This window comes from Alishewanella sp. HH-ZS, from assembly GCF_001704375.1.
Lineage (GTDB): Bacteria > Pseudomonadota > Gammaproteobacteria > Enterobacterales > Alteromonadaceae > Alishewanella > Alishewanella aestuarii.
Genome location: NZ_LZEJ01000014.1, coordinates 1 through 56,159, shown reverse-complemented (window position 1 = coordinate 56,159; position 56,159 = coordinate 1). Strand labels below are relative to the sequence as shown.

Sequence of the window (56,159 nt, the reverse complement as noted above, 5' to 3'; positions counted from 1 at the left end):
CGTCGGTGGCGTAACCACCCGTTTAATCAGTATCCGCCAATTCGGGCAAAGCAAGTTACAACAGGAACTGGATGAAAGTAAGAAACAGTTGGCGCAATATCGCCAGGATGTGTCTGAACATCTGGACACCACGCACCAGTTAATGAGTCAGCTGCAGGATAACTACGCCAAGATCGCCCGTCATGTGCAGCAATCCAAGATGCAACTGGTTGAGCAACCGGTTAATCCGCGGGATGAAATTAATTTCTTTTCGGCCGACACCCACCGCCAGATCAAACAGTCGTTACATCAGCTGGATGAGCGTCGCCGTCAGCACTCGGTAACGGAACAGCAACCACGCGACTACTCCGGTGAGGCCAGCGGGCTGATTAAGGAAAAACCGCGTAAGGACGACTAAGTTCGTCCTTTACAGCAATAAATTTCGGCGATTAATTCAGAACTTTTTTATCTAAAACGCCTCTTAGTCTCACCTTTTCTTGAGGAGTCTATCAGACGATGAATAAAAAACTGTCTTTGCTTAGCGCTGCAGTTTTTGCAGCATTCACCCTCACTGCGGTAACGCCGGCGAATGCCGCCCTACCCTTTCTCAATCGCGCCAATCAGCAGGAAATGCCGACCCTGGCGCCGATGCTGGAACAAGCAACGCCAGCCGTAGTTTATATTTCAGTGGCTGGTAGTCGCGAAGTCCGGCAGCGGGTACCCGATGCATTCCGGCATTTCTTTGGGCCGCGCGGTCCGGGTGAACTGCGTGAAGAGCGGCCGTTCCGTGGCCTGGGTTCCGGCGTAATTATCGATGCCGCCAAAGGCTATATTGTTACCAATAACCATGTGGTACAGGACGCCAGTGAAATTCAGGTACGGCTGAAAGACGGCCGCACCTTTAGCGCGAAAAAACTCGGTGCCGATCCGGAAAGCGATATCGCACTGTTACAGATTGAAGCCAAAGATCTGGTGCAACTGCCGCTGGCCGACTCTGATCAATTGCGGGTTGGTGATTTTGCCATCGCCATCGGTAACCCCTTTGGACTGGAGCAAACCGTAACCTCCGGTATCATCAGTTCACTAAGCCGCAGTGGCCTGAACCGCGGTGATGCCTTTGAAGACTTTATTCAGACCGATGCCGCCATTAACAGCGGTAACTCGGGCGGCGCTCTGGTGAACCTGCGTGGTGAGCTGATCGGTATTAATACTGCTATCCTTGGCCCCAACGGCGGCAATATTGGTATTGGTTTCGCCATTCCCAGTAATATGATGAAAAATCTGGTTGATCAGATCCTGGAGTTTGGTGAAGTGCGCCGTGGCAGCCTCGGGGTGCGTGGCTCCAATGTGACAGCTGAATTGACCAAGGCGTTAAATCTGAACGTCAACCGTGGCGCCTTTGTCGGTGAAGTTCTGCCCGACAGTGCGGCTGCCAAGGCGGGGCTGCAATCCGGCGATGTGATTGTCAGCATTAACAGCAACCGCATTCAGAGTTTTGATGAGTTGCGCGCCAAAATTGCTACCCTGGGTGCCGGTCGGGAAGTGACGCTTGGCGTACTGCGGGATGGCCGTGAGCGTAATATCAAAGTCACGCTGCAAGAAGCGGCCAGCACCACGGTTGAAGCGACTGAGCTGCACCCGATGCTCAGAGGGGCAACCCTCAGTAATACCGAGCGCGGCATTGAAATTACCGCAATTGAAGCCAATTCAGCCGCTGCGCAGGTGGGTTTACGCCAGGGCGACCTGATTGTTGGCGTTAACCGGCAACGCGTTAGCAATATGAATGAGCTACGCCGTTTACTGGAACAACGTGACGGCGGTGTGGCGGCGCTGAATATCCAGCGTGGAGATAGCCTGCTCTATATCCTGATCCGCTAAAAATCTTCGCGGGCAACAGTCGCTTAGCGCTACTGTCTGCCCGCTTTTAATGCTATGCTAGCGCTATTAATTCTCGTTCAGAAATGAAACTGTGCGCACCAGCCTGCTGTTTATCCTGCGAAGCATTGCCTATGGCCTGGCCCTGGCATTTATCCTGGTTTGGTTTTTCCCGAACCTGGCCGGTATCAGCTTGCCCAGTTTCCAGTCCCAGGCTGAAGAACAAAGCACTGCGCCGGTATCCTATAGCCGTGCTGTAAGAAGGGCGGCCCCCGCCGTCGTCAATGTCTATACCCGTAGTCGGATCGTCGATCCCCGTTCGCTGCGGCCCCGAACTATTGAACGCCAGGAGCTGGGCTCAGGCGTCATTATGTCGGCTGAGGGCTATATTCTCACCAACTATCATGTCGTTTATGGCGCCGACCATATTGAAGTGGCGCTGCAGGATGGCCGCTGGCTGGAAGCAGTATTAATTGGCCAGGATGAAATCTCTGATTTAGCCGTGCTATACGTGCAGGCAGATAATCTGCCGGTGATCCCGCAGGATCCGTCGATTGAGCCCCAGGTCGGTGATCTGGTACTGGCCATTGGCAACCCACTCAATTTAGGCCAAACCATCACTCAGGGCATTATCAGTGCGAATGGCAATACCGGTTTGAGCTCACGCGGTTATCCGGATTTTATGCGGATGGACGCTGCCATCAACAAAGGGAACTCAGGGGGCGCCCTGGTGAACAGTAATGGCGTGCTGGTTGGCATTAATGCAGCAGCTTTTCAGGTACAAAATCAGGACATTCAGGGCATCTTTTTTGCCGTGCCTTACCAGTTGGCGCGCAATATTATGGAAAAACTGATCAAATATGGCCGGGTTACCCGCAGCTACCTCGGCGTGTCTGGCGAAGCAGTAGTGAACTCTGCCGGTGATCGTCTGTTTTCTACCGGACAACCACTGTACGGTTTGATGCTAACTGAAGTCGCCGCAGGCGGTCCGGCCGCCGTCGCAGGTTTACAAAGCGGGGATATTATTCTGGAAATTGCTGGCCAACAATTCGCTGATATGCGCCAGGCGATGAATTTTATCGCGGAAACTGCGCCTGATACTGAACTACCCTTTACTATCGATCGTGGCGGGCAGCGCCTGACTATCGTGACCACAGTGCGGGAACAACGCCGTCGTTAAACTACTTTTCGCACGCTGATATAGCGCTGCCGCTAAGCGGCAAACATCAGTGCCAAACAAAGCATCGCCAAAAAAATACCCGGCTCAAACCGGGTATTTTTCGTTGGTCAGATAACTCGCTATCAGGCGTTAATCCGCTCGATATGTGCGCCCAGCCGCTGTAGCTTGTCTTCGATGCGCTCGTAGCCGCGATCAATATGATAGATCCGATCAACAACAGTGGTACCCTGCGCCACCAGACCAGCAATGACCAGACTGGCAGAAGCACGCAGATCGGTTGCCATCACCTGAGCCGCAGTCAGCGAAGGGCTGTGCTGACAAACAGCGGTATTGCCCTCCAGACGAATACGGGCACCCATGCGTTGCAATTCAGGTACGTGCATAAAGCGGTTTTCAAAGATCGTTTCCGTGACCATGCCCACGCCTTCAGCAACCACGTTCAGCACAGTAAATTGCGCCTGCATATCGGTTGGAAAGCCAGGATGCGGTACCGTTTTCACATCAACTGAATTCAGCTTGCGGCCTGTCATATTCAGGCGGATCCAGTCTTCACCTGTAGTAACCTCGGCGCCGGCTTCACGCAATTTCTCCAATACCACTTCCAGATCGGCTGGTGCGGCATTACGGCAAATAATATCACCTTTGGTGACGGCAGCAGCCACCAGGAAGGTGCCGGTTTCAATGCGATCCGGCAGTACCTTATGCTGACCACCATGCAGAGCAGGGACACCTTCGATCACCAGCGTATCGGTACCGGCACCACTGATTTTTGCGCCATGACTGTTTAGATAGACAGCCAAATCAACGACTTCTGGCTCACGGGCTGCATTTTCAATAATGGTTTTGCCATCTGCCAGTACGGCGGCCATCATCAGGTTCTCAGTACCGGTTACGCTGACCATATCCATTACGATATGTGCCGCCTTTAAACGGCTGGCACGGGCTTTGATATAGCCGTTCTCAACGGTAATTTCTGCCCCCATCTTGCGCAGACCATCGATATGCAGGTTAACCGGCCGGGCGCCGATAGCGCAGCCACCAGGCAAGGACACTTCTGCCTGGCCAAAGCGCGTCAGTAACGGGCCCAGTGCCAGAATAGAGGCACGCATGGTTTTAACCAGCTCGTAAGGCGCAAACTGATTGCTGATGGCACTGGCGTCAACGCTAACCACATCATCCTGATGTGAGACCTTGGCACCGAAAAGTTGCAACAGCTTCAGGGTGGTTTCAATATCTTTTAAGCGCGGCACATTGCTGATCGTTGTTGGCTGCTCGGCCAACAAGCTGGCAAATAAAATTGGCAGGGCGGCATTTTTAGCGCCGGAGATAACGACCTCTCCCTGCAGAGGGCCATTGGCGGTAACAAGAAACTGTTGCATAGAAAATCTCAGAACGGAGGATTGAGTAACTTTTCTCTACGCCATTGCTCTGGCGTAAAGGCTTTAATACTGAGCGCGTGAATACTGCCATCAGCAATGGCTTGCATCAAAGGTGCGTAGACCATTTGCTGTTGCTTAACGCGACTTAACCCATCAAAACAGCTGCCGACGGCGGTTACTGCATAATGCGAACCTTCTGCTTTGACATACACTTCACTCAGCTGCAGCTCGGTTTGCAGCAGCTGTTCAATCTGTTGTAACTCCATCTGAGCACCTTAATCGACTATCGGCAATAGATCGGCAACGGCGCTAACTCGTGCCAATGACAGAAGTTGTGCCGGAGCCTGGCGGATCTGCAACTGCAGATCCCGCTGTTGTGCCAGCGCCAGCTGTTCGATCAGCCAGGCTAACCCGGCTGAGTCTACATTGGTTAGGGCGGAGAAATCAAAAACAACCTGCCCTGATAAGCTTTTTAACAGCGTAAAAGGCAAATAGTCGAGCAGGGTTTCCCGATCCAGCTCACCGCGAAAAACGAGAACCTGCCCCTGCTGGGTAATGGTTAGTGCCACAATTTACTCCGCCGTACCAGCTGGCTCAGCTTCCGGGATCTTCACCGGATCTTTGGCTTTTTCGCGCAACATCACGGTTACCCGCTCCAAGCCTTGCTGGCGGATTAAATTACTTAACTCAGCACGCTTGCTATCCAGTAATGAGATACCTTCGGCAATCATATCGATCACCAGCCAGGTTTCCGCATTACGCGGCCGGCGTAATTTAAAATCAATCACGATATCCGGCTTGCCCGGATCAATGACCCGGGTACGCACTGTGGTGATCAGGTTATTGCCAATGGCGCGTGATGGCTCAATCATCACCTTCTGCTCTTTATAGTAAGTTAAAGCACCAGCATAAGATCCAATCATATACTGCTCAAAAGCACTGACAAACTCATTAAAGGCTTCTTGATTGGCACGGATATCTACGCTGCGGCCGACAATAGTGGCAGCGGCATAGCGGCTATCGACATAGGGCAGCAGCTCTTCAATCACGATAGTGCGCAGATGCTCTAAATCCTGCTGGATCAGTGGCTGATCAGCCTTGATCCGACTAAAGGTTTTATCGGCAACCACTTCAATCAGTTTGTTCGGATCGCTAAAGGTTTCCGTTGCCTGCGCCGGCGCTAACCAGAGCGTGGTAACCGCAAGCAGGGCTGTAAGATTTTTCAGTAAGGCGTTCATTAGTTCCCCCGGTTAAATAAAAACTGACCAATTAACTCTTCCAGCACGATGGCAGAACGGGTGTCTTCAATCATGTCGCCATCTGCCAGCATCTCGACCGTATCGTCGACAAAGCCCGGTATCAAGCCAATATACTGCTCACCTAACAGACCTGAAGTCAGGATGGCAACCGAGCTGGTTTCCGGAAAGTTGCTGTATTCGGTATTAATCGCCAGGCGAACCACCGGCGTGTAAGTGACCCGATCCAGCTCGATCGAGCTGACACGACCTACGATGACGCCACCGACTTTGACCGGTGACCGCACTTTCAGACCACCTATGTTGTCGAATTTAGCGAACAGGGTATAGGTTTGCGAATTACCGCCAAAGCCGGTATCCGCTACCCGTAACGCCAACATCACAAAGGCGGCAAACGCCAGCACAATAAAGCCACCTACCAGTATTTCCATTTTACGTGTGGTCATCTTTTATCCACCAAACATTACTGCAGTTAATATGAAATCAAAACCCAAAACAGCCAGCGACGCCGTCACTACCGTCTCAGTCGTCGCCCGGCTGATCCCCTCAGAGGTTGGCACAGCATCATAGCCTTTGTGCAGGGCAATCCAGATCACCACCAGCGCAAACACCAGACTTTTAATGACACCATTCATCACATCCTGATACAAATCGACATTAGCCTGCATCGCTGACCAGTAGCTACCGGCATCAACACCTAACCATTCCACACCTACCAGGTGGCCACCTAAGATACCAACAGCATTAAAAATTAATGCTAACAATGGCATACAGATCACACCGGCCCAGAACCTTGGGGCGATAATACGGCGTAAAGGATCGACAGCCATCATTTCCATACTGGACAGCTGTTCCGTCGCCTTCATCAGGCCGATCTCGGCCGTTAAAGCACTACCCGCCCGACCGGCAAACAACAAGGCTGTCACCACCGGGCCGAGTTCACGCAGTAAACTGAGCGAAACCAAAGGCCCAAGCATGCCCTCAGCGCCAAACTTCACCAGTACGTTGTACCCCTGCAGTGCCAGTACCATACCGATAAAGAGGCCTGATACCAGAATAATCAGCAGTGAAAGAACCCCTATCACATAGAGTTGTTTCACCAGTAGCGGAAAGCCCTTGCGGAAGTCTGGCTTACCCAGTAAGGCACCAAACAACATCAAGCCGGCGCGGCCAAAACCGGCAACTGTGCTGATGGTGCTATGACCTATTCGTTGTAATCTGTCAGCAATCACCTTGTCAGCTCCATTAATTCATCCTGATAGGCCGCGGCTTTAAAGTGGAAAGGTACCGGACCATCTGCTTCGCCGCGCAGGAACTGTTGCACCAGCGGCGAAGGATCATTACGTAGTTGTTCCGGAGTGCCCTCGCCAATCACCGTTTTATCCGCCACCACATAGACATAATCAGCGATACTCATCACTTCAGTCACATCGTGCGATACCACTACTGAGGTCAGACCCAGTGCATTATTCAGCTCACGGATCAGACGGACAATCACGCCCATCGAAATCGGATCCTGCCCGGCAAAGGGCTCATCGTACATAATCAGCTCAGGATCAAGTGCTATGGCCCTGGCCAGCGCCGCACGGCGGGCCATACCACCGGACAATTCAGCTGGCATCAAATCACGGGCACCACGTAAGCCAACAGCTTCCAGCTTCATCAGCACAATGCGGCGGATCAGCGACTCCGGTAGCTTGGTATGTTCGCGCAGCGGAAAGGCTACGTTGTCAAAAACGGTCATTTCGGTAAACAAGGCACCGCTTTGAAACAGCATGCTCATTTTTTTCCGCGCCTGATACAGCTCGCTGCGTGACAGGCGTGGGATATCCCGGCCTTCAAACAGAATTTTACCACTGTCAGGTTTGAGCTGGCCGCCAATCAGCTTGAGCAGTGTGGTTTTGCCAATGCCACTTGGCCCCATAATGGCCGTGACCTTACCACGCTGCACCTGCATATTCATGGCCCGGTAGATCGGACGATCACCGCGCGAAAAGCTTAGCCCCTGAATATCTATTAGTATCTCAGACAACATCGTTCTCCATGAATTAACCGCGATACCGGCTACGGCTAACTTAAGTGTCAGACTGGCATGTTTACATACATATTTGTATGTTTGCAATCATTGCCAGACGTCAAGGTTGTATTATTGTAAACGGAATCACCTGCGGAGTGGTTACAAAAATTCGTAACAAAGTATGCGCAAATTCGAAAAGCCGTACCTGACTGCACTAAAGCCGAGGTTTTTTTGCATTTGTTGACAAGAAGCGGGAAAATACCTGCTCGTTGTTTACTCCTAAAACCGGACACTATGATATCACCTTTGTCGTTAGCCATCATCTTTGTTATCGTCGGCCTGGTCTTGTTGATTTGGAGCGCCGACCGTTTTGTCTATGGTGCTTCTTCAATTGCCCGTAATAGCGGTATCTCGCCAATGATTATCGGCTTAACCATCGTTGCCATGGGTTCATCCGCCCCGGAAATGTTGGTGTCCGCCACTGCTGCCGCCCAGGGCCGGTTAGATACCTCGGTCGGCAACGCCCTGGGTTCAAACATCACCAATATCCTGCTGGTGATTGGCGTAGCAGCCTTACTAAAACCGATCGCTGTCGCCTCTCTTACCCTGAAGCGCGAATTTCCAATGCTGCTGCTATTTACCTTTCTGGGCTTTTACTTAATATCAGACCATAACTTAACGCGGGCTGAAGGCTTGATATTACTGGGGTGCTTTGTTGGTTTTATCGCCACACTGGTGTATTGGGGTAAACATGCCACACCAGACGATCCGTTAATTGCCGAAATTGAAGCGGAATTGCCGGAACCGACCTCCAACGTTAAAGCCATTTTCTGGATCGTCGCCGGTTTAGTATTGCTGTTGGCCAGTTCGCAACTGCTGGTTCATGGTGCAGTCACTATTGCCCGCTATGCTGGCTTAAGCGATCTGGTGATTGGTTTAACCATTATTGCCATCGGCACCAGCCTGCCAGAACTGGCAGCCAGTGTGATCGGTATTTTAAAAGGTGAAGATGATTTAGCGCTGGGTAATATTATCGGCTCCAATATCTTTAATATTTTAGCGGTGCTGGGCTTAGGCGCCGTGATTGGCCCGGGCAGCCTGGATATTAACGCAGGGACCCGTGATAGCTATGTGATGATTGCTGCCACCCTGCTGATGTTGCTGATGTCACTGCGGCTTGGGCGCCAGCAACGGATTAACCGGCTGGAAGGTGGTTTATTGCTAAGCGGCTTTGTCGGTTATCAATATTTATTATTTACTCAACTTGCGTAAGACAGGAACTATGGCCTCTCAGACTTTTCGTGATCAGGCGCTGCAAGTACTGCGAATAGAAGCTCAGGCGGTGCAGCAACTGGAACAATACCTTGATCAGCACTTTGAACGTGCCTGCCAACTGATTCTGGACGCCAGCGGCAAGGTGATTGTCAGTGGTATTGGTAAGTCAGGTCATATTGCCAATAAGATCGCAGCGACCCTGGCTTCGACCGGTACGCCGGCGTTTTTTGTCCATCCCGGAGAAGCCAGCCATGGCGATCTGGGCATGCTTTCAGCCGGTGATATTATGATTGCCATTTCAAACTCCGGCGAAACAGCGGAAGTCTTGACCATAGTACCGGTGATCAAACGCCTGGGTATTCCGCTGATTGCGATGACCGGTAAACCTGACTCTACTCTGGCACAAGTTGCCGATGTGCATATCTGTGTCGCTGTAGCACAGGAAGCCTGCCCACTGGGTTTAGCACCAACCGCCAGCACTACCGCTACCCTTGCTATGGGTGATGCCATTGCCGTCGCGGTGCTGGATGCCAGAGGCTTTTCTGCTGATGATTTCGCGCTGTCACACCCCGGTGGAAGTCTCGGCCGCAAGCTGTTGCTGCGCCTGTCAGATATTATGCATCAGGGCGAGCAGGTCCCTATCGTTGCCCGGCAAGCCAGTATTAAAGACGCCTTACTGGAGATATCAAAGAAAGGCCTGGGGATGACCACTATCGTCAATCCCGATGGCAGTTTGGCCGGTATTTTCACGGATGGTGATTTGCGACGTATTCTGGACCAACGCCTGGATATCCATACCGTAGCCATTGAACAGGTTATGACGGCGAATTGCATTACTGCCAAAGCCGATATGTTAGCGGCAGAAGCACTGAACATTATGCAGCAAAAGAAGATTAACGGCTTGATCGTAGTCGATGAGCAGCGCCAGCCGGTGGGCGCCTTAAATATGCATGATTTATTAAAAGCCGGGGTGCTATAAATGGAGCTGTATCAGCAACTTTATCAACCACTCAGTGACCAGCAAGCAAACCTGGCCCGTCAAATCCGCCTATTAATATGTGATGTAGACGGCGTATTCTCGGATGGTCGGATCTATCTTGGCAACGCCGGCGAAGAGTTAAAAGCGTTTCACACCCGCGATGGCTATGGCATCAAAGCATTGCGCCAGGCCGGTATTGAGGTGGCGGTCATCACCGGCCGGCGTTCCGCTATTGTAGAGCAGCGCATGAAGGCACTGACTGTAAAGCACATCTATCAGGGCCAGGAAAATAAAATGGCCGCCTTTGCGGAAATTCTGGCGCTGTTGCAACTTCAGCCAGATCAGGTTGCCTATATAGGTGATGATCTGGCCGACTGGCAGGTAATGCAGCACTGTGGCCTGGCTGTCGCTGTGCGGGATGCCCATCCCTATCTGCAACAACAGGCGCACCTTTGCACCAGTTTACCCGGTGGCTATGGCGCGGTGCGGGAACTGTGTGATTTGTTACTGATTGCACAGCAGCGCTTTCTGCAATTTGATGGTAGCAGCACATGAGAAAGTTTTTCGTATTAAGTGTCACCGCCCTGGTACTGCTTGCGGCCTACTTATGGTTTGCGCCGCAAGGCGGCGATACCGATCGCCAGGCCGACCGCGAATTCCTGCCCGATTATATTGCGGAAAACCTGACCTTGCGTGTTTATGACCAGCAGGGCTATATTGCGGATCATCTGCAAGCCAAACGGCTGGAACATTTTGAGCAACTGGGTTTTACGCAGTTTGAATTGCCGCGCTACACCCTGTTTAACGATGAACATCAAGCCGCTTGGGAAATCAGCAGTCAGCAAGGTATTTGGTTTCCGGAAGATAAAATTATTCTGGAACAGCAAGTCCTGCTCAGAAATTTGCTGCCTGGCGAGTTTATTGAACAGGTTGAAACAGCCTCATTACAAATGCTGTTGCCAGAAAAAACGCTGCAAACGCATGAGCGGGTGCGGCTTAGCGGACCAGGCTTTTATATTCTGGGCATCGGCCTGCAGGCCGACCTCACGGCACAACATTTAGTGCTGCAAAAACATCTGGAAACGGTATACGCCAATGAAAACTAAGTTATTAATCGCTGCAGTATTTTTTAGTTCGCAAGCTCTGGCAGCGACGAAGCCAGATCATACTTTGCCGATTGCGATTAACGCAGATAATACTGAGGCGTCCATTCGCGATAATATCGCGGTTTACGTCAACAATGTCGAAGTCACCCAAGGCTCCTTGCTAATCAAAGCCGATAAGCTGGAGATCAATGCCAGTGCCGGTAAAGGTAATGAGGTGTTTATTTTTACCGGTCGTCCGGCTACCTATTCCCAGTTACTGGAAGGCGACCGGCCGGTAACAGCCCAAGCGAATGAGATCCGCTACGATTTGGCCAGCCGGACCCTGACGCTGACTGCGGATGCCGAGCTTACCCAAAGCGGTTCTCTGGTGCGTGGTGATGTGATTCGTTATAACATCGAGTTACAACAGTTAACGGCCGGCAGTGAACAAAACCGGCGGGTAACCACCATTTTCACGCCAGAAACCAAGGAAAATCAATGAAGTTAGTGGTTTCACATCTGGCCAAAAGCTATAAAGGCCGGCAGGTGGTAAAAGATGTCAGTCTGGAAGTCAAAGCAGGTCAGATCGTTGGCTTGTTGGGACCCAATGGTGCCGGCAAAACCACCACTTTTTATATGATTGTTGGTCTGGTGCCATCCGATAAAGGTCAGATCACGTTAAACGAGCAAGATATCACCTTCGCCCCTATTCATCAGCGGGCCCGGGCGGGTATTGGTTATTTACCGCAGGAAAGTTCGATTTTCCGCAAATTGACGGTATACGACAATTTGCTGGCAATTCTGGAAACCCGAAAGGAACTTAACCGCCAGCAAAGGGAAGAAATCGCCGATGACCTGCTGGAAGAATTTCATATTGGCCATATTAAAAATAGCCTTGGTATGGCGCTGTCCGGTGGTGAGCGGCGGCGGGTAGAGATCGCACGCGCTCTGGCCGCAGATCCTGCTTTTATTTTGCTGGATGAACCCTTTGCCGGCGTGGACCCGATTTCGGTGCTGGATATTAAAAAAATTATTCAGCACCTATGCCAGCGCGGCATCGGGGTACTGATCACTGACCATAATGTGCGGGAAACCCTCGATGTCTGCGAAATAGCCTATATTGTCAGTCATGGTGAATTAATTGCCGCCGGCTCGCCGCAGGATGTGTTAGCGAATCAACAGGTCCGCGATGTATACCTGGGTGAGCAATTCAGGCTATAGTAGGGCAATCAGCGTCAAGTCCTCCACCCGCTGACACGGAAGGCGCAATCAGGCGGCACAGACCGCAGCCACTTCCAGGATGGAGGGGATATACTCAGGAGAGAATCAGACTTACATGAAGCCGTCTTTACAACTTCGCCTTGGCCAACAGCTAACAATGACGCCGCAGCTGCAGCAAGCGATCCGCTTATTGCAGCTTTCCACCATTGAGCTGCAGCAGGAAATTCAGGAAGCGCTGGATGCCAACCCCTTGCTTGAGCCCGACGACGACTTCGAACCGGGCACGCCCGAGACCGACCTGAGCCTGTCGAATATCAACCGTGAAGAAAGCAGCGGGTCAACGTCTGACAGTGAAGACTACCAGGCTGGTAATGACGATTATCCGGAATTTAATGACGTTAGTGAGCGCGATACCAGCGAGGCAATGGCCGAGCAGAATATCCAGGAGGACTTACCACTGGACAATAACTGGGACGATTTAGTCAGTGCCGCCCCGGTCAGCAATGGCGCCCTGCCAGACGAGGATCTGGTATATCAGGGCGAAACCACTGAAACCTTGCAGGATTATTTGCGTTGGCAAATGGACCTTACCCCTTTTTCTGAGACAGACCGCGCCATTGCCGAAGTCATTATTGAAGCCGTCGATGAAGCCGGTTTACTGACCATAGATGTGGAAGATATCTTAGCCTCACTGCAGCTGCCGGATGTCGAAGCCGATGAAGTCGAGGCTGTATTAAAACGGATCCAATTGTTTGACCCTGTCGGTGTGGCGGCCCGCTCAGTGAAAGAGTGCTTGCTGATCCAGCTACGGCAGTTTGATCCTGCCACCCCCTATTTAAATGATGCAAAACAAATAATCAGCGAATATACCGACTTTTTAGCTAACCGGGACTTTCGTTCTTTGATGCGGGTGACTAAACTCAAAGAAGATGAGTTAAAAGAAGTGATGCGCCTGATCCACAGCCTGAACCCGCGCCCCGGCGCCGATGTGATCAGGCAGGAACAGCAATATGTGATTCCTGATGTAGTGGTTACCAAGGTTAAAGGTCGTTGGCAGGTGGAGCTGAATCCGGATGCCATGCCCAAAGTGAAAATCAACCAGCAGTATGCTGCGCTGTCCAGAACGGTCAGAAGCAGTACCGACAGCCAGTTTATCCGCTCACATCTGCAGGAGGCGAAATGGTTTTTGAAAAGTCTGGAAAGCCGCAACGAAACCTTGCTAAAGGTCGCCAACTGTATCGTGCAACAGCAACAAGCCTTTTTTGAGCATGGCGAAGAGGCCATGAAACCCATGGTATTAAATGATGTGGCAGAAATGGTAAGTATGCATGAGTCAACAATTTCCCGGGTTACTACCCAAAAGTATATGCATACGCCGCGCGGAATTTTTGAACTTAAATTCTTCTTCTCCAGTCATGTTAGTACAGAGAGTGGTGGTGAATGTTCATCTACCGCCATCCGTGCCTTTATTAAGAAATTGGTGGCAGCAGAGAACCCGGCTAAGCCACTGAGTGACAGTAAGATGGCAGAAATCTTATCCGAACAGGGGATCAATGTCGCAAGGCGTACCATCGCCAAGTACCGTGAATCGCTGTTTATTGCGCCATCTAATCAACGAAAGACCTTGCTGTAAGTGTCTTAACAAGAAGGAAGAGTCTATGCAAATCAACTTAACTGGCCGTCATGTAGAAATTACCGACTCTCTGAGAGAATATGTAGACAGTAAATTTTCCAAGCTGGAGCGTCATTTCGAGAATATCAATAACGTGCATGTTATTCTGAACGTGGAAAAACTGAAGCAAATCGCTGAAGCCAAAGTACATTTGAACGGCGGTGAAGTTTTTGCTGTGTCAGAGGATGAAAATATGTATGCTGCAATTGACCAGTTAATTGATAAACTGGACCGGCAAGTGATTAAACACAAAGAAAAGTTGTCGCGACACTAACCATGATAAATTTAAGCGCTATGCTGGAGAAGAACTGCACCAAGAGTGCAGTTCTTTTTAACAGCAAAAAACGGATCCTCGAATATATTGCCGAGCTGGCTCATCAACAGCTGCCAGAGATGTCTGAGTACAGCATTCTGGAAGCCCTGATGACCCGGGAAAAGCTGGGTTCAACCGGTATTGGTGGTGGTATTGCCATTCCCCATGGCAAGCTCGACTGCGTCACCTCACCGATCCTGATATTTGTGGTAAGCCAGGATCCGATCCCCTTTGACGCTATCGATAACCAGGGCGTCGATATTTTTTGTGCCATCCTGATCCCGAAAGATCAGTGTCAGGCTCACTTAACTACACTTTCTGGTATTGCAAAACTGCTGACCCAAAAAGATCTGACCAAAAAGATCCGACATGCCAGTTCTGATCAGGAGCTGTATCAGTTATTAATGGACTATAGCCAACAAACGGGTGAAAAATGAAACTGCTGGTAGTCAGTGGCCGCTCAGGTTCAGGAAAATCGGTGGCGCTGAGAGTAATGGAAGATTTGGGCTACTACTGCGTCGACAATATTCCGGTTAATTTATTACCGACTCTCGCTAATGCGGTGATGGGTCAGTATGAGCGGGTTGCCGTCAGTATTGACGTACGTAATCTGCCGAATGAACCGGAAGAGCTGGCGGAGATCCTGTCTTACCTGCCGCGTAAGCTGGAACTGACTATCCTGTATCTGGATGCGGACCACACTACCCTGATTAAACGCTTTAGCGAAACCCGGCGTTTACATCCGCTATCTCACCAGGCGATGTCACTGGATGAAGCGATCTCCCGCGAACAGCAACTGTTAGATCCTATTGCCAGCCGCGCCGATCTCTATATTGATACCACTGACCTTAACGTACACCAACTGGCAGAAGTATTGCGTGAACGGATCCTTGGCCAGAAAACCGGTCGCCTGGTGATCCTGTTTGAGTCCTTTGGCTTTAAATATGGCATTCCCAAGGATGCCGACTTTGTGTTTGATGCCCGTTTTCTGCCCAATCCGCACTGGGAACCAGAGTTAAAGCCCCTGACGGGTCTGGATCAGCCAGTAAAGGACTATCTGGCGGCAGAAGCCATAGTAGGTAAATATATCTGGCAAATTAACAGCTTTATCAGCAGTTGGTTACCGCATCTGGAGCGTAATAGCCGCAGCTACCTGACAATCGCTATCGGTTGCACCGGTGGCCAACACCGTTCGGTTTATATCGCGGAAAGTCTGGCGGAAAGCTATCGCAGTCAACGTGATGATGTGCAAATCCGGCACCGGGAGTTAAAACGTCATCATGGCCGCTAAACTCAGTCAACAGGTTACCATCATCAATCAGCTGGGGTTACATGCCAGGGCTGCCACTAAGTTGGTACAACTGTGCCAGAAATTTTCGGCTAAGGTTGAACTGGTGCAGGATGACGGTAAAACGGCCGATGCCGGTAGTGTGCTGGCACTGCTGATGCTGGCCAGTAGCAAGGGCAAAACCCTGACTGTTACCACTGAAGGGCCTGATGCTGCAGCAGCGCTAGAGGCGATAGTGGCGTTAATAGACGCCGGCTTTGACGAGCTCTGAACCGGCGATTTCGGCCGGTTTTTCTTTATTCCCCCCCCTAAATCTGCTATCTTTACTGCCTTGTTCAGTTTTTTTAATTGAAAATTAGTAGCTTGAACTACTCTTAAACAGCAATCCGCGCCACGCTGGGGTGCGTATCAACCGCAATTTCAGGCTATCTAAACAGGAGTAGCTTATGTTATATGTGGTCCTCTCGATCTTTTTGCTCGCCTGTATCGCGCCACATCTGTATCGACTGCTCGGTAAACATACTGGTCTGGTGCTAGCGTTGTTACCCGCTACGCTATTTATCTATTTCGCCAGCCAACTCAGTGCCGTCAGTCAGGGGCAGCCGCTGCTGCAAAGCTGGCCATGGTTTCCGGGGCTGGGTATTCAGCTCAGCTTTATGCTGGATGGCTTGTCGTTACTCTTTGCCTTACTGATCACCGGTATCGGCACCTTTATCCTCTGCTATGCCGGCCAATATCTGCAAGGGCATCCGGCACTGGGGCGCTTTTTTTTATTCTTGCTCAGCTTTATGGGCGCCATGCTCGGCCTGGTATTATCCGATAATCTGATCACCTTATTTGTGTTCTGGGAACTGACCACCGTCAGCTCCTTTATGCTGATCGGCTTTAATCACGAAGATAGCGAGTCACGCCAAAAAGCCCATCAGGGGTTGATGGTAACAGTGCTGGGTGGTTTGGCGCTGATGACAGGGCTGATTATGCTGGGTATGGCCGCGGGCAGCTATCAACTGAGTGATGTGCTGCAACAGGATTTGACCGGTCACAGCCTCTATCTACCGATGCTGATCCTGATCCTGCTGGGAGCCTTTACCAAATCAGCGCAAACACCTTTTCATTTCTGGCTACCGAATGCGATGGCAGCTCCAACACCGGTAAGTGCTTACTTACACTCTGCAACTATGGTAAAGGCCGGGGTTTATCTGCTGGCGCGCCTGCAACCCAGCCTGGGAGGCAGTGAAGTCTGGTTGCTGACCTTAAGTGCAGTGGGAGCACTCACTATGCTGACCGGTATTTTCCTGGCCAGCCGCGCCACCGGCATCAAAAAAGTGTTGGCCTATTCCACTGTGATGGCGCTGGGTACCCTCACCATGTTACTGGGGTTAGGTACCGAAAAGGCGGCGCTGGCCGCAGTCACCTTCTTATTGGCGCATGCGCTCTATAAAGGGGCACTGTTTATGATTGCTGGTATTCTCGACCATGAAGCCGGCATTAAGGACTTTGAGAAAGCATCCGGCTTACGTAAGCTGATGCCGCGCACTACCCTGGTTGCGGTAGTGGCGGCTCTGTCTCTGGCCGGAGTGATCCCGCTATTTGGTTTTGTCGGTAAAGAGCTGCTGCTGGAGGCAGTGTTAAGCGGCTCGCAGTGGCAGTTGGGACTGACCGCCGCTACGGTACTGGCGAATATCTTTGTGGTGCTGGTTGCTGCGCTGTTGGCGATTAAACCCTGGTTTGGTCAGGCGTTACCGACACCTAAGCCGGCGCATGATCCGGGCTGGCAAATGTTAGTCGGGCCCGCCGTACTCGCTACGCTTGGCTTGATTTTCGGTCTGTTACCGATGCTACCGGATCAGTACTTATTAAATGCGGCAGCAACCGCGGTCTATGGCCAACCTATTAGCGGTTATCTGGCACTGTGGCATGGCATTAACCTGCCACTGCTGCTTAGCCTTGGCAGTCTGGTGTTGGGTTTATTACTATTCCGCTTCTGGCAGCCGTGGCGCAAACTTACCGCCGTGGTGGAGACGCTGAGTAAAGCCGGGCCGGAAGCCGGCTACAACAAACTGATGGCAGCGCTGGTCAGCTTTGCCGCCTGGCAAACACGGGTGCTACAGAACGGTTATTTACGCAACTATCTGCTGACGACAATGGCGACAGTGGTACTGTTGGTCGGCTGGGCGATGCTAAGGCTGGAGCACTTTGAGCTTAACTGGCAATTTAGCGATGTCCGGGTACAGGAAGCCGTGATTTTTCTGGTCCTGCTAACCACTATTGTCAGCGCAGTGGTACTGAACTCTTTCCTTGGCGTGGTGGCGCAGCTTCTTAACCGGTCCCAGGATCAACACCGCCACCTGCGCATTAGCGGTAATAATGTCGGCAAATACCCGCAGAATATAACGCAGCGCCAGGCCCGGACGTTCAATTAACGGCTGCGGATCGCGGAAGCGGTAACAGATCCAGGGAATACCAATCGCCAATACCGTCGCAAAAAACAAATGCAGCAAGGCCAGGCTCTGATTCAGCAACAACCAAATCACAAATAACAGCAGGCTACGATAAGGTGTCGGCAACCAGCTAAAGCGGGGTGTCATTCTCATGGTAAGACTCCTGAGCCGGGAAGAATGCTTTGGATGGTACCCAGCACATCCGCCAGCTGACGGGCGGCGGCAAAGCTAAGTTCAGTCAATGGGCCGGCAAACACCATTAGCAGCAGACTGGCACTGAGTAACCATAACACGGCAAATAATTGTAACGGTTGCACCCGCTCTTCGGCTTTTTGCATACCACTCACCCGCCAGAACAGGGTACTACCGGCGCGTGACAGGCCAATCAGCACCAATAGACTGGATAACAACAAGATAGCCCACAACCAGTACTGGCCACTGACACCAAAGGCCGCCTGCAGCAGCATCACCTTGCCGATAAAGCCTGATAACGGCGGTAGGCCAGCGACAGAAATAGCACACAGCACAAAGAGCGTGCCCAACAACACCGGTTGATTCACCCGCCGCGCGGCGACCAGTCGATCCTGTGCCTTGCCACGCTGGGTCGCAATCAAATCTGCCAGCAGGAATAAGGCGCCACAGATCAAGGTCGAGTGTACGGTATAATACAGTACCGCAGCATGGGCAGCGGTATTTTGTACTGCCACCAACACCACCAGGCTGCCAACCGAAACCAGCACCAGATTGGCAACCAGCTTACGGAAATCCTGACTGGCCAGCACACCAATGGCGCCCAGCAGCATCGTCGCTAAGCCAAAGGGCCACAACCAACTGTTCGCTAACCCTTGTAGTGGGCCAGCTTGCTCGCCAAAAATGGTGGTAAACACCCGCAGCAGTGCATAAACGCCAATCTTGGTCATTACCGCAAACAGGGCGGCAACCGGCGCCGAGGCGGAGGCATAGGTAGCCGGTAGCCAGAACTGCAGCGGCAGAATAGCTGCTTTCAGCGCAAAGACTATCAACAGCATTAAGGCGCCGGCTTTAACCAGCATCAGGTTATCATCCGGCAACTGGGTGACTTTCAGTGCCATGTCGGCAATATTCAGCGTGCCCAGGGTACCGTACAGGATCGCCAGGGCCAGCAAGAACACCGCCGAGCCGGTCAGGTTTAACACCACATAGTGCACAGCGGCACGGGTTTTATTTTTGCCACCGGCATGGATCAGCAACGCATAGGAAGCAATCAGCAGCACTTCAAAGAACACGAACAGGTTAAACAGGTCGCCAGTCAGGAAGGCGCCGTTAATCCCCATCAGTTGGAACTGAAACAACGGGTGGAAGAATGAACCCTTTTCATCTTCACCGGCACTGCCATAGCTGATAGCGCCCAGGGCCAGAAAGGCCGTCAGGCAGAGCATAATACAGCTGACCAGATCCGCCACCATAATGATGCCAAAAGGCGGTTGCCAGTTGCCCAGGGCATAAAATGTCAGCCCTTGCTGCTTAATAGTGAACAGCAAGACGACGGATACCACCAGCAACAGCGCGGTGGAGATCATACTGAGCCAGCGCCGGCGCTGCGCTGAGTAGTGAATTGGCGGCAGCATAATCAGCAGCGCCGTTAAAAACGGTAGTATAATCGGCACCAGGATCAAATGGTTCATTTAGTGCGCTCCCGCTTGGCGTGGCGCGGTGCCGGCATACTGCCATCCACGTGGTCATTCCCCAGATCGGCCCGGGCCCGGATCGCCAGGATCACTAAAAAGGCTGTCATCGCAAAACCTATTACTATCGCGGTTAATACTAAGGCCTGTGGCAAAGGATCCGCGTAATTGTCGGACGTTCCCAGTACCACTGCACCTTTCAGATTTAAGCGGCCGGAGGCAAAGATAAACAAATTGACCGCATAAGACAGCATGGTCAAACCTACCACGACCGGGAAGGTACGACCACGCAGCATTAAAAACACGCCACAGGCGGTTAAAAAACCGATACATAAGGCAAACAGGGTTTCCATTACAATTGCTCCTTATGAGTTGGCCGGTACGAGGTGGTCATCTTACCCAGGCTGGCCAGGATCAGCAGGGTCGCGCCAACAACAGTGACATAGACGCCCAAATCAAAAGCAATAGCACTGGCCAGTTCGATTTCTCCGAATAGCGGTAACTGGAAGTAGTCGAACCAGGAGGTCAGATAAGGGCGGCCAAACAGCCAGCTTGCTAACCCGGTCATAAAGGCAATCAATAGACCCACTGCCACCACCCGCTGATACTCGATATTCATCCGCGCTTTAACCCAGTCCACCCCTTGCGAGATATAGAGCAGGATAATGGCCACCGCAGTAATCAAGCCGGCGATAAAGCCACCACCCGGCAGGTTATGCCCACGGAAGAAAATATAGATAGACACCATCAGCGCCAGCGGCAGGATACTCTGGGCCACGGTGGCCAAGAGTAACGGGTGCCGCTCTCGGGCCCAGGGCCGGCCTTCGCCGTCGCTGCTGGGTTTAAATACCGGAATACGGGTCAGTAATTTAAAGATCCCCAGCGCAGCAATCCCCAGTACCGCGATTTCCCCCAGCGTATCAAAGCCGCGGAAATCGACCAGGATCACGTTCACCACATTGGTGCCGCCACCGCCGGTTTTGGCATTGGCAATAAAGAAATCAGAAATGGTGGTAAAGGGCCGCGTCATAATGGCATAGCTTAGGCTACCGACAATAATACCGACCAGAGAGGCCAGCCCCAGATCCCGTACCACCTTAGATGGCTCAGATTGTTTCGGCGTTTTATGTGGCAGGAAGAACAGTGCCAGCATCAGCAGAATAATGGTCACCACTTCCACACTTAATTGCGTCAGTGCCAGATCGGGGGCCGAAAAGCGGGTAAAGGCAATCGACACCATCAGGCCCACCACTGAAATCATCAGTAAGGCCACGAACCGTTTGCGATGCCAGACCACAGTGGCAAAAGCACTGATCAGCAGCATAGCGGCACCGGTCGCATTAACGGCATCGATAGGAATTTCCGCCCGGCCGCCGCCCAGCGCATCCATCTGGATCAGCGGCAAACCGGCCAGGATCACAAAGGCCGTTAACATTAGCGCCATATAGCGCTGCAATGAGCCGTTATCAATCCAGTTATACAACTTTTCGGCGCTGCAGGTCAGCTGCTTCATCAGCTGCTCAAAAATATTCAGCGTATCGACACCGGGTAGCGCACTCTGAAAATCAAATAGCTGCTTGCGTTTTACATACATCAGCACACCACCGGCCAGGGCAATGGCGCTCATCAGCAGCGGCAGATTAAAGCCATGCCAGATCGCCAGGCTGTACTCCGGTAAATTACCGGCGAGCACCGCACTGGCTGCGCTATTTAATAAACCGCCCACCAACATCGCGGGAGCTATCCCTACCAGAATACAGAGCACTACCAGTACCTCAACCGGTAAGCGCATATAGCGCGGCGGCTCATGCGGCGTCTTGGTCAGGCCTTTCGGCTGGCCATTAAAGAACACGTCGTGAATTAAACGTAACGAGTACGCAACCGAGAAAATCGCCGCCACCGTTGCCAGTAGCGGAATAATCCAGGATAAGGCGCCCAGCAGGTGCTGTTGCAGTGTTTCGGCGAAAAACATTTCCTTTGACAGGAAGCCATTCAGCAGCGGCACCCCGGCCATAGCGGCAGCCGCCACCATCATTAGGGTCGCGGTGATCGGCATAAATTGCCAAAGACCATTTAAGCGCCGCATATCGCGCGAACCGGATTCATGGTCAATAATACCGGCTGCCATAAAGAGTGAGGCTTTAAAGGTCGCGTGGTTAATAATATGAAAAACGCCGGCCACTGCCGCCAGCGGCGCATTCAGACCAAATAATAAGGTGATCAACCCCAGATGGCTGATGGTGGAATAGGCCAGCAAGCCCTTTAAATCATGTTTAAACAGCGCCAGATAAGCACCAACCAATAAGGTCGTCAGGCCGGTTAAGCTAACCAGCAAGAACCAGAGCTCAGTGCCCGACAACGCCGGGTAAAAGCGCGCCAGCAGAAAGATACCGGCTTTAACCATAGTAGCAGAGTGCAGATAGGCACTGACTGGCGTCGGGGCCGCCATGGCATTGGGTAACCAGAAATGAAACGGAAACTGTGCTGACTTGGTAAAACAGCCCAGTAAGAACAGCACCAGCAACAGCGGATACAGACTGTGCTGCTGGATTAAGGCACCCTGCTCTAAGATATCAGCCAGTTGGTAACTACCGGCAATATTGCCCAGCAGTAAAAACGCCGCCAACAAACAAAGCCCGCCACCACCGGTAATGGTTAATGCCATGCGGGCGCCACGGCGCGCTTCAGACTTATGCCACCAGAAGCTGATCAGTAAAAAGGAACTGATGCTGGTGAGCTCCCAAAACAACCAGATTTGCAGAATATTACCCGACAGCACTATCCCCAGCATCGCCGTCATAAACAGCATCAGAAAACTGTAAAAGCGCGGCATCGAGTCCTGCTCAGACAGATAATAACGGGCATACAAAATAATCAGCAGGCCAATGGCCAGGATCAGCAAGGAAAACAGGTACGCCAGACCGTCCAGCCGGATGGTCAGATCCAGCCCCAGCAGCGGGATCCATTGCCATTGCTGCAGCAGTACCTCGCCGGAAAACACGCTTTGAGTGGTGCTTAATAAGATCGCCAGCGCCAGCGCCGGCGCCGCCGCGGTACCCCAGGCATTACGGCTGCGGGATTGTTTGGCCAGCAATAACGGCACCAGGGTCCCCAACATCGGTAGCAGCAAAATCCATAACACATTCATAGCGCAGTAAGTTCCTGTAAGTGATTAAGTGGCTGACCTGAGTAACAGCAGCACCCCGCCACCCTTACGACAGCAGCTGGTACCGATTTGACTTCAGCATAGAGGATGTCTGGGAATTCCGACATGACAGGTAAAATAATTTATTATTATGCTTATAGTTATACCTGTAGCGCTGAAAAAAGTCTATCGCTGGCAGGCTAAAGCGAGGCAGGGAGCGCGAAATGCAGGGGCAACGACCGGCAATGCAGCCGTTGCCCAAAACGTAGCGGTTATTTTGCCAGCAGATTCAGAATAAAGGCATATTCTTCAGCCGTTTCCGCCAGACGAGCAAAACGCCCTGACTTACCGCCGTGTCCGGCTTCCATATTGGTGCGGAACAGCAAGGGGTTGTTGTCGGTTTTCAGCTCGCGCAAGCGGGCCACCCACTTTGCCGGCTCAAAATATTGCACCTGAGAGTCATGTAAGCCTGTGGTCACCAGCATAGCCGGATAGGCCTGAGCAGAAACCTGATCATAGGGCGAGTACGACAGCATATAATCGTAAAAAGGTTGCTGTTTCGGGTTACCCCATTCATCAAACTCGTTGGTGGTCAGTGGAATGCTTTCATCCAGCATGGTAGTCACCACATCGACGAACGGCACATGTGCGACCAGCGCCCGGTATTTCTGCGGTGCCATATTCGCCACTGCACCCATTAGCAAACCGCCGGCGCTGCCACCCATACCAATCACCTTATCTTTGGCGGCATATTTTTCGGCTACCAGATGGTCGGTAACGGCAATAAAATCAGTAAAGGTATTGATTTTATTCAGCAGTTTACCCTGTTCATACCAATGCCGGCCCATTTCCTGACCGCCACGAATATGGGCAATGGCATAAACAAAGCCGCGGTCCACCAGCGATAACACGCTAGCCCGGAACCAGGGATCCATCGACATACCATAAGAGCCATAGGCATATTGATACAGGGGGGCAGAGCCATCCCGTTTAAAGCCTTTGCGATACAGCAGTGATACCGGGATCCGGGTACCATCCTGCGCCGTTGCCCATACCCGCTCTGTCACATAGTTGGCTTTATCGAAGCCACCTAACACTTCCTGTTGTTTCAACAGCGTCTTCTCACCGCTTGCCATATCCAGCTGATAGACGCTGGGCGGCGTGGTCAAAGAGGTATAGGTATAACGCAGCAGAGTGGTATTCTGCTCGGCATTCATGTCAAAGCCGGTTACATACGCCGCTTCATCAGAGCTGATATAATAGGCTTTGCTAGGATCCTGCCATGGCATCACCCGGATCCGCTGTAAACCGTCACTGCGCTCACTGATCGCCAGATAATCATTAAACAGCTCAAAATTCTGGATAAAAATCTGCTCGCTATGCGCCAGCAGTGGCTGCCAGTGCGTGCGATCACCGATTTTATCAGCCGCTACTGTCATCAGCCGATAGTTCGGCGCTTCCCAGTCAGTACGGATAATCCAGCGGCCGTTCAAATGCTCAGCGCCGTACTTAAAATCACGCTGTCTTGGCGCTAGCACCTGAAACTGACCATCAGTTTTAGCCGCATCCAATACTCTGATCTCGTCAGATACGGTACTACCAAGCTGAATCATTACATAGCGGTTATCCTGACTATTGCTGACCCACATATAGAAACTGTTGTCTGACTCTTCATAAACCAGCGCCGCTTTGGCCGGATCCTGACCCAAGGTATGCCGCAGCACCTTGTTACTAAGCAAGGTCACCGGATCGTTTTGTACCACAAACAGCTGTTTACTATCCGCCGACCAGGCAATGGCTGCCGAGAGCCCGCTTAAAGAATCCGTTAATTCTTTGCCAGTACGCAGATCCCGTACCCGCAGCGTATACTGACGCCGGCCATTCAGATCTTCCATATAGGCCAGTAACTGCTGGTCCGGGCTGATCGCCAGATTAGCAACCTGATAGAAATCCTTGCCGTCAGCCAGTTGATTCACATCCAGCAGCACCTGTTCAGCGCCGCCGCTCGCCGCCTTACGGGCATAGATTGGGTATTCTTTACCGGTTTCATAACGGCTGTAATACAGGTAATCGCCTTTGCGGTATGGAACTGAGCTGTCATCCTGCTTTACCCGACCAATAATTTCTTCGGTCAGTTGCGTCGTAAGTTGTTGATAGCCCGCGCTATATTGGCGGCACCAGGCATTTTCCTGCTCTAAATACGCCAGGACTTTCGGATCAGAGCGCGTATCATCACGCAACCAATAATAAGGATCGTTACGAGTACCATGGGGGGAGACCACCTGAAAATCCACTTTGGCGGCTCGTGGCGCCTCCGTTAATACTGCTGAGCTGGCCATCACCGGAACGCTGAGGATGGCAACAAACCACAGCAGCGGCTGTTTCAGAAACATTTTAACCTCGCTTTGCTTTCGTTAATAAACACATTTTCATTTAGCACGTTTTTTTAACCCGCTACCAGCAAAAAAATGTAAAACACTGTAACATCCGACCTGGCAGCCCTTGCAGCATGACTTATACTGATGCAAAGTAGCTGCTGATCGCAAATAATAAGAAAAACGGGAGAGTCAAAATGGGTTTATTAACCACTGAACAAGTGGCAGAGGTATTAGGTATTCCGGTGATCCGGGTCGAACGCTTAACCCGCGAGCACCTGCTGGTGCCAGCGGAGAAAGATGCCAGTGGTAAGCCGATGTTTGCCGAAGAAGACGTCAAACGCTACAAGGTGTTAGCGGAACGGCTCGGTGGTCTCTGATTGCAGTAACTGCTGTAATCTCTGTTGCCAACTGTTTGCCCTGTGGTGCAGGGCAGGCGTAGCCTGATACCAAAGCCAGCAAAAGCCACTATACAGGCATTTTGCCAACTGCAGACGTTGTGGCAAGGTCGCTGCCAAACGCTCTGCGGTATGCCGGTCCGGATAGCGCCGCTGTGCGCTATATTGACGCAACAACCTTTGCAGCTGTGCTGCTGTCAGCTCAAAATGCAGCATAATCGCCGCCAAATCAAAGCTGTTGTCGCACAACTGACTGTACTCAAAATCCAGTAACCAGATTTTATCGCCGTTCCACAGCAAGTTATCGGCGTGCAGATCCAGATGACAAAGCACCAGATCCGTTGCCATCCCCGTAAATTGCTCAGCACAGCGCTGCAAGGCGGCGAAAAGGTCAGCAGCGGGTTGTAAGGTGCTCTGCTGTCCCTGAGCCAATAACTGCCGCAAGTAACTGGCTGGCTGTAATAGTGGTGTTTGCACCCTTAGGTTATGCAAAATCGCCAGGGTATCCGCCAGCAAGCTCAAACGACTGTCGGTAAGCTGAAGCGGCTCGCCACCGGGTAGAAACTCCGAAATCAGCAGTTGCTGATGGTTATGCAGCAGCAAAGGTGTGGCAGCGATCTGTTTAGCGGCAGCAGCCTGTTGGCAACGAAACTCCTGCTGCCGGCATATACCAAGTTGGCGGGCATAGCGCCGCAGCACATATTCGCCACGTGCAGTACGCAGATAGTAGTTCAGATTACTCTGGCCGGCAGCCAGGGGCCGGATCTCCAGCGGCGGGTGCTGCTGAAAAAACTCCAGTTGTTCGCAAAGCTGCCTTACAGCGTCTTGCTGTGCAATGTCAGCTGCAGTTGATAATGGCTGCGCCATGCAAAATATCCCACCACGGCAATAATGGTATACAGCATAAACAACGCGGTCAGAAAATACAGATGTTTTTGCGCATAGATAAAGATCGACACGGCATCAATCACCACCCAGTATAGCCAGTTTGATAACAGCTTTTTCGCGACCAGCCAGGTGGCTACCAGGCTAAAGGCTGTGGTTTGAGCATCCAGATAGGCAAAGTCAGCCCGGGTATAATTGGCCATCAGGTAGCCTAATGCCAGACCGCCCATCGCGGTCAGGCTGATCAGTAATAAATGACGCTGCCAGGCCCATTCAAACACGGTATGAGCCTGCCCGGGTTGCTGCTTCAGTTGCTGCCAGCGCCACCAACCATACAAGGCCATACCGGCATAATACAGATGCAGCAGCGCATCGGATAACAAGGCAGAATCCCACATCACATGAGTAAAAAGTAAGGTGCTGAGCAAGGCCGCCGGCCAACACCAGATGCTCTGCTTCAGGGCCAGTAACACATAGGCTATCGCCAGTACCGTCGCCACCAGCTCGATACTGTGCAACAGTTGCCAGTCGGCAATCAGCTTGCTCAGCAGTTCATTCATGGCCGTAAATCACCGGGAATAAACTTACAGACAAACACCAGCTTACCGTAGTGCTCCATCGACCAGCGCATACAACGCTGTAAGGCTTGCATCACAGCGTCGTACTCACCAAAGATCTGGGTGCTCATGGTATTGGTCAGCACTTCAATCTCCGTCTCCTGCGCGAGCTGTCCGAGAAAGGCCAGAATAGGGCCTTTATAATCTTCAGCCAGCGGATACTTGCTAATTTCAACTGAAAGTTGCATTCGAACCTCTATTAGAAGCTATAGCTGATAGTGGCACCGAAGCGGCGCGGTTCAGCAAACTGTTCATAAACATGGGGCGCATATTCATCACGGGGATCATTGCCAAAATAGAATCCCCGCACCCCAACATCTTTATCCAGCGCATTGCGCAGCCATACTGCCAGCTCCCACTGTGCCAGCTGATAGCCAAGCCGCAGATTCAGCAGTTGGCTGCTACCGGCTTTCGCATTATGACCATCTGAGTAGTAGAAACCACTGTTGCCCTGCACGCCCGCTTGCAGCGTCAGCTGTTCAGTCAGATACCAGTCGGCACCGACACTGTAGTTAACACGTGGCGCATGCGCCTGATCGCGGCCGGTCATATCCAGGCCACTGTCGGTCTGGTAACGACCCAATTTGCTTTGCAAATAGCCAAGATTGACAAAAAGTTGTGTACTTGGTGACAACAGCAGTCGGGTTTCGGCCTCCAGACCATAGTTACGGCCACTGGCAGCATTATCGATAAAACCGGCAAACTCCGGGCCCAGATCCGGATTTAACCAACCCTTAACCTGCATATCATCCCGCCACATATAAAACGCAGCCACCCGGGTGGTTAAACTGCCATCGGCAGCACTACCCTTGACGCCAAACTCAGCATTGAGCAAGCTCTCTGACTTAAAGCTGGCTTTTTCAGCCAGTTGCGCAAAACGATCTTCGCCGGCTCTCGCCAGAGCCTCACCATTGATCCCGCCCACCTTATAACCGCGTGATAACAAGCCATACAGCATCGCTTGCTGATTCAGCTGATAGTTCAGGCTGATTTTACCGCCCCACAGGGTTTCGTTCGGGCGTAAACTAATATTACCCGAGTCCAGATAATCATCGCGGTAGCGCTCGACACGTCCACCCAGCACCAGCGTCAGCTTGTCGGTCAGTGGGCTTTGGGTTTCAGCATAAAGCGCCAGATTACGCCGCTCCAGGCTGCTATCAAAATAACGCCAGCGACTCTCGGCCCGGCGTAATCGCGACAGAGACAGGTCGCGTTGACTGGCATAAAGCCCAACAACCCAATCAGTTTGCCCCCATAGCTGGCCGTCGGTTTTAGAGGTTAGCCGGTAATCCAGCGTCCATTGTTCACGGCCGCGCAGGTAACGATCCTGATAGGAGTAACCCCAGGGATGGATACCAACATAACTCCAGTCTTCATCAAAGCCATAATCCGAATCCGCGTTCAGATAGCTCAGCTGGGTAAACATATCCGCCAGCGCCAGCCCATGGTAGTCGGCTGTCACAGCTACTGCTTTGCTACGTAATTTGTCCTGCCCGGGCTCATCGGATAAGGTGGTGCGGTTACGATCCAGTGAAAAGGCGTCGTAACCATTTTGCTGATCAATCAAATGCGCGGTAAAGCCGAGTTTCAGCTCAGCTAACGCCTGATAATCAAGGCGCAGCCGGGCAGTAAATTCATCCAGATTATTGGTGTCATCGCGGTTCAGATAGGCATTGTTTATAAAACCCGCTGATTTATTCTGATCCAGCGTCAGGCTGTACGCCAGCTGTTCACTGATCGGCGCACTATAGACCCCGGTTAACTGCCAGCTATCGTAGTTAGCCACAGTGGCACTGACCTTCCCTTCCGCCACGGCGCTAGGCGCCTTACTGGTCAGATTTACCATGCCAGCCAGCGCATTGGTACCAAAACGGGTGGCTTCCGGGCCACGGAAGATTTCCAGTTGCTCCGGATGCGCCAGACTGCTGATCCCCAAGCCGGCATAGTCGATGCCATCAATCAGAATGCCCACCGATGGGTTAATCACATCAATAAATTCGCTGCGCTCGCCAATACCCCGCACCTGTAAAAAACGGCCACGGGACGCCCCGGCAGCAAAGTTGACATTGGCGAATTGCCGCAGTGCGTCATCCAGGTGTTGTACCGACTGGCGCTGTAAATCCTGCTCGGATAAAACCGCCACACTGCCCGCCAGACGTTGCAGATCCTGTTGCCGGAAATCGCCTTTTACCGTGATATGTTCAAGTTCAGCTTCGGTTGCGCTGACCGCTATGGCAGCGCTTAACGCCAGAGATAATGCAGAAATACGAAACAGCATGTGATCAACTCCGAATAGATGTAGCGGATCACACAGCATGGCTCAGGACACGAAAGTCACAGGCACGCTTTTTGGGGAGTTAGCACCATCCCTCCGCCGGTATGATCCGGATCAGGTTCTAAGGGTTTACCAAAACGGCATCTCAGCACACCTCCGAATATTTCAGAAGGGCACCCCTTGGTTGCGCTGGCAGTCTAGAGGACTTATTACCAAAATTCAAGCGGCAAAAGAGCAAGCCTGCCCTAGCGCCACTGTTGTAGCTGATTAATATTTTCCGTCAGAGTTTGCACCAAATTAGCCGCCGGGATTGGTCTGGCAAATAAATAGCCCTGGCCCTGATCACATTGGTGTTGCAGTAAGCTTTTTGCCTGGGCCTGGGTTTCCACGCCTTCCGCCACGACCTGTAAGCCCAGCTTGCGGACCATGGCAATAGTCGAGGTAATGATGTCGTAGTCGGCCTGATTATCCAGCATGCCAAATACAAAGCTCTTATCAATTTTGATGGTATCTACCGGCAGTTGCCGTAAATAACTGAGCGAAGAATAGCCAGTACCAAAGTCATCAATCGCCAGGGCAAAGCCCTGGGCTTTCAGGCGTTGCATACTATTGATCGTCTCGGTCAGGTTTTTCGCCAGCATACTCTCAGTAAGTTCAAACTCAAAATCCGCAGCGTTCAGCTGATATTTCTGCAGTAACTGCTCCAGCACCACCGGTAAGCCCGGATCAGTTAATTGTGCCGGCGACAGATTAATGGCCAGCTGCAAGTCGCCCAGCCCAGCCTGGCGTAAACCGGCCATCAAACCGAAGCCCTGTTCAATAACCCAGTAGCCGACCGGGATAATTAAATGCGCATATTCCAGCACTGAAATAAACTCATCCGGCGGCACCAGGCCCCGGCTTGGACTTTGCCAACGTAACAATGCTTCCAGCCCGACTAACTTCCGATCACTTAGACGGATTTTGGGTTGTAGATGTAAATCAAACTGCTGCAAACTCAGCGCCAGCTTTAAATCCTGCTCTAATGCTAAGCGATCCTGAAAGGCATCAAACATCTGTTGACTGTAAAAATGCCAGCAGCTGCCACCGCGGGCTTTAGCCTGGTACATGGCAAGATCGGCCTGGCGCACCAAATCATCCGGCTTCAGACTGGCATCCCGGCTGCTACTGATACCAACACTGACATTCAGCTGGTATTCTTCGCCCTGTAGCTGCATCGGCTGGCGGAATACCGCAACCAGCCTCGCTGCCAGCTGTTCCAGTTGTTGCAGATCGGGTGCTTCGGTGACGACCACAAATTCATCACCACCAAAACGACAGGCTAAATCGGTTTTTTGCAACACGCCCCGCAAGCGCTGCGCGGCTTCTATCAATAGCTGATCACCCTGCTCATGACCGCGAATATCATTCACTCGTTTAAACTGGTCCAGGTCAAGAAAAAATAGTCCCAGAAAATGCCCCGCCGGTGTTAAAGCCGCTAGCCGCTTTTTCAGCTGAAACTGCAGCATATTGCGATTCGCCAGACCAGTCAGCAGGTCGAACATCGCCATATTTTCCAGCTCACGGGTCTGAGTCAACACATCATGTTGCAGCTGTTCCAACTGAAAACTCAGAGTCTGACTGACTTCACTTAAGCGATCAACTTCATCGACCAGCAGTGGGCTTTTTACCGGTAAGGCGGCGCGGAACGCCTTAAACTGATGTTCTGCCAATAACGGCAACACCCGCGACACCTTTAACAAGCGACCGGTTAGGCGTCGGGTTAGCCAGTAGGTTAACCAGGCAAACAACAGGAAGCATAGCGAGGCCATACCAATCAGTTGCCAGCGAAACTGTCGGTTTGCTCTCTGATAAGCGCTGAGGTCTTCCAGCAACAATAAGGCATACTGTTGCCCTTGCTGTTCAGTCAGAGGTAAAGAGTATATGTAGAACGGGCTTTGATCGGTATTAAACAGTCCGATGGTGCCGTTCAGCTTTGAAAAGGCGGCAACAGGAGCACGTGAAGTGGCAGACAAAATTCGGGTGTCCTGACCATCAGTCGCGACGATCATGATTTCACTACGTAATGCCTGCCCCATTGCGACGACAATATCAGCCAGTGTTTGACTGGCAATTAATACGCCGACCTGGCCATCGCGATCTGATAACGGCAGACTGACCAGGGTACTGCAGTGCTCTACACAGTAACTGCGGGTAACAGGCCGTTGTTGTTGCCTGGTCTGGATTACCATCTCTGCCAGCTCGGCCGGCAGTGCACCGGTTGCGAATACTGGCTCAGCTTGATCGGGTGCAAAAAACCACAGCGCTTCAATATTCAGGTATAGGCTAAAGCTGTCATAACGCTGTTGCAGAGCCTCAGTAAACTGACTAAACCCTTGTTGCGTTGGTAGTTGCATTAGTTCGGCAAAGCTATCAAACCAGGCTTGTAACTGGCTATGCAATAGTTGTTGATACTGGCTGAAATGCTGCTCAACCTGCTGCTGCTTTAACTGTTGCTGGGTTGCAAAGCTATCATTGAGACGCTGTACAGAGATAGAGGTGATCACGATCAGCAGCACCAGCATCAATACCAGCGTCAGTGCCAGGATCTTCGACGGGAAGCTTAGAAAGCGCATCAGAACCAATACATCAGTTGTAATGCCCACAACTGCCAGTAACGCTGCTGATTTCTGCTCAGATCCGGCACCAGACTGGGTGACAAACGGCCAGTACCATCGACCCAGTGTTGCTCTGCCTGCAGGCGTAGATTTGGCGCCAGATCGTAACTAAACCCCAGCATCAGGCTTTGCTGATAGCCAAAATAAGCCGGCACACCGAGCTGTTCCAAACGGCTGCCACGTTTGTCATCCTTGTTGCGGGTTAAATAATCGACCGTTACCAGCGCAGATAAGCCTCCGCTAAAGCGATAGCGGGCCGACAGATACCCACCCAGACCATGCAGCGTTTCTGCAAATACCGGTAGGTAAAAACCATTAACTGACATCCGCTCTTGCATCAGTTCAGAAGCAAACTCCCAATTCTCTAACTGGTAACGCCAATTTAGCATCACCCGCTGCAGGATCACCTCACTGGCAACAAAAACATCCGGATCGCCTGGGGTATAGCTGAATTCGGAATCCAGTAATGACAGACCATAACTGGCCTGACTGCCGGTACCCTGCCAAAATACACTGGCCTGATGCACATACTTTTGTTCGGCCTTACCCTGGACTTGTGGGCTTAGCAAAATACGGCTTTGATCACGACTGATTTTGGTCGCGCCATAACTCCAGTTATATTCCAGTTCTCCGGCCGGGTGCTGCCAATATCCCTTTAAACCAATACCATCACTGGCCACGGCAATATCGCGAAACGCATCGTAATAAACGGATTGCGGCAAGATGATGCTTGGTCGGGTAAAGGGCACATCACGGGTGCTGGAAAATAACCAGTGCTGGTTTTTGTAACGGCCGACATAGAGATTGATCTGATGGTCAAAGCGCTCGACCAGACTAAAATCCAAAAACAGATAATCCAGTCGGGCGCCCTGCGGATAACGATTACCGCCATCCAGATAAACAACCTGACCAGCAAGCCGCCAGCGATCTGAAAGCTGCCACTTAGCGTTTAAGCCAAGCTCACTCAACGCTGATGACACCTTACCGGAGTTGTTAATCGCGTTGGAATTTTCTGACTGGGCCAGCCCCTGTGCAATAAAGCCATGCCATTCTACACTGGCTGAGGCAGTGGTATGAGCGGATAACGCCAGCATTGCCGCGGCTGACCAATTAATTTTCATACGGTGTCACCACTTTTAATTCAGCCGTGCCGGTACCGGCGGGCAGATAGCCAATAGCGCCGGGAGTTTGAGAAAGAGCGGTACGCAATTCATCTACCGACGCCAGCAGTAGTGGCGAACCACCGATACCTGAATAGCGTTGTCGGTGCCAGATTGCGTCCAGTTGATAAGGGAACATCTTCAGAAATTTACGGGTAAACGCCTGATGCAACTCATGATCAGAGGCTAGTACCAGAACCTGAATGCTCTGGCCATCAGACCAGCGGGTTTGCCGCATGGTAAAGATTGCTCGTAGCTGGGCGGTGCTGAGCTGAGTGTCAGTCACCGCGGCATGTACTACGACCTCAACCGCCCGGCAGGGCAGCGTCAGCAGCAGACAACAACAGAGCACAAACCACAATCTCATCGCATATCCGTTTAAACAAGCATTTTTACTCAGCCACGAAAATGCCGGTCAATGACCGGCATTTTCTGCAACTTAATCGCCTAATATGCTTAAGATATTGAATACACGATACATGCGCAATAGTACCTTTGGGTTGTTACCAACAGATAAAAAAATTTACAACCCCAGATACCAGGTAGCAATTGAAAAATACAACACTACCCCAGCCACATCCGCAATGGATGTGATCAGTGGGCCACTGGCAGTGGCCGGGTCCAGATTAAAGCGGCTCAGTAAAAATGGCAGCGACATCCCAATCAAACTACCAACCACTACCACCAGCATCATGGTTAATGCTACGACGATCGCAATATCTGCACCGCCGCGCCAGAAGCCCAGGCCAACCACGGCAGCGGACATAGTTAAACCGAGCAAACCGGCAACCAAACACTCTTTGCCCAGCAAATAGCCCCAGTCGCGCAGTTTGATATCACCGGTGGCCAGAGCCCGTACCATTAGCGTACCAGACTGAGCGCCGGCGTTACCGCTACTGGCAATCAGTAACGGCAAGAAAAACAGCAGTGCCAGATAACTGGAAATGGTTTCTTCATAAAAGGCGATACCGGCACCGGAAAAAATATTACCAAACACCAGCACCACCAGCCAGAACACCCGCTTGCGGTAAAGCAGACCGATACCCGCTTCCTTGACACTACTTTCCAGCTTGCCGATGGTTGCGGTTTTATGGAAGTCTTCGGTGGCCTCTTCTTCGGCGACGTCCATCGCATCATCGTAGGTTACGATGCCAACCATCTGCTCCAGCTCATTGACAATTGGCAGCGCCAGTAAGTCATATTTGGCGATCAACGCCGCCACTTCTTCCTGCGGCATTTCAACACTGGCCCAGATTGGGTCATGATTCATTAAATCATCGACCCGCATGCTGACCGGTGCCAGTATCAGGTCGCGTAAGCTGACCACACCAATCAGCTTGCGGGCTTTATCCACCACATAGGCGGAATAAATAGTTTCTTTATCCGGCGCTTCCCGGCGCAGTACTTCAATTGCCTCCCGCACGGTCAGATCCGGCGGCAAAATCGCGTAATCCGAGGTCATAATAGCACCGGCGGTGCCCTCCTCGTAGGAGGTCAAACGCAGCAAGTCCTCCCGCTCAGCTTGAGCCAGCGCCGGTAATAGTGTATCGCGCTGTTCATCAGTTAAGCGGTTAAACAGGTCGGCGCGTTCATCAGACGACATCTGCCGGATAATCGGCGAGAGTTTACGCCGACTGACGCTAATCGCCAGTTTAACCTGCTGCTCTGCCGGTAAATAACCAAAGACTTCCGCTTGTTCAGCTCGCGGCAAAGCAGTGAGCAAGGTCCATAAATCTTGGGGAGGAAATTCGGTTAACGCGGCAGCATAGTCAGCCGGATGCACATCTTCCAGCTGGTCACGAACCAAATGTACCGTATCGTGCTCAAGGGCAGCACTTAAGGTTTCGATAAGAATGGGTAATTCCATAACGGCCTCTTATCAGCTCGGGCGCTTGATAAGAGACATTATAGCGTCAGCTTATTAAGCGCAGATTAATTCGAATCTTGGGAATATGCAGGCTAGGCCTGCTACTGGGTAAGTCCATAAAGGATGCAAACTCCACAAGGGTAAGGGTTAAGTTGCCAGGTAAAGACTGGCTAAATTGCTGGTTATTTTATAGTTTAACTTAGCTTAACTCAACCTGAGCGGGAAAAAGTTTTCTGGTGCAACTGCGACTTTCTGCTAGCATAGGGGTCACCAACAGGAGTGTATTATGTCAACATCTGAGCACGCTTCACCTTTACAGTGGTGGTTACCTCAGGCACTAGAGCTTGAGCAATGCTGGCAAGTCGCTATAGGTCCACTTACCTTATACCTAAAGCGTAATTTGCAGGAATGGTTGTTTAGCTTCGAGCGCGATAATGAATCAGAACTGCAATGCAGATTAGAAAGCAACGGTGCGGTCTGTTTACCTGAATTACTCGCCACACAGCGCTTTATGTTCCGCAACAGCCCTACTACTTTTCAGCTTAAACCCAAACTACTGGATCGGTCCGTGGTAATTAAAACCCGGCAGCGGGTAAGTATTCCCCCCGGAGAAAACAGTGTGTTTTACATTAGCTCACCGGTGGTGATCGATATCACAGTGCAACAACCTGCATTGAGTTTGCTCCAGCTCCCTGTGCAACGTTTATCTGATACCTGGTTTGGGCCACCAACGCATCAGGGGGAGCTTTGCTACGCCGATAAAACTCAGGCCAGACACTGTTTAGAGGAAATTCCGCCACGCCCGCACCGGGCAATCACTGCTGTGACCATTGAAAACCGCTCCACAGCCATATTAACCTTGGATAAGCTAAGTATTCCTTTACCCTATCTGGCACTGTATGGTCATCAGGACGGCAGCTTATGGACCGATCCGATAGTATTAAGACATGAAAACCTGCAAAGCCTGAGCCACTTTCAACTGGGTCAAACCTTACCAGTAGGTTTGACCAGCCAACAGCAACTCGCACCGGCGCAGTTTAAAACGGATTCCAGAGGCCTGGTCCGTGCGTTCACCGACATTTTTCAGCACTAAGGAGTTGCTATGCTAGACAAACTCTGGCTATTTTTAAATTCACCTACTGTGATAAATGGCTTGCAAGCACTGTTATTTGTCAGCATTGGCTTTGTGTTGGCGCGCCAGGTGTCACGGGCTGCCGAAAAACTGATCAGTAAAAACTTTTCCCGCCATCATGCCGCACTGTTTAAACGTCTGATTTACTGGCTCATCCTGGCATTATTCAGCGCATCGGCATTACATCAGTTGGGCTTTTCGCTGGGCGTGTTACTCGGGGCCGCTGGGGTACTATCTGTCGCTATTGGCTTTGCCTCACAAACATCTGCCTCAAACCTGATTAGCGGCCTGTTTTTAATTGGCGAGCAACCTTTTCAGGTCGGTGATGTGATTAAAGTGGGTAATACTACCGGTGAGGTGCTGTCGATCGATTTACTTTCTGTAAAACTGCGTACCTTTGATAATCTCTTTGTAAGGCTGCCGAATGAAAGCCTGATTAAATCTGAAGTGACTAATCTGACCCGGTTCCCGATCCGGCGGTTTGATATATTGTTGGGCGTCGCCTATAAAGAAAATATCTCCAAAGTACGACAAGTGTTGTTTTCCGTTGCTGAGAACAATCCGTTATGTCTGGATGAACCGGCGCCAGCGTTTTTATTCACCGGCTTTGGCGATTCAGCACTGAATCTGCAATTTTCAGTGTGGAGTACGTCAGAAAATTTCCGGGCTTTGCGTAATAGTTTGCAAGAGGAGATCAAACTCGCCTTTGAAGCAGAAAATATTGAAATACCCTATCCACAACGTACGGTATATCTTTCGGCCGAGGGCATGACGCCAATGCAATTTACAAGCGGCACTGCCAGTAGCGAGGCAAAATCCGGACGCAGTTAAAGGGAGAAGTGTAATGTGGCGTCAGTTTGGTCTGCTCGGTATCGGTCTGTGCAGTCTGCCCCTTGCGGCAGATTGTCAGTCTGACTTCGATCCGACAAAACTAAAAACACGCCAACCGATAATTGCTACAATTCAATTTCAACAAGAAAACGTCTTTGATCTTGATGAGCCTGGTATATTCTGGCTACATCGCTTTGCTAACCACACCCACATTATTACCACCGAACAAACCATCCGCGATGACTTACTGTTTCTGCAGGATGCCCCGCTGAACCTATCAGAGCTGGCCGAGACCGAGCGTCTATTACGTAGCCGCCGTTATCTGCGTGATGCCAGGGTAGAGGTTGTACAGTATTGCCCTGGAGCGAATACCGCGACCGTGCGCGTCACCACCTGGGATAACTGGTCACTCCTGCCAAAAATCGATTTTTCCAGCGAGGGGGGTGAAACCAAGTACTCGCTAGGTGTTGCCGAAGATAACCTGCTGGGTTCAGGTAATCAGATCCAGCTTGATTACGCCAAAGACAGTGAGCGTAGTGGTTACTTACTTAGCTTCGCTAGCCCAAATATCTTTGGTAGCCACTGGAACACCCTGCTTAGCTATGCCGATAACTCGGATGGTGAAAATTATCGCTTCGCAGTACAGCGGCCGTTCTACCGGCTGGATTCGAACTGGGCCTTTAATGCTGACCTGGTAAAAAACAAAGAGCAGGTCACTGATTACTTATTATCGGAAACCGTTAACGAATATAACCGCACCCGGCACCAGTTTGATGCTTCTGCCGGTTTTAAATTGGCACTGCGCGGTCACACCATCCAACGGCTCAATATTGGTATGCAACTGGAGGATGTTGATTTTAATGAACTGGACAGTACGGTTTTAAGCTTGCCTGAACAGCGCAACCTGTCTTACCTTTATCTGGAATACCAGTTACTGCAGGACGACTTCTACAAGCTGTTTAATATCAATCAGTTTAACCGGGTAGAGGATATTAATGCCGGCTGGCAACTGCGGCTGCGGTTGGGCTTAATGCAACCCTGGCTGGGCGCCGATGAAGATGGTTTAAGGCTGGAAGCGGAGGTAAGCAAAGCCTGGCAACTGAACGACCGCACCTGGCTCTTTTCAGATCTGGCCTATCAACAGCTGGACTGGCAGCAGCGCAAGCAAGAGTTGTGGCATCTGGGTTTACAGCTTAATCATCAGCTCAACGCCCGCAATAGTCTGGTCGGCAGTATCTCCGCCGAACGCGGCCGCAACTTGTTTGCCGACGAAGCGCTGTATCTCGGCGGCGATAGTGGCCTGCGCGCCTTCCCGCTGTATTATCAGCGTGGCGATAACCGCATGGTGGCCACCGCAGAGTATCGCCATTATACCGACTGGAATTTATGGCAGATTTTTGATGTCGGCTTTGCCGCCTTTGGTGATGTCGGCCGCAGCTGGGGCGGCCGCTCCGCAGAGGATTTGGCCGCATTAAACGGTAAAGCCGGTATCGATGATGAAATTCTGTTTGGCCTGGGCGTCGGCATTCGCTTGCTGTCCAGCCACTCCAGCCGCGGCACCATGATTCATCTGGATCTGACGCGGCCAATCAGTGATAACCCGGATCTCGGCAGCTGGCAGTGGCGTGTGACTGCCAAGCGCCGTTTTTAACACTGCGCCAGACTAAAATCTAAGCAGCAAACGTCAACACGCCCTAGTTCTTTTGCAGCAACGGCTGACAGAGCGGGCAAAATACCGTACTGCGCTGGCCCAACCGCACTTCTGACAGCGCAGTATCGCAGTTAACGCACGGCTGGCCACCACGGCCGTATACCAATAACTCCTGTTTAAAATAGCCGGGCTTACCGTCTACCTGACTAAAATCACGCAGCGTGGTGCCGCCCTGCACTATTGCCGCCGTCAGGGTTTCTTTGACGATGGTACAGAGCAATGCCAACTTATCAGCACTGACGTCGCGCGCCGGTTGCTGTGGATTAATACCAGCTTTAAATAAGGCTTCATTGGCATAAATATTCCCAACACCCACCACCACATGGTTATCCATTAATACCAGTTTGATCGCGCTGCCGCGGCGCTGACAAGCCTGGATCAGGGTTTCCGCAGTAAAGTCGGCCGTTAATGGCTCAGGCCCTAACTGGGCCAGCAACGGATGTTGCTCGCCTTGTGCCTGCCACAGCACGGCACCAAAGCGCCGGGTATCGTTTAAGCGCAGTGCAGTACCGTTTGCAAATAGCAAATCCAGATGATCATGTTTACCCGGCGCCAGATCCGCCGGTACCACCTTTAAATGCCCCGACATCCCCAAATGCAGAATAATACTGCCGCCGGGCAAATCGAGCAGTAAATACTTGGCGCGCCGTCTTACCGCTAAAATCGGTTGCTGCTGTTGCTGCAGCACCTCATCCGGCACCCACCAACGCAACTGACGCTGCCGGGCGACAACCTTGGTTAGCTGTTGTCCTTGCAAATGCGGGCTGATCCCCAAACGCGAGACCTCAACTTCAGGTAACTCTGGCATTTTATACTCCGGTACTCAGGTTCTCTAAGGGGTTAATCAATTAAAAACAGCAGCCGAGCCTGCGCGGCAGGCAGCAAATAAAGCTGGGGCTGCCCCACCTGTTGTAGTAAATAATCCTGCTGTGCGGGATAGAGCAACCAGATAGTAGGTGCAAACTCACCGGCCAGTTGCACACTGGCCTGGGCAACCGGCGCCTGAGTGGGCTTAGCCGCGCCAACGGCTGGCTGCAGCGGTGTATAGAGCCAGGCATTCAGCATTTGCTGGGCACTGACACTGCTGTTGCTGCGTGGTTGCAACTGCCATTGCCCGGCCGCCTGCACTAAACGCACCTCTCCTACCGCAATACTCAGCAGCTGCGATTGTTCCGGTAATAAGCTGCTTGTCGTAGGTGCCTGACCGGTACCCCGCCAGTCATACAGACTAAACATCAGTAACAGCACTATAAAAATCAGCACATTATTCCAGTTACGGCGTGACAGTTTCAGCATAATGATATGAGCAGAAGAACGCAGCGGTTCGTTATTGATAAGGCGTGGTGCAGATAGTAACGGCAGCAGGGCTAAAAAGCAAAAACCCGGCAGTGCCGGGTTTCTGGGGTTCGATTACTTGATTTTCGCTTCTTTGAAAATCACGTGCTTACGCACTTTAGGATCGAACTTTTTGATTTCCATCTTTTCTGGCATAGTGCGCTTGTTCTTCGTTGTCGTGTAGAAGAAGCCAGTGCCAGCAGAAGAAACTAAACGGATTTTATCGCGCATTTGTTAATTCCTTATACCTTGTGACCGTTAGCACGAACTTCTGCTAATACAGCGTCGATACCTTTCTTGTCAATGATACGCATACCCTTGGTAGAGGTACGTAAAGTGACGAAACGGTTTTCGCTTTCAACCCAGAAACGGTGCGTTTGCAGGTTAGGCAGGAAACGGCGCTTAGTCGCGTTGTTGGCGTGCGAACGACGGTTACCTACCATCGGACCTTTGCCAGTTACTTGGCATACTCTAGACATGTCAATATTTCTCCAAAATTACGTCAGCTCGAGCTATCTTTCACCCTTCTGGCCTTGAAGGTTGCCCCGAAAATGGATGAGGGCGCACTTTATACACGAAAGTACGGTTAAACTCAAGACAAATTCATTTTCCCGGCCAGCGGGCAGCGCTGCGAAAACGCCTTGCATCGAGACTCACGCCGGGCTGTATTCAGGTTTGCTGCCTGCTACAACCAGCCACGCTCTGCAAAAGACACCACTTCCGCATCCCCTACCACAAAATGGTCCAGCACCCGGATATCAACCAGTGCTAAAGCCTGGGTCAGGCGCTCCGTTATTGCCCGGTCGGCGCGGCTTGGCTCAGCCACCCCAGAGGGGTGATTATGCGCCAGAATAACGGCGGCGGCATTATGCTTCAAAGCGTGCTGAACTACAATACGCGGGTACACCGGGGAGGCATCAATAGTGCCGTAAAATAATGGCTCGGAGCCAATCATACGATGTTGATTATCAAGGTAAAGTACCAGAAAGACTTCGCGTAGTTCACCGCTCAGCTGATGGGCTAAATATTTTCGCACTACCGCAGGCTCTGAGCAGACCGTATCGCGTTTTAACTGTTGCTGTAAAAAACGCCGACTTAACTCCAGTACCGCCTGCAACTGCACATACTTGGCTTCACCTAAACCGCGGGCATTACAAAACTCGCTGCGACTGGCGCCGAGCAAGGCGCGTAAATCACCAAACTGCTGCAACAACTGCCTGGCCAGACTCACCGCGTCGGTACCGGCAATACCGGTGCGTAAGAAAATCGCCAGTAGCTCCGCATCCGATAAGGTGGCCGGCCCCAATGTTAACAGTTTCTCCCGTGGTCGCTCACTGAGCGGCCAGTCTGTAATTGCCATCCTGACCTCCTGTTGTTGATGTTGTCAGCGCTTAGCAGCTGAACGGGTGCTGAATTGGAGTTTCCGTGCTATCTTATGCCGACCGAGGCTGGAGCAGGACCAGAAATCATGTTGCAAACCCTTGCTGATAAACGCATTTTACTTGGCATTAGCGGCGGTATTGCTGCCTATAAAAGTGCCGATCTGGTGCGGCGCTTAACCGAACGCGGCGCCGACGTCCGGGTTATCCTGACCAGCGCGGCGCAGGAGTTTATTACCCCACTAACGCTGCAAGCCGTCTCCGGTAATCCGGTTAGCCACAGCCTGCTCGACCCGGCCGCAGAAGCGGCGATGGGCCATATTGAACTGGCCAAATGGGCCGACCTAATACTGATTGCCCCGGCCAGTGCCGATGTGATTGCCCGGCTGGCGCATGGCTTAGCCAATGATCTGCTTACTACCTGTGTACTTGCCAGTAGCGCCCCGATTGCGGTAGCGCCGGCGATGAATCAGCAGATGTATAAAAATATAGCTACCCAAAAGAATCTCGCAACATTAAAAGAACATAATTTTCACATCTTCGGCCCGGGCGTGGGTGCGCAGGCCTGTGGTGATACTGGCGCTGGTCGCATGTTAGAACCGCTGGAGCTGGTCGCACTGACCGAGCAATTATTTAGCCCGGTCAAAAATCTGCAAGGTTTACGCATTACCATTACCGCCGGCCCGACCCGCGAAGCTATTGATCCGGTGCGCTATATCAGTAATCACAGCTCTGGCAAGATGGGCTTTGCGCTGGCTCAGGCCGCTGCGGCTATGGGCGCCAAGGTCACGCTGATTAGCGGCCCGGTGCAACTTGCTACCCCCGCCGGCGTAACACGGATTGATGTGCAAAGTGCCGAGCAGATGCATCAGGCGGCGCTATCTGCCGCGGTGCAATCGGATATTTTTATTGGCTGTGCCGCTGTCGCCGACTATCGGGTAGCGGAAATCGCGGCCGATAAACTGAAGAAAGGCGCCGAAGCTGAGATGCAGCTGACGCTGGTAAAAAATCCGGACATTATTGCCGCCGTCGCCGCCCTGCCGCAGCAGCGGCCCTTTACCGTCGGCTTTGCCGCCGAAACCCGTAACGTACTGGAATATGCGCGGCAAAAGCTGCTGAATAAGCGGCTGGATATGATTTGTGCCAATGATGTATCGGCCAGCGATCGTGGCTTTAACAGCGATGACAATGCCCTTAGCGTGATCTGGCGCGGCGGCGAGCTGGATTTGCCAAAGGCACCAAAGCAACAGTTAGCCACACAGCTGATCACCCTGATCAGCGAACATTATAAAAACTAAATTCTTAACTTAATAACGCAGCGAAGCAGTAAAACCGATGAAAAAAGCTATAGATCTGAAAATTCTCGACCCGCGGATCGGCCGCGACTTTCCGTTACCAGCCTATGCCACTCCCGGCTCAGCGGGCCTGGATTTACGTGCTTGTCTGGAGCAAACACTGGTACTGGCACCGGGCCAAACCGTGCTGATCCCAACCGGTATTGCCATTCATATTGGCGATGCCAACCTGTGCGCAACCATCCTGCCGCGCTCGGGCCTGGGGCATAAACATGGCATCGTACTTGGCAATCTGGTGGGGCTGATTGATTCGGACTATCAGGGGCCCTTGATGGTGTCGATGTGGAACCGCGGCAGCGACAGCTTTAGCATTGAACCGGGCGACCGCATTGCCCAGCTGGTATTTATGCCGGTGGTACAGGCCGAATTTAATCTGGTCGAGGGCTTTGACAGCTCAGAGCGTGGTGAAGGTGGCTTTGGTCACTCTGGCAAGCAGTAAGGGCGCGAAAGCGTCCCTACTTCTGAATTAGCTAAGGATCTGAGCAGTCGCATGGCAACAATAAAAAAATCAAACCGTAAAGAAGATATCCTGCAGGCGTTAGCGGCAATGCTACAAAGCCACAGCAATGGCCAGCGCATTACTACCGCCGCCCTGGCAGAGCAGGTTGGCGTGTCGGAAGCGGCGCTGTACCGGCATTTCCCCAGCAAGGCGCGGATGTACGAAGGGCTGATAGAATTTATTGAAGATACGCTGCTATCGCGCATTAATGCCATAACCGAAGAGCACAAGGATACCCAAACCCGTATCAGTCTGATGCTGCAACTGGTACTGGTATTTGCCGAGCGTAACCCGGGCTTTTGCCGTATTTTGACCGGTGACGCGCTACAGGGCGAGCAAGAGCGCCTGCTGGAGCGCGTCGCAGCGCTGTTTGAAAGGCTGGAAACCCAGTTTAAACAGTGTTTGCGCGAGCGCAAATTACGGGAAGGTAAAAGCTTTACTATCGATGAGGCGGAGCTGGCAAACCTGCTGCTGGCCACCATAGAAGGCAAGATCAGCCAGTTTGTCCGTTCCGGCTTTAAACGCCTGCCAACCCAGTATTGGGCGGCGCAGTGGGCGTTACTCGAGCAAAGCCTGTTTGCGTAATGCTGTCTTGGTGAGTGCGGCTGTGCTACCTAAGGCACCCGCGACAGTGCTGACGTCGCTATAACAGCATCAGGCCAGTTTCTGCCACAGTGCCGCGCCCCAAACCAGCGCTACTATCACTAAACTGACAAAAACCGCTGCCGAACCCATATCCTTGGCCCGGCCAGATAGCTCATGCCGCTCTAAACCTACCCGATCGGTTAATGACTCAATGGCCGAATTCAGTAACTCCACTACCAGAACCAGGCACCATACCGCCAGCAGCAGGGCAAACTGCGCCACTGAGTCGGCCAACCAGATGGCAGCAGGGATGGCAAGCAGCGTGAGCGTCGCTTCCTGGCGAAAGGCCGACTCATAGCGCCAGCTGGCACTAAAACCCTGCATTGAACAACGAGCCGCTTTAATAATGCGCCCGATGCCAGTCCCATTTGGTTTTTGCATACTTAATCCTATTCCCTGTTGCTAATGCTAATACCTGCAATAATGCGCCAATGCTGGGCGCAAACAACGCGGCCAGCAAAGAGCTGGCCGCAGATAAGAGATTTAATCAGGCTATACCGTACTGGGCACGGTAGGCTTTTACCGCCGCCAGGTGCTCGGCCTGCTCAGGCTTGTCTGCCAGATAGCTAATCAGATCCGGCAGGCTGATAATTGAAATCACCTTAGTGTTGAAGTCGCGCTCGACTTCCTGGATCGCCGACAACTCACCCTGACCGCGCTCCTGCCGGTCCAGTGCAATCAGCACGCCGGTCAGCTCTGCGCCCTGCGCCTGGATCAGCTGCATAGATTCGCGGATCGCCGTACCGGCAGTGATCACATCATCCACCAGCATAATACGGCCTTTTAATGCTGCGCCGACTAAATTACCGCCTTCACCATGGGTTTTGGCTTCTTTGCGGTTAAAGCAGTATGGCAGGTCGCGCTGATAGTGCTCGGCCAACGCCACAGCAGTGGTAGTAGCAATAGGAATGCCTTTATAAGCCGGGCCAAACAGCACATCAAATTCGATACCCGAGTCCTGCAGCGCAGCCGCATAAAAGCGGCCCAGTTTTGCCAGATCGCCACCGGTATTAAATAAGCCGGCATTAAAAAAATACGGGCTAATCCGGCCAGATTTCAGCGTAAAGCTACCAAATTTCAGTACATTGCGTGATAACGCAAACTCAATAAATTCCCGTTGAAAGGCTTTCATCGTTACTCCTTCGCCAATACCCGTTTTTGCTCGGCCACAATCTCAGTAATGGCCGCCGCACCCAGCTCCAGCATTTGCTGCATCTGCGCAAAACTAAAGGGCGCCTCTTCGGCGGTGCCCTGAATTTCAATCACTTCGCCCTGCTCGGTCATCACCAGATTCATATCGGTTTCGGCAGCCGAATCTTCAGCATAATCCAGATCAGCAACGGCTGTACCCTGATAGATCCCCACCGACACCGCCGCCACCATATAACGCAGCGGGTTCTTTTTAATCAGGCCTTTGGCCAGCATAAAGTTCAGCGCGTCAACCAGTGCGACACAGGCACCGGTAATCGAAGCAGTACGGGTACCGCCATCAGCCTGAATCACATCACAGTCGATGGTAATGGTATTTTCGCCAAGCAGGCTTAAATCCACAGCGGTGCGCAGAGCGCGGCCAATCAGGCGCTGAATTTCCATAGTACGACCACCCTGCTTACCCCGGGCCGCTTCCCGGTCATTGCGGCTATGCGTCGCGCGCGGCAGCATGCCGTATTCCGCGGTAATCCAACCCTGGCCCTTGCCTTTTAAAAAACGTGGTACGCCTTCGGTAACACTGGCGGTACAGATCACCTTGGTATTGCCAAACTCAACTAACACTGAGCCTTCGGCATGGGCAGTGAACTGACGGGTAAAAGCGAGCGGGCGGATTTGACTGGCGGTACGGCCACTTGGACGCATTGGGCTACTCCTGACTGATAAATTAGCCACCATTATAGGGGCTATAGCCGCTGACGGCTATCTTTGTAACAGCTGACTTCGGCTTTAAACCCAGCGCAAGGCCGTGCCTAAGGCCATGCTTAAGCGCCATTATTTACGAATTTGGCAGCATGCCCCCAAATTCGCCAAACTCAGGTATACTCCAATTTATTTGCCGTTTTGGAACCGCCTTATGATCCACAGTATGACCGCCTTCGCCCGCCACGAAACCAAAGCCAGCTGGGGCACCGCCCAGTGGGAGATCCGCTCGGTAAACCAGCGTTATTTAGAATCCTACTTTCGCTTACCCGAACAGTTCCGTGGTTTAGAAAGCCTGCTGCGCGACAAGCTGCGTAACAGCCTGCAACGCGGCAAAATTGAGGTGAATTTACGCTATCAGGCCAATCAGGCTGCCGGCGAACTGCAATTAAATGATGTGTTTGCCGAGCAACTGCTGCAAAAAGCGCAGCAATTACTGCAAAAAGCACCGCAAGCCACCTTAAATATTGCCGACATTCTGCGTTGGCCCGGCGTAATGGAAACACCAAGCGAAGACCTAGACACCCTGCAAGCCGAACTGCTGGCCGGTTTCGATGCCGCCTTACAAGACTTTTTAGCCGGCCGCGGCCGCGAAGGCGCAGCTATTGAAGAGATGATCCAGCAGCGTTTAACCGCCATTAGCGAGCAAGTGGCCTTTGTGCGCAGCCACCTGCCGCAAGCCATGCAATGGCAACGCGACCGCATTCTGACCCGCTTAAATGAAATTAAAGCTGACCTGGACCAGGGCCGCCTGGAGCAGGAAATGGCGTTTTTAGCCTCGAAATCTGACGTCGCCGAAGAGCTGGACCGTTTAGACGCCCATATTAAAGAAACCCGCCACACCCTTAAAAAAGGCGGCGCCTGCGGCCGACGCTTAGACTTTATGATGCAGGAATTTAACCGCGAAGCGAATACGCTATCGTCGAAAGCCATCAGCACTGAGATTACCAATGCGGCAGTGGAGTTAAAGGTGTTAATTGAGCAGATGCGGGAGCAGATCCAAAATATCGAATAATGTCTACGGGCATCCACCAAGATGCATTAATCATATAATTTCAATAACTTAAGTAAAACCCAAGTCTACCGAAATCCACCTTTATCCACCACAAGCCACAAAAAAGTGGTGGGTAAAACGGTGGGTATGTTAGACTAACTCAGATCGCAGGTGGCGGGTAAACCACCAAAAAGTAACTTACTGATTTGAGAGGGAATATGGGTAGCCTAACTACAAAGACTGTAGAATCTTTAATTAAGAAAGGTAAGCCGGGAAGGTTTGGCGATGGTGAGGGCCTATACCTAACAGTACCCAAATCAGGTAATCCTTTTTGGTTTTTACGCTATACCTCCAACGGCAAACGCCGCGAGATGACGTTAGGCCAATACGCCAATATGACATTAGCCGAAGCGCGGGCTGAAGCTGTAATGCAGAAAAAGCAGTTAGTGGTAGAAAAGGTTGATCCACTGTTTTTAAAACAACGTGCCAAGCAGCAACAACTGCAAACCGTAGACGACTTATTTGCCGACTGGCATAAAGGCAATATCAAACGCCTTAAGCACCCGAATATCCCAGAGCGGGTTTACCGCAAAGATATCGCACCGCATATCGGCGCTGCCGCACCCAACAAAGTGGTCGCGCGTGATATCCAGTTTATTATCGAAGCCATTACCGAATCCGGCCGCCCCACCACCGCTAATGACGCCCTGCTGTATTTAAAGCAGCTATTTAACCACGGCATAAAGCTCGATGTAGTGGGTGCCAACCCTGCCAGCGCCTTTAACGTAAGCGATGCCGGTGGCGTAGAGCAAAGCAAAGATCGGGCACTTACCCTGGAAGAGCTTACCCAGGTATTTAAAGTGTTTCGGGAAAATACGGATAGTTTTGCCCGAGAGAATTACCTAGCCTGTGCGCTATTAGTCACGTTAGGCGTACGTAAAAGCGAGCTAACAGAAGCCAGTTGGCAAGAGATCGATCTAAAGGCAGGAATTTGGGAGCTACCAAAGGCGCGCAGCAAATCCGGTGTAGGAATAACTATCCCCCTACCTGAGTTATGCGTAACCTGGTTTAAAGAATTGGAAATTCGTGCAGCAGGGTCACCCTATGTGTTCCCCAACCGGCGCAGCAGCAAAAACCCACATATGGGTGCCGACACACTCAACCGCGCCATTACCAAGCTATTTGGCCATGAAGCAGGCAAAAAGAAACAGCCACCCAACAAAATGGGCGATATACAGCACTTCTCAGTACACGACTTACGCCGCACCTGCCGCACCTTGCTGGCGCAACTAGGCGTACCAGGCTATGTCGCCGAGCGCTGCTTAAACCATAAACTGCAGGGCGTTGAGGGGATTTATAACCAGCATGATTATTTTGATGAGCGGAGAGAGGCGTTGATTAGATTATCAGAATATCTAGCTAAAATAATCAACGAGTAACTATCATGTCTGAAGCAAGCGGCTGATTTTAAACCCAACAATTTGAATTCCCTGTAAATCCAGGATAAAGCAAGCTAGCCATTTGAGATAAGTTTACGCATTACCTCGCGATATTTAATTAATGAGGAGTTGACCTTCATGAGATCCACTCTCAATCTCCCATAATCTGGATACTTAACCTGAATTTCTTGAGGTGATAAGTTTTTATTATCTTGTTCTGTCAATTGCGAATCAAACCAGCGCCGATATTTTGCTTGCCATGTTGTCAGGTGCGGCCTTAAGCCTTCATTTAGTATATCGATTGATAAACCGATTATTTTGGCGGTATCTTCTCTCTTAAACATTGCAACCGGAACTTCTTTTATTAATTCTCGGGTCACTGCAAAAAATGTGTACCACGAATCATACACTTCAGTGACAACGTCATTTTCAAGATCTATCGGCAATCCTATTTTTCTGGTGCTTAGTTCAACCCAAATTTTATAAGCAATCTGCTTGTCTACGAGGTTAGGCTTAAGCTTTAACTTTTGATTGCCTAACCCGATTTCAGCTTCATCAATCTCGAAGGTTCTAAAACTTAAACCGCCTCTCCAAATGTGCTTATAGGCTAATAGAACGATTAGAACTAGCGCTCCTAACAAAATAACATAAAGTGATATATCGAATTTGATATTAAAATCTTCACCAAGAGCGATAGTTAAAAGTGTTACGTCGACTTTTTCAGCAATCTCATCTGCTTTTAATTCTTCTAATGCCATAATTATGAGTATTTTCCTGAGCCTTGGTCGACTCTTTTATCAAACAAATTAAAGTGTATAGGATCTCCAACTACCATATTCCGATAAGCGGATTTCATGACTGTTTTTTCTATTAAAGCTTTCGCATATAGCTGTGTAACCAAGCTGAATTTTCGATAATCCCTGACAGGCTTATATCCTAGCGCATTAAGATCTAGCTGTAATGCTTCACAACCAAAATATGTGAAGCATTCCGAAACCAGTACATCATGTGTACTGCCGGTATCCCTTTTTAAGTTAACCTCGTTAACTGTTCCATCTGCGTTACTATGATGCGAATCTTCTTGTATCCACTTACCCGCAGCATTTTTATGATAAATATTATCGCCAAGGACTTGGACCTTGCTGCCGTTCCGAACTGGTTTTTTTAATTCAAACCTTGGATCTGCCCAATATTCTTGAAATGTAAGTTTTTCAGTTACCTTCATCAAAAATATACAATGATATTTTTTTTCTTTCGCATTCGATGCTGCAAGGCCCATAACCCAGTCATTGACTTTGGCTGACTTCCTCAGCTTAGGTTTGCATGTCGCCAAGGTACAATAACCATGGAAGGGATTTGGCGCAAACCCCAAATCTCTTGGGATTGGATAAACAAACAGGCTTGCTCCCTCATTAATTAGCATACTACGTTACCGCCGCTTAATTTTGGAGCAGGGCTACCATCAGGATTTTTGAATATGCTTTGTCCTTCTATCGCCTTAATTACAGAATCTGCTCGCCAAGGGACAACCGCAGAACCATATTTTTCTAAGTTTTCGGGTACGGGAACTTTGTTAGTCAAACCTGATTCATATACACCAATAATCGGCTTTCCCAACTTATGTGCTTGTTCAATTTCCCAATTAACCCACTGCCGCGTGTGAGTTTCCTTTCCAATAACGACAATCAACTGGCTAGCCCAACGCATCTTCATTCTGAGAAGTCGTTTTATTGTTAGATCACTAACCCGCTTTTGATCTAATCTCTGTTGATTCTCTGGCTTCACTCTAATTGAGCTATTCCTAATGTTAAGGTTTTTACCTGCCAAAATCCTTGTCAAACCATCAACGCTTGCATCATCTTTGTGATGATGGCTAACAAAAACATTTCTTAAATTCTTTGCCATAGATAATCTCCATATTCAAATTTTGTCCTTAGCGCACAAATAAAAATTAGTTCTTAATTGACAATATTCATCTCACCCTTGGATAAATCACAATACACCTTTCCAACCTTTTTTGTTTTAATCTCACGCCAGATCTCGAAACCTAGTAAAATTGCACGCTCCCACTGACAATGGGTTTTAACGGAAACCTCAAGATGAGAAGTTAACTCTTTAATGGTTCTTAATAACGAAAAATCAATTGTATCAATCCCTTCTAAGTAAGAATGTTTTTTTGCGTACTCAAACACTAATGCTGAGATTGCTTCGTCTATAACAATGGCTCGTCCGCCATCTTCTACTTCATCGGTGATTGGATTGGAAACTCTCTTACATTGGAAGAACTTTCTGACTACCGGAGACCAGCCAAGTACCACTGCGTATGAAAAATGAAAGATATCGTGATATCTATAGCCATCGTCTTCGTAATGATTATCTCTTAATGGATTACCAAAATCCTTCCCATCAACCATTGTTTGAATATAAGCCAAGTTACCTTTTTCAAATTTTTCAATAAATTCAACGTTAAAAGCTCTGGGAAGTCGCTCTTCTGAGGGAAAGTTGTCATCTAGTAAATTAGCAGATACTGCAGTTCCGGAAATTCCTTGGGGCGTTCTACTTTCAATTTTTTTCAGGTTTGCTTTTGCAATTGCCTCTAGTGACAGCCCCTCAACAGACGAAATAGATGCTAAATACCAAAGAATATCTCCTAGCTCTTCGATTACTTTGTTCTGGAAGACTTTATAGCTCTTTCCGTCTCTTATTTGCTTTTTGAATTCGGTAGATAGCTCACCTACTTCACCAGCTAATCCAAGAAGAGAAATGACTCGCCCCTCTGCATCTGCTATGTCAAATCTCGCCGCTTTTAAAGCTAATTTTTGATATTCATCTAGATCCATAAATGCCGTCCATGTCAATGTTCCACTTTGGGGGAAAGAAGTAGTTAATGGGAATTTTGTTGGGATTATACTTTTGCTTTATTCTTGTTCTTCCAGAAATACCCTTTATTTCTGGATGAGCAATTCGACAATACTTATCCGTTTCACAGAATAAATTTTGAATATCAATGAAATGTAGCTTTCGTCCTCCAAGCAGGGGAAAGTTCAATTTCAATCTCGCAAACTCGCATTCTTGCCTATCCGTCATGATTTTAATGACATCTGCGCCAGAATAACCGCCAGTAGAAAAAAAGCACTTTGCAATCCCATCATCAGCTCCCGGTCCAGGCATAGTAAATTCGTTCTCTGAAAAGTCGGTTAAGTTGCTGTAATTAATATCTGTTACGTACTGATAAGCTAAAAATTTTCCGATCATCGGATAAGCTAAAATTTTCTCATAAGCCTCTCTCATAGAGTTTGAGTCTTGAATTTTCAGAGGCAAGTTGTTTTTCATCATTAAATCTAAAAGTTGAAGGTGAGCTTGATGCTTTCTGCTGACTTTAAAATCTCTACAACCCGAAGCCATCATGTAAGCATTTGAGTAAATTCTTTTGCCAGACACCATCTGCTTATCTAAGAAAATTGAAAACTTTTCAGAACTAAAATTTTCTTCTGTGATAGGACCAAATTCACGTTCTAATAACTGCCAAGTTTCAATCTTATTGAAAAGTTTAAACAAAATTATTCTCAAAAAGAGAGAGCGTGAATCAAATTTATCGCAATAAATGACATCTCGAATCAGGTATTGGCTAACTCGGTCACATACTCTATAGGCATTAGTAAACTTATGAATCTGCAAAATTGAGTCATTGGTTAGAGAAGACTCATTACCAATACCTTGAAGCTGTTTTACGAATATCTTTTGTCTTTCAGCCGCAAACTTCCAAAAAGTGTCGTAAGCAGGGCTAGGCACTAATTTTTGTTCAATCGGGATAGATTTGAGCTTTACCAACTTCGGTGGGGCTTTAGCTATCACATTTTCCATTTTAACGGCTTCCATATCAGCAACTAGTAATACTCTTTAATATACCCATACGCTCGGTCAAACAGCACCTGGTCGGTATGCAACTTATATTTCAACAATGCTTTGCGTAGTGACTTTTGCACTTCACGCTCGCCACCAGTGGTGTTTTGCCAACCTGGGAAGCGCACTATCCGCACAATGGCGTCTATGTCAGCAACAATTCGTTCCACTACTGCCGGGGTTTGATCGGTTTTTAGTTCCAGGAAAAGCTCTGTTAATGCCGCTTGCGGTGTTTTTTCGTTGCTCATCATCTCTTTTTCAATCGCCACGGTATCTCGGGCGATTTTGCAGAGCTCTTTGACAAACTCGATCGATGACAACAAACCTTGTTCGGCTTTATTACGCAGTTCCTCCAGGCGTTCCGACAGCTTTTTAAATTTAGGGTCACCGGCATGGCGCTTAAAGCGATTGATAAGCTCTTTCTCAATGGCCTTCGCTTTTTTTGGATCTGGGTTATTGAATATGTCCTCGATGACATCGGCATCAAGTACAAACTCATCCAGATGGTGAATTCCCCCTACATGAACATGTTGGTGAATAAGCTCCGTGGTCATGGCCCCTAATGAGAACCACAGCAACTTGCCCACGTTGTCTGCCGCTGGTTTCACAGATTCAAACACTTGAGTCAGCCAACGGTAATCGGCGGTATACGCATCCAAAATTCTGTCTGGCGACAGCGATTCCCAAAGCTTACTGAGGTATTTGTAATCTCTGGCGAAAGCGTCTTTTTTCTCGTTATCTTTAATGGCATTTTGCGCGGCTTCTAAGCCTTCAAAACCATCAAGCGTTCGGTCGACACCAACAAAATGTGCCAAGGCCGCTTGCATCGCTGCCGGGAAGGCATCACGCAGTTCTGATAAGTTCGTAACGATTTGCTGCATGGTGTTTTCATCGAACTCCAGCGCCTTGGCGGCATCATCAAATACACCGAAATAATCGACGATTCGGCCAAAGGTTTTATTCGGGTATAAGCGGTTGGTCCGGCAAATGGCTTGCAATAACGTATGATCTTTAAGCGACTTATCTAAATACATTGTCTGTAAAATGGGCGCATCAAAACCCGTCAGCAGCTTGGCGGTCACTATTAAAAACTTCTCTGGCGTGTCGTTTTTACAGAAGCTTTCCACCACTTTTTCTTGCTGGCTTTTATCGAGGCCCCACTTTTGCTTAAAGTCAAAGTCGTCGTTTGCTGAGGTAGAAATCACCACCACACTGGCTTCAGGCGGGTAGTACTTATCCAGTTCTTCTTTGTATTGTACACAGGCATAGCGGTCTGGCGTCACTATCATGGCTTTAAAGCCATGCGGCTCAACCTTCTCACCGAAATGCGTGGCAATATCTTCGACGATTTTTGCGACTCGCTCAGGCGATTTTAAAAACGCCGCCATCTTGGCGGATTTTTTATTTAACGCATCAGCCTCTTCATCGGTGAGTGCGGCTTCATCTTTAAAGGCTTCAAAGGCGGCATCAATCGCTTCGCGGTCGAGGTGAATATCAACCAAACGTGGTTCAAAGTGCAGTGGCAAAGTCGCTTCGTCACGGATTGAGTCGTGGAAGGTATAGCGTGATAAATAACCGCCAGCATCTTCGGTAGCACCAAAAGCCCAGAAGGTGTTTTTGTCGGTTTTATTGACTGGCGTCCCCGTTAAACCAAACAAAAAGGCATTTGGCAAGGCGGCGCGCATCTGCCGGCCTAAATCACCTTCTTGCGTGCGGTGCGCCTCGTCCACCAGCACTATAATATTGTCGCGGGTGTTCATATTGGGCTTGGCATCGCGGAATTTAAAAATGGTCGAAATAATTATTTTACGAGTATCTTTCGCCAGTAAATCGTGTAACTCATTGATGCTATCGGTGGTGACCACGTTGGCAATATCAGCGGCATTAAAAGTACCGGATATTTGCGTATCTAGGTCGGTACGGTCTACTAACACCAGAACCGTCGGGCTTTTTAACGACTGAGTTCGCCTTAGCTTTTGTGCGGCAAATACCATTAATAACGATTTGCCCGAGCCCTGAAAATGCCAAATCAGGCCTTTTTTAATTTGCCCTTCAATCACTCGGGCGACAATTTTATTGGCACCTTCATATTGCTGAAAACGCGGAATAATCTTCATCCGCTGCTTTTTTTTGTTTGAAGAAAACAGTGTAAAGTTGCGCAAAATATCCAGCAAGCGTGCGGGGTTTAATAAGTCAGATAATTCATGGCCAATTTCGGCAAGGCCAAGCGCTTTTACTAAAGCGGTATCGGTATCCTCAACACGCCATGGCGCCCAAAACTCAAGTGGGCAGCGCACAGCACCGTAAAACAATTCTTTGCCTTCAGTGGCAAAAGATAGAATATTCGGCACAAATAGCTGCGGCACGGCATTTTCGTAGATATCGTGAATTTCATGCGCGCCATCAAGCCAAGAAATGGCTGGGCGAATAGGTGTTTTAGCTTCGCCCACCACTACTGGAATGCCGTTGATAAACAGCACCACATCAGGAATTTTGGTTTCTCGGTGATGAATACGGAACTGATTGGTGGCAATACAGTGGTTGTTAGTCATCTCGTCAAAATCGAAGATTCGTACCGGGCGATGCGCGTTGTTTTCACCAAAGGGCATGGATTTCTCACCAATGCACCATTTTAAGAATTCTTCATTGGCTTTTACCAAGCCGGTATGCGCCACGGAGTTCAAAACGCCCCGCAGTGCATAAATCACCTCATCGGCCCGTTCTGGCTTTTGCTGAATTTCTGGATTAAGCCGGATCAGCGCCGCCCTTAACTCATCTTCCAACAGTACTTCATTAACGCTGCGATTAAGCTCCTGCGCCGAGCGATAATGCCAGTGCTGGCCATAAGTCGCTTCTGGCGAGGCTGCAAACGGCTTATCCAACGTATTGAGGTTAGTACCGGAAAGTTTATGAATAATAAAATATTCAACAGAGTTAAGTTCGGTAAAAGCCATTAGAATATCTCGTTGATAAGGGATTTTTGGAGCGCTTTGGCTTTAGAAATTGACGCTAAAACATTGTGGATGGAAGTCCAAATGAGCTCTAATTCCTTGCCAATTGCCTTTTGCTCTTCAAAAGAATGTATAGGAATAACGATTTTCTTCAAATCATCGAGATAAATATGCATGACCGTAGCCCCTGTTCCATACATATTTAATTGCTGTCTAACAAAAACAGAATTCATTAGATACCCTAAATACAAACCATCCATACCCTCAGGTCTGAAAATAAGAGTATCGCTACCTGCGTATACCTCATCATCACCAACATAAACAGCGGATTTGCCAATTTCAGTTATCGTTTCACCGGATCCAGCAAAAATTACATCGTTCTTTTTCAACCGAATAGAATTTGCACATTCAGCAGGACTAATAAATGAATGATATTCGCGGATTATTCGGTGGTGTGCTGTATAGATTTCACCATATCGTATACAGGGGACGCCTGATTCAACTAAAACGGATTTAGGGATACCCTTTCCTTTGAGAAAAACACCACAATCTTTAAGTTTTACAACACCTTTAGTCTTAGACAAACTGGCGATAACTTCTTTGATTGTTTGACCAGCAAGGTCTATTCCATGTAATAAAAATTCGATATTGCAGTCTAACTGAGTTTTTAACCTATTAAACATTGCAAGCTCGCTCTCAATAACACCGTCCATCGCCCAGAGCAGTTCTGCAAGTTCGGCTTGCTGTTCTTTGGGTGGGAGGAGGAATTCCTGTTTTGCAATTGTGCTCCAGTTGATAGTCGGTGAAAGCGAGCCGACGGAAATTTCAATCGCTTTTTCCCAGAATGTTTCTGAAAGTAAAAAGAAAGGCAAAAACTCGGGAAGAACATTTTCTGATTTGGCCCGAAGGACTAATGAATGGGCAGATGCAACTGCATCAAACTCTGCAATCGCTACACGCTTTAGATAAGCATTTCTTTTGGCAAAAACTAGATCACCTTTATAAATTTTAAGCTTATCCCCTTCAATTGACGAGGTTTTACCGAATCGCCTGAGGGATCCCCACAAATTG

General features: G+C 50.3%; 58 protein-coding genes, 1 pseudogene and 1 riboswitch (1 of these 60 running past the window's edge). Of the genes and pseudogenes, 24 read left to right on the top strand and 35 right to left on the bottom strand.

Annotated elements, in window-relative coordinates:
- From A9165_RS07580 to A9165_RS07570, 3 genes are all read left to right on the top strand, one after another.
- Positions 1–397, top strand: partial view of a YhcB family protein gene (locus A9165_RS07580; RefSeq protein WP_008606883.1) — the 3' portion only. 44 nt of this gene lie to the left of the window's left edge; the window shows 397 of its 441 coding nt (coding positions 45–441); its start codon lies beyond the left edge, outside the window; the stop codon is at positions 395–397.
- Between the two features lie 98 nt (positions 398–495).
- Positions 496–1,857 carry a DegQ family serine endoprotease gene (locus A9165_RS07575; protein ID WP_008950146.1) on the top strand — a complete coding sequence of 454 codons (1,362 nt, stop codon included), beginning with the start codon at positions 496–498 and terminating at the stop codon, positions 1,855–1,857.
- A 91-nt stretch (positions 1,858–1,948) separates the two neighbouring features.
- Positions 1,949–3,034: a trypsin-like peptidase domain-containing protein gene (locus A9165_RS07570; RefSeq protein WP_065955449.1), complete on the top strand. Its 1,086-nt coding sequence runs from the start codon at positions 1,949–1,951 to the stop codon at positions 3,032–3,034.
- Positions 3,035–3,156: 122 nt separating this feature from the next.
- Here the strand turns inward: A9165_RS07570 and murA are convergent, their stop codons facing one another.
- Genes murA through mlaF form a run of 7 tightly spaced genes read right to left on the bottom strand, consistent with a single transcriptional unit; the run spans position 3,157 to position 7,704 of the window.
- Positions 3,157–4,413 (bottom strand): UDP-N-acetylglucosamine 1-carboxyvinyltransferase, encoded by a 1,257-nt coding sequence (gene murA / locus A9165_RS07565; protein WP_065955448.1) that lies wholly within the window; start codon positions 4,411–4,413, stop codon positions 3,157–3,159.
- 8 nt (positions 4,414–4,421) lie between these two features.
- Positions 4,422–4,679 (bottom strand): BolA family protein, encoded by a 258-nt coding sequence (locus tag A9165_RS07560; RefSeq protein ID WP_008606877.1) that lies wholly within the window; start codon positions 4,677–4,679, stop codon positions 4,422–4,424.
- Positions 4,680–4,688: 9 nt separating this feature from the next.
- A complete protein-coding gene (locus A9165_RS07555) occupies positions 4,689–4,982 on the bottom strand; it encodes a lipid asymmetry maintenance protein MlaB (protein ID WP_008606876.1) in 294 nt (97 codons plus the stop codon).
- Positions 4,983–4,985: 3 nt separating this feature from the next.
- Entirely contained in the window at positions 4,986–5,651 is a 666-nt protein-coding gene (locus A9165_RS07550; protein ID WP_008606875.1) for a phospholipid-binding protein MlaC, read from the bottom strand.
- Entirely contained in the window at positions 5,651–6,115 is a 465-nt protein-coding gene (gene mlaD / locus A9165_RS07545; RefSeq protein ID WP_008606873.1) for an outer membrane lipid asymmetry maintenance protein MlaD, read from the bottom strand. Before mlaD ends, A9165_RS07550 begins: the two co-directional genes overlap by 1 nt.
- Before the next feature lie 3 nt (positions 6,116–6,118).
- Positions 6,119–6,901, bottom strand: coding sequence for a lipid asymmetry maintenance ABC transporter permease subunit MlaE (gene mlaE, locus A9165_RS07540; RefSeq protein ID WP_008606872.1), 783 nt, complete (start codon positions 6,899–6,901; stop codon positions 6,119–6,121).
- Positions 6,898–7,704: a phospholipid ABC transporter ATP-binding protein MlaF gene (gene mlaF, locus A9165_RS07535; protein WP_008606871.1), complete on the bottom strand. Its 807-nt coding sequence runs from the start codon at positions 7,702–7,704 to the stop codon at positions 6,898–6,900. The genes mlaE and mlaF overlap by 4 nt, the downstream gene beginning before the upstream one ends.
- A 276-nt stretch (positions 7,705–7,980) precedes the next feature.
- Here mlaF and A9165_RS07530 point away from each other — a divergent pair, with 276 nt between their 5' ends.
- From A9165_RS07530 to A9165_RS07475, 12 genes are all read left to right on the top strand, one after another.
- Positions 7,981–8,958 (top strand): calcium/sodium antiporter, encoded by a 978-nt coding sequence (locus A9165_RS07530; RefSeq protein ID WP_008606870.1) that lies wholly within the window; start codon positions 7,981–7,983, stop codon positions 8,956–8,958.
- 10 nt (positions 8,959–8,968) lie between these two features.
- Positions 8,969–9,940: a KpsF/GutQ family sugar-phosphate isomerase gene (locus A9165_RS07525; protein WP_008606869.1), complete on the top strand. Its 972-nt coding sequence runs from the start codon at positions 8,969–8,971 to the stop codon at positions 9,938–9,940.
- A complete protein-coding gene (kdsC, locus tag A9165_RS07520) occupies positions 9,941–10,495 on the top strand; it encodes a 3-deoxy-manno-octulosonate-8-phosphatase KdsC (protein WP_008950151.1) in 555 nt (184 codons plus the stop codon).
- Positions 10,492–11,046, top strand: coding sequence for an LPS export ABC transporter periplasmic protein LptC (lptC, locus tag A9165_RS07515; RefSeq protein ID WP_008606867.1), 555 nt, complete (start codon positions 10,492–10,494; stop codon positions 11,044–11,046). The genes kdsC and lptC overlap by 4 nt, the downstream gene beginning before the upstream one ends.
- Positions 11,036–11,527 carry a lipopolysaccharide transport periplasmic protein LptA gene (gene lptA / locus A9165_RS07510; RefSeq protein ID WP_008606866.1) on the top strand — a complete coding sequence of 164 codons (492 nt, stop codon included), beginning with the start codon at positions 11,036–11,038 and terminating at the stop codon, positions 11,525–11,527. Before lptC ends, lptA begins: the two co-directional genes overlap by 11 nt.
- Positions 11,524–12,246: an LPS export ABC transporter ATP-binding protein gene (gene lptB / locus A9165_RS07505; protein WP_008606865.1), complete on the top strand. Its 723-nt coding sequence runs from the start codon at positions 11,524–11,526 to the stop codon at positions 12,244–12,246. Before lptA ends, lptB begins: the two co-directional genes overlap by 4 nt.
- A gap of 115 nt (positions 12,247–12,361) precedes the next feature.
- The gene (locus A9165_RS07500) at positions 12,362–13,879 is read left to right on the top strand and encodes an RNA polymerase factor sigma-54 (protein WP_065955447.1); all 1,518 of its coding nucleotides are present in this window, start codon (positions 12,362–12,364) and stop codon (positions 13,877–13,879) included.
- 25 nt (positions 13,880–13,904) lie between these two features.
- Positions 13,905–14,192 (top strand): ribosome hibernation promoting factor, encoded by a 288-nt coding sequence (hpf, locus tag A9165_RS07495; RefSeq protein ID WP_008606862.1) that lies wholly within the window; start codon positions 13,905–13,907, stop codon positions 14,190–14,192.
- 2 nt (positions 14,193–14,194) lie between these two features.
- Positions 14,195–14,668 carry a PTS IIA-like nitrogen regulatory protein PtsN gene (gene ptsN / locus A9165_RS07490; protein WP_008606860.1) on the top strand — a complete coding sequence of 158 codons (474 nt, stop codon included), beginning with the start codon at positions 14,195–14,197 and terminating at the stop codon, positions 14,666–14,668.
- The gene (gene rapZ / locus A9165_RS07485) at positions 14,665–15,522 is read left to right on the top strand and encodes an RNase adapter RapZ (protein ID WP_008606859.1); all 858 of its coding nucleotides are present in this window, start codon (positions 14,665–14,667) and stop codon (positions 15,520–15,522) included. Before ptsN ends, rapZ begins: the two co-directional genes overlap by 4 nt.
- Positions 15,512–15,790 (top strand): HPr family phosphocarrier protein, encoded by a 279-nt coding sequence (locus A9165_RS07480; RefSeq protein ID WP_065955446.1) that lies wholly within the window; start codon positions 15,512–15,514, stop codon positions 15,788–15,790. The genes rapZ and A9165_RS07480 overlap by 11 nt, the downstream gene beginning before the upstream one ends.
- Before the next feature lie 175 nt (positions 15,791–15,965).
- Positions 15,966–17,942: a proton-conducting transporter membrane subunit gene (locus A9165_RS07475; protein WP_255365670.1), complete on the top strand. Its 1,977-nt coding sequence runs from the start codon at positions 15,966–15,968 to the stop codon at positions 17,940–17,942.
- On the opposite strand, the pseudogene A9165_RS16575 reads toward A9165_RS07475, so the two are convergent.
- From A9165_RS16575 to A9165_RS07455, 5 genes and pseudogenes are all read right to left on the bottom strand, one after another.
- Positions 17,829–18,113, bottom strand: a pseudogene (locus A9165_RS16575) (Na+/H+ antiporter subunit E); the annotation flags it as partial. The gene A9165_RS07475 and the pseudogene A9165_RS16575 overlap by 114 nt on opposite strands.
- The gene (locus tag A9165_RS07470) at positions 18,110–19,624 is read right to left on the bottom strand and encodes a monovalent cation/H+ antiporter subunit D (protein ID WP_065955445.1); all 1,515 of its coding nucleotides are present in this window, start codon (positions 19,622–19,624) and stop codon (positions 18,110–18,112) included. The gene A9165_RS07470 and the pseudogene A9165_RS16575, both read right to left, overlap by 4 nt.
- Complete coding sequence (locus tag A9165_RS07465; RefSeq protein WP_008606845.1) at positions 19,621–19,977, bottom strand: Na+/H+ antiporter subunit C; 357 nt, start codon at positions 19,975–19,977, stop codon at positions 19,621–19,623. Before A9165_RS07465 ends, A9165_RS07470 begins: the two co-directional genes overlap by 4 nt.
- The gene (locus tag A9165_RS07460; RefSeq protein ID WP_065955444.1) at positions 19,977–22,772 is read right to left on the bottom strand and encodes a monovalent cation/H+ antiporter subunit A; all 2,796 of its coding nucleotides are present in this window, start codon (positions 22,770–22,772) and stop codon (positions 19,977–19,979) included. The genes A9165_RS07465 and A9165_RS07460 overlap by 1 nt, the downstream gene beginning before the upstream one ends.
- 269 nt (positions 22,773–23,041) lie before the next feature.
- Complete coding sequence (locus A9165_RS07455) at positions 23,042–25,162, bottom strand: S9 family peptidase (RefSeq protein ID WP_065955443.1); 2,121 nt, start codon at positions 25,160–25,162, stop codon at positions 23,042–23,044.
- 179 nt (positions 25,163–25,341) lie between these two features.
- Here A9165_RS07455 and A9165_RS07450 point away from each other — a divergent pair, with 179 nt between their 5' ends.
- Entirely contained in the window at positions 25,342–25,524 is a 183-nt protein-coding gene (locus tag A9165_RS07450) for a helix-turn-helix domain-containing protein (protein WP_008606842.1), read from the top strand.
- Here A9165_RS07450 and A9165_RS07445 read toward each other — a convergent pair.
- The 8 genes from A9165_RS07445 to mgtE all read right to left on the bottom strand — a co-directional run bounded on the left by A9165_RS07445 (position 25,498) and on the right by mgtE (position 35,003).
- Positions 25,498–26,409 (bottom strand): phosphotransferase, encoded by a 912-nt coding sequence (locus A9165_RS07445; RefSeq protein WP_065955442.1) that lies wholly within the window; start codon positions 26,407–26,409, stop codon positions 25,498–25,500. The genes A9165_RS07450 and A9165_RS07445 overlap by 27 nt on opposite strands.
- Complete coding sequence (gene pnuC / locus A9165_RS07440; RefSeq protein WP_008606840.1) at positions 26,358–26,987, bottom strand: nicotinamide riboside transporter PnuC; 630 nt, start codon at positions 26,985–26,987, stop codon at positions 26,358–26,360. The genes A9165_RS07445 and pnuC overlap by 52 nt, the downstream gene beginning before the upstream one ends.
- Positions 26,984–27,232: a hypothetical protein gene (locus tag A9165_RS07435; protein ID WP_008606839.1), complete on the bottom strand. Its 249-nt coding sequence runs from the start codon at positions 27,230–27,232 to the stop codon at positions 26,984–26,986. Before A9165_RS07435 ends, pnuC begins: the two co-directional genes overlap by 4 nt.
- A gap of 11 nt (positions 27,233–27,243) precedes the next feature.
- Complete coding sequence (locus A9165_RS07430) at positions 27,244–29,322, bottom strand: TonB-dependent receptor (protein ID WP_065955441.1); 2,079 nt, start codon at positions 29,320–29,322, stop codon at positions 27,244–27,246.
- Between the two features lie 71 nt (positions 29,323–29,393).
- Positions 29,394–29,510, bottom strand: a riboswitch (TPP riboswitch).
- A 54-nt stretch (positions 29,511–29,564) separates the two neighbouring features.
- The gene (locus A9165_RS07425; RefSeq protein WP_065955440.1) at positions 29,565–31,934 is read right to left on the bottom strand and encodes a bifunctional diguanylate cyclase/phosphodiesterase; all 2,370 of its coding nucleotides are present in this window, start codon (positions 31,932–31,934) and stop codon (positions 29,565–29,567) included.
- Positions 31,934–33,097 (bottom strand): hypothetical protein, encoded by a 1,164-nt coding sequence (locus A9165_RS07420; protein ID WP_065955439.1) that lies wholly within the window; start codon positions 33,095–33,097, stop codon positions 31,934–31,936. The genes A9165_RS07425 and A9165_RS07420 overlap by 1 nt, the downstream gene beginning before the upstream one ends.
- Positions 33,087–33,503, bottom strand: coding sequence for a hypothetical protein (locus A9165_RS07415; protein WP_008606835.1), 417 nt, complete (start codon positions 33,501–33,503; stop codon positions 33,087–33,089). Before A9165_RS07415 ends, A9165_RS07420 begins: the two co-directional genes overlap by 11 nt.
- 156 nt (positions 33,504–33,659) lie before the next feature.
- Positions 33,660–35,003, bottom strand: coding sequence for a magnesium transporter (gene mgtE, locus A9165_RS07410; RefSeq protein ID WP_065955438.1), 1,344 nt, complete (start codon positions 35,001–35,003; stop codon positions 33,660–33,662).
- A 286-nt stretch (positions 35,004–35,289) separates the two neighbouring features.
- On the opposite strand from mgtE, the gene A9165_RS07405 reads away from it, so the two are divergent.
- From A9165_RS07405 to A9165_RS07395, 3 genes are read left to right on the top strand one after another with little or no spacing between them, the layout of a single operon-like run.
- The gene (locus A9165_RS07405; protein WP_008606833.1) at positions 35,290–36,096 is read left to right on the top strand and encodes a DUF432 domain-containing protein; all 807 of its coding nucleotides are present in this window, start codon (positions 35,290–35,292) and stop codon (positions 36,094–36,096) included.
- A gap of 9 nt (positions 36,097–36,105) precedes the next feature.
- Entirely contained in the window at positions 36,106–36,966 is an 861-nt protein-coding gene (locus A9165_RS07400) for a mechanosensitive ion channel family protein (protein ID WP_008606832.1), read from the top strand.
- A 13-nt stretch (positions 36,967–36,979) separates the two neighbouring features.
- Positions 36,980–38,617 (top strand): BamA/TamA family outer membrane protein, encoded by a 1,638-nt coding sequence (locus tag A9165_RS07395; RefSeq protein WP_008606830.1) that lies wholly within the window; start codon positions 36,980–36,982, stop codon positions 38,615–38,617.
- Between the two features lie 43 nt (positions 38,618–38,660).
- Here A9165_RS07395 and mutM read toward each other — a convergent pair whose 3' ends face one another.
- The 5 genes from mutM to radC all read right to left on the bottom strand — a co-directional run bounded on the left by mutM (position 38,661) and on the right by radC (position 41,372).
- Positions 38,661–39,485, bottom strand: coding sequence for a bifunctional DNA-formamidopyrimidine glycosylase/DNA-(apurinic or apyrimidinic site) lyase (mutM, locus tag A9165_RS07390; protein ID WP_008606829.1), 825 nt, complete (start codon positions 39,483–39,485; stop codon positions 38,661–38,663).
- A 32-nt stretch (positions 39,486–39,517) separates the two neighbouring features.
- Positions 39,518–39,973: a hypothetical protein gene (locus A9165_RS07385; RefSeq protein ID WP_065955437.1), complete on the bottom strand. Its 456-nt coding sequence runs from the start codon at positions 39,971–39,973 to the stop codon at positions 39,518–39,520.
- 114 nt (positions 39,974–40,087) lie between these two features.
- The gene (rpmG, locus tag A9165_RS07380) at positions 40,088–40,243 is read right to left on the bottom strand and encodes a 50S ribosomal protein L33 (RefSeq protein ID WP_008219722.1); all 156 of its coding nucleotides are present in this window, start codon (positions 40,241–40,243) and stop codon (positions 40,088–40,090) included.
- A gap of 11 nt (positions 40,244–40,254) precedes the next feature.
- Positions 40,255–40,491: a 50S ribosomal protein L28 gene (rpmB, locus tag A9165_RS07375; RefSeq protein ID WP_008950179.1), complete on the bottom strand. Its 237-nt coding sequence runs from the start codon at positions 40,489–40,491 to the stop codon at positions 40,255–40,257.
- Positions 40,492–40,697: 206 nt separating this feature from the next.
- Entirely contained in the window at positions 40,698–41,372 is a 675-nt protein-coding gene (gene radC / locus A9165_RS07370) for a DNA repair protein RadC (RefSeq protein WP_008606824.1), read from the bottom strand.
- A gap of 108 nt (positions 41,373–41,480) precedes the next feature.
- Here radC and coaBC point away from each other — a divergent pair, with 108 nt between their 5' ends.
- The 3 genes from coaBC to slmA are packed head-to-tail and all read left to right on the top strand — an operon-like array spanning position 41,481 to position 43,830.
- Complete coding sequence (coaBC, locus tag A9165_RS07365) at positions 41,481–42,689, top strand: bifunctional phosphopantothenoylcysteine decarboxylase/phosphopantothenate--cysteine ligase CoaBC (protein WP_008606823.1); 1,209 nt, start codon at positions 41,481–41,483, stop codon at positions 42,687–42,689.
- 37 nt (positions 42,690–42,726) lie between these two features.
- On the top strand, positions 42,727–43,185 hold the full coding sequence (gene dut / locus A9165_RS07360; RefSeq protein WP_008606822.1) for a dUTP diphosphatase: 459 nt from the start codon (positions 42,727–42,729) through the stop codon (positions 43,183–43,185).
- Between the two features lie 51 nt (positions 43,186–43,236).
- Positions 43,237–43,830, top strand: coding sequence for a nucleoid occlusion factor SlmA (gene slmA / locus A9165_RS07355; protein WP_008606820.1), 594 nt, complete (start codon positions 43,237–43,239; stop codon positions 43,828–43,830).
- Positions 43,831–43,899: 69 nt separating this feature from the next.
- Here the strand turns inward: slmA and A9165_RS07350 are convergent, their stop codons facing one another.
- The 3 genes from A9165_RS07350 to rph form a co-directional block, all read right to left on the bottom strand.
- Positions 43,900–44,271 carry a diacylglycerol kinase gene (locus A9165_RS07350; protein WP_039924941.1) on the bottom strand — a complete coding sequence of 124 codons (372 nt, stop codon included), beginning with the start codon at positions 44,269–44,271 and terminating at the stop codon, positions 43,900–43,902.
- A 106-nt stretch (positions 44,272–44,377) separates the two neighbouring features.
- Positions 44,378–45,022, bottom strand: coding sequence for an orotate phosphoribosyltransferase (gene pyrE / locus A9165_RS07345; protein ID WP_008606815.1), 645 nt, complete (start codon positions 45,020–45,022; stop codon positions 44,378–44,380).
- Between the two features lie 2 nt (positions 45,023–45,024).
- Positions 45,025–45,744: a ribonuclease PH gene (gene rph / locus A9165_RS07340; RefSeq protein WP_008606814.1), complete on the bottom strand. Its 720-nt coding sequence runs from the start codon at positions 45,742–45,744 to the stop codon at positions 45,025–45,027.
- Positions 45,745–45,955: 211 nt separating this feature from the next.
- Between rph and A9165_RS07335 the strand changes: the two genes are divergently transcribed.
- Together A9165_RS07335 and A9165_RS07330 are read left to right on the top strand one after the other, a co-directional pair.
- Positions 45,956–46,816 (top strand): YicC/YloC family endoribonuclease, encoded by an 861-nt coding sequence (locus A9165_RS07335; protein WP_065955436.1) that lies wholly within the window; start codon positions 45,956–45,958, stop codon positions 46,814–46,816.
- Between the two features lie 197 nt (positions 46,817–47,013).
- Positions 47,014–48,234 carry a site-specific integrase gene (locus A9165_RS07330; RefSeq protein ID WP_065955435.1) on the top strand — a complete coding sequence of 407 codons (1,221 nt, stop codon included), beginning with the start codon at positions 47,014–47,016 and terminating at the stop codon, positions 48,232–48,234.
- 74 nt (positions 48,235–48,308) lie between these two features.
- On the opposite strand, the gene A9165_RS07325 is transcribed toward A9165_RS07330, so the two are convergent.
- From A9165_RS07325 to A9165_RS07295, 7 genes are all read right to left on the bottom strand, one after another.
- A complete protein-coding gene (locus A9165_RS07325; RefSeq protein WP_218060733.1) occupies positions 48,309–48,992 on the bottom strand; it encodes a hypothetical protein in 684 nt (227 codons plus the stop codon).
- Between the two features lie 2 nt (positions 48,993–48,994).
- Positions 48,995–49,657: a hypothetical protein gene (locus A9165_RS07320; RefSeq protein ID WP_065955434.1), complete on the bottom strand. Its 663-nt coding sequence runs from the start codon at positions 49,655–49,657 to the stop codon at positions 48,995–48,997.
- Positions 49,651–50,139 carry a TIR domain-containing protein gene (locus tag A9165_RS07315; protein ID WP_065955433.1) on the bottom strand — a complete coding sequence of 163 codons (489 nt, stop codon included), beginning with the start codon at positions 50,137–50,139 and terminating at the stop codon, positions 49,651–49,653. The genes A9165_RS07320 and A9165_RS07315 overlap by 7 nt, the downstream gene beginning before the upstream one ends.
- A 53-nt stretch (positions 50,140–50,192) precedes the next feature.
- Positions 50,193–51,074: a nucleoside triphosphate pyrophosphohydrolase family protein gene (locus A9165_RS07310; protein ID WP_065955432.1), complete on the bottom strand. Its 882-nt coding sequence runs from the start codon at positions 51,072–51,074 to the stop codon at positions 50,193–50,195.
- Positions 51,061–52,113: a nucleotide kinase domain-containing protein gene (locus A9165_RS07305; RefSeq protein ID WP_218060732.1), complete on the bottom strand. Its 1,053-nt coding sequence runs from the start codon at positions 52,111–52,113 to the stop codon at positions 51,061–51,063. The genes A9165_RS07310 and A9165_RS07305 overlap by 14 nt, the downstream gene beginning before the upstream one ends.
- Before the next feature lie 8 nt (positions 52,114–52,121).
- The gene (locus tag A9165_RS07300; protein WP_065955431.1) at positions 52,122–55,091 is read right to left on the bottom strand and encodes a type I restriction endonuclease subunit R; all 2,970 of its coding nucleotides are present in this window, start codon (positions 55,089–55,091) and stop codon (positions 52,122–52,124) included.
- Positions 55,091–56,159 (bottom strand): restriction endonuclease subunit S (locus A9165_RS07295; RefSeq protein WP_065955430.1); only part of this gene is annotated, 1,069 nt, incomplete at its 5' end. The genes A9165_RS07300 and A9165_RS07295, both read right to left, overlap by 1 nt.

Excerpts from the sequence above, each read along its gene's own strand:
- rpmG (WP_008219722.1), bottom strand. The coding sequence starts at position 40,243 with ATGCGCGATAAAATCCGTTTAGTTTCTTCTGCTGGCACTGGCTTCTTC.
- A9165_RS07435 (WP_008606839.1), bottom strand. The coding sequence starts at position 27,232 with ATGCAACTTTCAGTTGAAATTAGCAAGTATCCGCTGGCTGAAGATTAT.
- lptB (WP_008606865.1), top strand. The coding sequence starts at position 11,524 with ATGAAGTTAGTGGTTTCACATCTGGCCAAAAGCTATAAAGGCCGGCAG.
- A9165_RS07455 (WP_065955443.1), bottom strand. The coding sequence starts at position 25,162 with ATGTTTCTGAAACAGCCGCTGCTGTGGTTTGTTGCCATCCTCAGCGTT.
- A9165_RS07530 (WP_008606870.1), top strand. The coding sequence starts at position 7,981 with ATGATATCACCTTTGTCGTTAGCCATCATCTTTGTTATCGTCGGCCTG.
- lptA (WP_008606866.1), top strand. The coding sequence starts at position 11,036 with ATGAAAACTAAGTTATTAATCGCTGCAGTATTTTTTAGTTCGCAAGCT.
- A9165_RS07400 (WP_008606832.1), top strand. The coding sequence starts at position 36,106 with ATGCTAGACAAACTCTGGCTATTTTTAAATTCACCTACTGTGATAAAT.
- A9165_RS07560 (WP_008606877.1), bottom strand. The coding sequence starts at position 4,679 with ATGGAGTTACAACAGATTGAACAGCTGCTGCAAACCGAGCTGCAGCTG.
- pyrE (WP_008606815.1), bottom strand. The coding sequence starts at position 45,022 with ATGAAAGCCTTTCAACGGGAATTTATTGAGTTTGCGTTATCACGCAAT.
- A9165_RS07430 (WP_065955441.1), bottom strand. The coding sequence starts at position 29,322 with ATGCTGTTTCGTATTTCTGCATTATCTCTGGCGTTAAGCGCTGCCATA.
- coaBC (WP_008606823.1), top strand. The coding sequence starts at position 41,481 with ATGTTGCAAACCCTTGCTGATAAACGCATTTTACTTGGCATTAGCGGC.
- A9165_RS07420 (WP_065955439.1), bottom strand. The coding sequence starts at position 33,097 with ATGAAAATTAATTGGTCAGCCGCGGCAATGCTGGCGTTATCCGCTCAT.
- murA (WP_065955448.1), bottom strand. The coding sequence starts at position 4,413 with ATGCAACAGTTTCTTGTTACCGCCAATGGCCCTCTGCAGGGAGAGGTC.
- A9165_RS07405 (WP_008606833.1), top strand. The coding sequence starts at position 35,290 with ATGTCAACATCTGAGCACGCTTCACCTTTACAGTGGTGGTTACCTCAG.
- A9165_RS07525 (WP_008606869.1), top strand. The coding sequence starts at position 8,969 with ATGGCCTCTCAGACTTTTCGTGATCAGGCGCTGCAAGTACTGCGAATA.
- A9165_RS07500 (WP_065955447.1), top strand. The coding sequence starts at position 12,362 with ATGAAGCCGTCTTTACAACTTCGCCTTGGCCAACAGCTAACAATGACG.
- lptC (WP_008606867.1), top strand. The coding sequence starts at position 10,492 with ATGAGAAAGTTTTTCGTATTAAGTGTCACCGCCCTGGTACTGCTTGCG.
- rph (WP_008606814.1), bottom strand. The coding sequence starts at position 45,744 with ATGCGTCCAAGTGGCCGTACCGCCAGTCAAATCCGCCCGCTCGCTTTT.
- mlaF (WP_008606871.1), bottom strand. The coding sequence starts at position 7,704 with ATGTTGTCTGAGATACTAATAGATATTCAGGGGCTAAGCTTTTCGCGC.
- A9165_RS07460 (WP_065955444.1), bottom strand. The coding sequence starts at position 22,772 with ATGAATGTGTTATGGATTTTGCTGCTACCGATGTTGGGGACCCTGGTG.
- mlaD (WP_008606873.1), bottom strand. The coding sequence starts at position 6,115 with ATGACCACACGTAAAATGGAAATACTGGTAGGTGGCTTTATTGTGCTG.
- mgtE (WP_065955438.1), bottom strand. The coding sequence starts at position 35,003 with ATGGAATTACCCATTCTTATCGAAACCTTAAGTGCTGCCCTTGAGCAC.
- A9165_RS07310 (WP_065955432.1), bottom strand. The coding sequence starts at position 51,074 with ATGGATCTAGATGAATATCAAAAATTAGCTTTAAAAGCGGCGAGATTT.
- A9165_RS07315 (WP_065955433.1), bottom strand. The coding sequence starts at position 50,139 with ATGGCAAAGAATTTAAGAAATGTTTTTGTTAGCCATCATCACAAAGAT.
- radC (WP_008606824.1), bottom strand. The coding sequence starts at position 41,372 with ATGGCAATTACAGACTGGCCGCTCAGTGAGCGACCACGGGAGAAACTG.
- A9165_RS07395 (WP_008606830.1), top strand. The coding sequence starts at position 36,980 with ATGTGGCGTCAGTTTGGTCTGCTCGGTATCGGTCTGTGCAGTCTGCCC.
- A9165_RS07465 (WP_008606845.1), bottom strand. The coding sequence starts at position 19,977 with ATGGAAACCCTGTTTGCCTTATGTATCGGTTTTTTAACCGCCTGTGGC.
- A9165_RS07350 (WP_039924941.1), bottom strand. The coding sequence starts at position 44,271 with ATGCAAAAACCAAATGGGACTGGCATCGGGCGCATTATTAAAGCGGCT.
- pnuC (WP_008606840.1), bottom strand. The coding sequence starts at position 26,987 with ATGAATGAACTGCTGAGCAAGCTGATTGCCGACTGGCAACTGTTGCAC.
- A9165_RS07305 (WP_218060732.1), bottom strand. The coding sequence starts at position 52,113 with ATGGAAGCCGTTAAAATGGAAAATGTGATAGCTAAAGCCCCACCGAAG.
- ptsN (WP_008606860.1), top strand. The coding sequence starts at position 14,195 with ATGATAAATTTAAGCGCTATGCTGGAGAAGAACTGCACCAAGAGTGCA.
- hpf (WP_008606862.1), top strand. The coding sequence starts at position 13,905 with ATGCAAATCAACTTAACTGGCCGTCATGTAGAAATTACCGACTCTCTG.
- A9165_RS07450 (WP_008606842.1), top strand. The coding sequence starts at position 25,342 with ATGGGTTTATTAACCACTGAACAAGTGGCAGAGGTATTAGGTATTCCG.
- rapZ (WP_008606859.1), top strand. The coding sequence starts at position 14,665 with ATGAAACTGCTGGTAGTCAGTGGCCGCTCAGGTTCAGGAAAATCGGTG.
- A9165_RS07325 (WP_218060733.1), bottom strand. The coding sequence starts at position 48,992 with ATGGCATTAGAAGAATTAAAAGCAGATGAGATTGCTGAAAAAGTCGAC.
- A9165_RS07320 (WP_065955434.1), bottom strand. The coding sequence starts at position 49,657 with ATGCTAATTAATGAGGGAGCAAGCCTGTTTGTTTATCCAATCCCAAGA.
- A9165_RS07550 (WP_008606875.1), bottom strand. The coding sequence starts at position 5,651 with ATGAACGCCTTACTGAAAAATCTTACAGCCCTGCTTGCGGTTACCACG.
- A9165_RS07330 (WP_065955435.1), top strand. The coding sequence starts at position 47,014 with ATGGGTAGCCTAACTACAAAGACTGTAGAATCTTTAATTAAGAAAGGT.
- A9165_RS07425 (WP_065955440.1), bottom strand. The coding sequence starts at position 31,934 with ATGCGCTTTCTAAGCTTCCCGTCGAAGATCCTGGCACTGACGCTGGTA.
- kdsC (WP_008950151.1), top strand. The coding sequence starts at position 9,941 with ATGGAGCTGTATCAGCAACTTTATCAACCACTCAGTGACCAGCAAGCA.
- A9165_RS07335 (WP_065955436.1), top strand. The coding sequence starts at position 45,956 with ATGATCCACAGTATGACCGCCTTCGCCCGCCACGAAACCAAAGCCAGC.
- dut (WP_008606822.1), top strand. The coding sequence starts at position 42,727 with ATGAAAAAAGCTATAGATCTGAAAATTCTCGACCCGCGGATCGGCCGC.
- A9165_RS07470 (WP_065955445.1), bottom strand. The coding sequence starts at position 19,624 with ATGAACCATTTGATCCTGGTGCCGATTATACTACCGTTTTTAACGGCG.
- A9165_RS07385 (WP_065955437.1), bottom strand. The coding sequence starts at position 39,973 with ATGCTGAAACTGTCACGCCGTAACTGGAATAATGTGCTGATTTTTATA.
- slmA (WP_008606820.1), top strand. The coding sequence starts at position 43,237 with ATGGCAACAATAAAAAAATCAAACCGTAAAGAAGATATCCTGCAGGCG.
- A9165_RS07575 (WP_008950146.1), top strand. The coding sequence starts at position 496 with ATGAATAAAAAACTGTCTTTGCTTAGCGCTGCAGTTTTTGCAGCATTC.
- A9165_RS07415 (WP_008606835.1), bottom strand. The coding sequence starts at position 33,503 with ATGAGATTGTGGTTTGTGCTCTGTTGTTGTCTGCTGCTGACGCTGCCC.
- A9165_RS07445 (WP_065955442.1), bottom strand. The coding sequence starts at position 26,409 with ATGGCGCAGCCATTATCAACTGCAGCTGACATTGCACAGCAAGACGCT.
- mutM (WP_008606829.1), bottom strand. The coding sequence starts at position 39,485 with ATGCCAGAGTTACCTGAAGTTGAGGTCTCGCGTTTGGGGATCAGCCCG.
- A9165_RS07475 (WP_255365670.1), top strand. The coding sequence starts at position 15,966 with ATGTTATATGTGGTCCTCTCGATCTTTTTGCTCGCCTGTATCGCGCCA.
- rpmB (WP_008950179.1), bottom strand. The coding sequence starts at position 40,491 with ATGTCTAGAGTATGCCAAGTAACTGGCAAAGGTCCGATGGTAGGTAAC.
- A9165_RS07480 (WP_065955446.1), top strand. The coding sequence starts at position 15,512 with ATGGCCGCTAAACTCAGTCAACAGGTTACCATCATCAATCAGCTGGGG.
- A9165_RS07300 (WP_065955431.1), bottom strand. The coding sequence starts at position 55,091 with ATGGCTTTTACCGAACTTAACTCTGTTGAATATTTTATTATTCATAAA.